This is a genomic window from Azospirillum brasilense, assembly GCF_007827815.1.
GTDB lineage: Bacteria > Pseudomonadota > Alphaproteobacteria > Azospirillales > Azospirillaceae > Azospirillum > Azospirillum brasilense_C.
Genome location: NZ_VITH01000019.1, coordinates 1 through 56078, shown reverse-complemented (window position 1 = coordinate 56078; position 56078 = coordinate 1). Strand labels below are relative to the sequence as shown.

The window sequence follows — 56078 nt, the reverse complement described above, 5'->3', positions numbered from 1 at the left end:
CGAACAACCGCTCTTGGCCGGGTCGAGGAACGCCTGCTCGGCCGGGATGGTCTTCACGATCTTGTAGTAGTCCCAGGGGCCCTTGGACTCGCCCGGGGTTTTCACCTGGGCCAGATACATGTCGTGGAACATGCGGCCGTTGGCGGCGATCTTGCCGTTCTTGGTGAACATGTCCTCGACCGTGGTCTCACGCATCTTGGCGGCCACCTTGTCCGGATCGTCGGAGCCGACGGCCTCGACCGCCTTCAGATAGTGGCGCACGGCGGAGTAGACGCCGGCCTGGACCATGGTCGGCTTGCGGCCGGCCTTGGCCTCGAACTTCTTGGTCCATTCGCGGGTCTGGTCGTCGGTGTCCCAGTAGAAGCCGGTGGTCAGCAGCAGGCCCTGGGCGGCCTGGAGGCCCAGCGCGTTCACGTCGCTGATGAACAGCAGCAGGCCGGCGAGGCTCTGGCCCGACTGGGTGATGCCGAACTCCGACGCCTGCTTGACAGCGTTGGTGGCGTCGCCGCCGGCGTTGGCGAGGCCGATCACGTCGGCCTTGGAGGCCTGGGCCTGAAGCAGGTAGGACGAGAAGTCGGCGGTGCCCAGCGGATGGCGGACGTTGCCCGCGACCTTGCCGTCGAGCTGCTTGACCATCTTCGTGGTCTCATCCTCCAGCGAGTGGCCGAAGGCGTAGTCCGCGGTGATGAAGAACCAGTTCTTTTTGCCCTGCTCGACCAGCGCGCGGGCGGTGCCGGCGGCCATGGCGTAGTTGTCGTAGGTCCACTGGAAGCCGTAGGGGCTGCACGACTTGCCGCTGAGGTCGGTCGAGCCCGGGCCGGACATCAGGAAGATGCGCTTCTTGTCCTTGGTGATGCCCTGGACGGCCAGCGCCGCGGCGGAGTTCGGCACGTCGGCGATGACGTCCACGTTGCCGGCGTCGATCCACTCGCGCGCCGTGTTGGCGGCGATGTCGGCCTTGTTCTGGTGATCGGCGACAACGATCTCGATCGGCGCGCCGGCGATCTTGCCGCCGAACTCCTCGGCCGCCAGACGGGCGGCGATGGCCGAGCCTTCGCCGGCGAGGTCGGCGTAGATGCCGGACCGGTCGTTCATCACGCCGATCTTGATCACGTTGTTGGAGACCTGGGCGTGCGCGGCCCCGGCGGTCAGCGCCAGCAGTGCGGTCCCGCACAGCAACGTCTTGAGCATTTCGAACTCCCTTCGATTGGCTTTGTTTTGCGTGTGTTCAGCAGAGGGGGTGATTGGTCAGACACCCAGATAGGTGTGCAGCTTGTCCATGTTCTGGGCGAGCTGGTCGTTGGGGATCATGTCCACGACATGGCCTTCCTCCATCACGTAATGGCGGTCGGCGATGGTCGCGGCGAAGCGGAAGTTCTGCTCCACCAGCACGATGGTGAAGCCGCGCTGCTTCAGCTTGCGCACCGCCACGCCGATCTGCTCGATGATGACGGGGGCCAGCCCCTCGGTCGGCTCGTCGAGCAGGATCAGGTCGGCGCCGGTGCGCAGGATGCGCGCGATGGCCAGCATCTGCTGCTCGCCGCCGGACAGACGCGTGCCCTGGGTGGTGCCGCGGCCCTGGAGGTTGGGGAACAGCTCGTAGATCTGCGGCACGGTCATGCCGCCCGACTTCACCACCGGCGGCAGCATCAGGTTCTCGTCCACGCTGAGCGAAGCGAAGATGCCGCGCTCCTCCGGGACATAGCCGATGCCGAGGCGGGGGATCTTGTGCTGCGCCATGCCGATCAGTTCCTTGCCCTGGAAGCGGATCGAGCCGTTGCGCTTGCCGACGATGCCCATGATCGAGCGCATGGTCGTCGTCTTGCCGGCGCCGTTGCGGCCCAGCAGGGTCACCACCTCGCCCTGGCGCACGTCGATGTTGACGCCGTGCAGCACGTGGCTCTCGCCGTAGAAGGCCTGGAGGTCGCGGATTTCCAGCATCGCGGTCTTCACGGTCGCACCGTCAGGCATGGCCCACCTCACCCGTGCCCATGTAGGCCTCCATGACCTGCGGGTTGCGCGATACGACGTCGTATGCGCCCTCGGCCAGGATCTCGCCGCGGCGGAGCACGGTGATGGTGTCCGACAGGTGGGCGACGACCGACAGGTTGTGCTCCACCATCAGGATCGTGCGGTCGGCGGAGACGCGCTTGATGAGGGCGGCGGTGCCCTCGATGTCCTCATGGCCCATGCCGGCCAGCGGCTCGTCGAGCAGCATCACCTCCGGGTCGAGCGCCAGCGTGGTGGCGATCTCCAGCGCGCGCTTGCGGCCGTAGGGCAGCTCGGCGGCGGTGTGGCCGGCCCAGGGGGTCAGGTTCACCGCCTCGATCAGCTCCTCGGCGCGGTCGTGCAGGTCGTGCAGGCTGGCCTCCGGCTTCCAGAAATGGAAGCTGGTGCCGCGCGGGCGCTGCAGCGCGACGCGGACATTCTCCAGCACGCTGAGATGCGGGAAGACCGCGGAGATCTGGAAGGACCGCACCATGCCGAGCAGCGCCACGTCGGCGGGCTTCATGGCGGTGATGTCGCGTCCCTTGTAGAGGATCTGGCCGCGCGTCGGCGTCAGGAACTTGGTCAGCAGGTTGAAGACCGTGCTCTTGCCGGCGCCGTTGGGGCCGATCAGCGCGTGGATGGTGCCGCGGCGAACCCGGAGGTTCACCTCCTTCACCGCGATGAAGCCCTTGAACTCCTTCGAGAGTCCGCGCGCTTCCAGAATGATGTCGTCGGCCATGGGTGCCGCTTTTCCCTCCCTGTTCGTCCGCGTCGTCTGCCGGTCCGCGTTTTTGGTTAGGCTGATATAAGCACAGAACATGCCAACCGCGGGACGATCAAGCAAGCCCTTGAAATCGTTTATTTCCGCCCATGAGACCGTGGGTGTCGCACACCGTCCGGAGTGTCAGCTTTCCAGACAGACTGTACCGATCTTCCGACACACCAACGGCGGGACCGGCGGAGCGTTCCGGGGACGGCGACACGGTTTCCAGGCGCCAAATGGCCGCTTGCAAATCGAGGGTCCGCCTGCAATTCTGCGCCTCCGACGGTGCCCCGTCCGCCGAGAAGGCGCGGGGATAATAGGGAATGCGGTGCGGACCCCGATGGAGTCCAAGGCCGCGGCTGCCCCCGCAACTGTATGCGGCGAGTCCGCCTCCGGAAATGCCACGGGCCGTCAGGCCGGGAAGGCGGGAGGCGCGGCGACGACCCGCGAGCCAGGAAACCTGCCGCCGGACCGACATTCATCCAATCCGCCGGGTGTGGCGGAGACAGGGAAACCAGATCATGACGAATCGCGCCGCCCTCCGTCCGTCCGCCGGGAAGACCCCGGCCACCGTCATCACCGGCTTTCTCGGAGCCGGCAAGACGACGCTGATCCGCAGCCTGCTGGAGCAGGCCGGCGGGCGCCGTCTGGCGCTGATCATCAACGAGTTCGGCGACGTCGGCATCGACGGCGAGATCCTGCGCGCCTGCGGCGATCCGACCTGCACCGAGGACGACGTGATCGAGCTGGCGAACGGCTGCCTGTGCTGCACCGTCGCCGACGATTTCGTCCCGGCCATCGAGAAGCTGCTGTCCCGCCCGCAGCCGCCGGAGCACATCATCATTGAGACGAGCGGCCTCGCCCTGCCGAAGCCGCTCGTCCAGGCCTTCCACTGGCCGGCGATCAAGACACGGGTGACGGTGGACGGGGTGGTCGCGGTGGTCGACGCCGCCGCCGCCGCGGAGGGCCGCTTCGCCCCCGATCCGGCGGCGCTGGCCGCCCAGGCCGCCGAGGCCGGGCAGCTCGACCATGAGACCCCGGTCGAAGAGGTGTTCGAGGACCAGCTCCTCTGCGCCGATCTGATCGTGGTGAACAAGACCGATCTGGTGGACGCCACCGATCTGGCGAAGGTCGAGGACCTGATCCGCGCCGCCATGGCGGAGGGTGGCATGGCTGAAGGCGGCATTGGGCGCGAGCCCAAGATCCTGCGCGCCAGCAACGGCAAGGTCGATCCGGTGGTGCTTCTCGGCGTGGGCGCCGGGGCCGAGGACGACCTCGCCAACCGCCCCAGCCACCATGACGAGGAGGAGGGCCACGACCACGACGACTTCACCAGCTTCGTCGTGGAGCTCGGCCCGCAGCCCGACCCGGCGGCGCTGGCGGAGACTCTGGAGCGGGTCGCCGCCGCCCATGGCGTGCTGCGCCTGAAGGGCTTCATCGACGTGCCGGGCAAGCCGATGCGCTTGTTGGTGCAAGGCGTGGGAACGCGCATCCAGACCCATTTCGACCGCTTCTGGAAGCCCGACGAGCCGCGCCGCAGCCGCTTGGTGGTGATCGGCGAAACGGGCCTGGACCGCGATGCCGTGACCACCGCGCTGGGGTGATTTTTTAGCCTTCACAACCCTCTCCCCTCTGGGGAGAGGGTGGCCCGCAGGGCCGGTGAGGGGGTTGCGCTTACGCCGGGCGTTCCGCCACGCACGACCCCCTCATCCTAACCCTCTCCCCAGAGGGGAGAGGGGATTTTCGTAAAGCACTTTCGCCATGCACCTACTCGCCGCCCGCCAGGAAGACCTCGACGCCGGCCCCCAGGCCGTGGATCTGGGCCAGAGCCCGGCGGACCTCGTCGTCCTGTCCTTCTCCGACAGCGACCTGACGGCGCTCGCCGCCTGCTGGAGGCGCCACCGTGACGAGTTGCCGACCCTGCGGCTGGCGAATCTGGCGCGGCTGGGGCACCCGCTGTCGGTGGACCTTTATGTCGAGTCCGTGATCCGCAAGGCGAAGCTGGTCGTTCTGCGGCTGCTCGGTGGGGCGGGCTATTGGCGCTACGGGCTGGACCATGTCGCCGCCGCCTGCCGGGAGTCCGGGGTGGCGCTGGCCGTGCTGCCCGGCTGCGCCCAGCCGAACCCCGCCCTGGAAGGCTACGGCACCATCCCGGCCGAGGCCGCGCAACGGCTGTGGCGCGGGTTCACCGAGGGCGGGCCGGACAACATGGCCAGCCTGCTGGCCTACGCCGCCACTCTGGCCGGGCAGGAGCGCCCCTGGCGCGAGCCGGCGCCGGTCCCGCGCTTCGGCGTCTATGAGGGCTGGTCCGGCGAAGGTACCGGACCCTGCGCGCCGGTCGTCTTCTACCGCTCGCACCTGCTGGCCGGCGATCTGGAGCCGGTGCACGCCCTGTGCGACGCGCTGGCCGCGCGCGGCCTTGCCCCGCTGCCGCTGTTCGTGGCGAGCCTGAAGGAGCCGGACTGCGCCGCCTGGATGCGCGCCACCCTGACCGCCCGCGATGCCGCCGTCGTGATGAACCTGACCGGCTTCTCGGCGGCGCGCGAGGACGGGTCGCCGCTGGAGGCCAACGGCACGCCGGTGTTGCAAGCCGTGCTGTCCACCACGCCCGAGGAGGGCTGGCGCGGCTCCGCCCGCGGCATGGGGCCGTCCGACCTCGCCATGAACGTCGTGCTGCCGGAGATGGACGGGCGCATCCTGACCCGCTCCATCGCCTTCAAGGCCGAAGGGGCGCCGGACCCCGACCTGGAATTCGCCCCGACGCTGATCCGCCCGGTGCCCGACCGGGTGGCCTTCGCCGCCGATCTGGCCGCCGCCTGGGTGCGGCTGGGCGTCACGCCGCGGGTCGAGCGCAAGCTGGCGCTGGTTCTGTCCGACTATCCGGGACCGGGCGGCGGCATCGGCCATTCGGTCGGCCTCGACACCCCGGCGAGCGTCGTCGGCATCCTGGAGCGGCTGCGCGCCGAGGGCTACGCGCTGGACGGGCTTCCCGACGGCCCCGCCGCCCTGATGGAGGCGCTGACCGGCGGCGCCACCGCCCTGCTGAGCCTGGAGGACTACCGCCGCCTCGCCCCCGCCGAGGCCCGCGCCCGCATCGCGGCATGCTGGGGCGACGAGGAGGCCGACCCGCTCGCCGACGGCACCGCCTTCCGCTTCACGGTGCTGGCTTGTGGCAACGTCACCGTCGCCGTGCAGCCGAGCCGCGGCCACGGCCCACTGACCACCACCCAGCACCACGACCCGGAGACGCCGCCCAGCCACGGCTACTTCGCCTTCCACCTCTGGCTCCGCCATGTCCTGGGCGTATACGCGCTGGTGCAGGTGGGGGCGCACGGGACGCTGGAATGGCTGCCAGGCAAGGCCGTCGCCCTGTCGGCCGACTGCTGGCCGGAGATCGTCGCCGGTCCTCTGCCCTGCCTCTACCCCTTCATCGTCAACAACCCCGGCGAGGGCGTGCAGGCGCGCCGCCGGCTGGGCGCCGTGCTGATCGGCCACCTGACCCCGCCGCCGGTCGAGGCCGGGCTGCACGGCGACCTCGCCGCGCTTGAAACGGCCATCGACGAATATTCCATGGCGACCGGGCTGGACCCGCGGCGCCTGGGCACGCTGCGCCAGACCATCCTGGACCTCGCCTGGACCTCCGGCGTCGCCGCCGACTGCAACCTGCGGCCCGACGACGACCCCGACGCCATCCTCAGCCGCCTCGACGCCCATCTCTGCGACATCAAGGAGATGCAGATCCGCGACGGGCTGCACGTCTTCGGCACCACGCCGGAGCCGGAGCGCCGCGCCCGTCTGCTCGCCGCTGTCGCCCGCTTCGGCAAGGCCGAGGACGTCGCCCCGGCGCTGGACGCCTGCGGCGAGGCGGAGATGGCCGCCCTGCTGGCTGGGCTGGACGGACGGTTCGTGAAGCCCGGCCCCGGCGGCTCCCCGGCGCGGGGGCGGGCCGACACGCTGCCCACCGGGCGGAACCTCTACGCGCTCGACCCGCGCGGCGTGCCGACGCCGACCGCCTGGACGCTGGGCTGGCAGGCGGCGGACGCGCTGATCACCCGCTATCTGCAGGACCACGGCGACTGGCCGAAGCGGCTGGTGGTGGATTGCTGGGGCACCCCGGCCATGCGCACCGGCGGCGACGAGCTGGCCCAGGCCATGGCGCTGCTCGGCGTGCGCCCGCTGTGGGAGAACGGCTCCGGCCGGGTCACCGGCTTCGAGGTGATGCCGGCCTCCGTCCTCGGTCGGCCGCGGGTGGACGTGACCCTGCGCATCTCCGGCCTGTTCCGCGACGTCTTCCCGCAGCAGATCGCCCTGTTCGATCAGGCCGTCCGCGCCGTGATGGCGGAGGACGAACCGGAGGACGTGAACCCTGTCGCCGCCGCGCTCCGCACCGACCGCGCCGAGTTGGAAACCGGCGGCACCCCGGCGGCGGAGGCCGAGCGATGGGCCAGCGCGCGGGTCTTCGGCGCGGCGCCCGGCGCCTACGGCACGGCGCTGCCCGGCCTGATCGCGCGCGGCGACTGGAGCGCACGGGCCGACTTCGGCGCCGCCTATCTGGAGGGAAGCTGCCACGCCTACGGCAAGGGGCTGGAGGGCGTGCCGCTGCCCAGCCTGTTCCGCCGCCGCATCGGCGGGGCCGACGCGCTGGTCCACCACCAGGACCAACGGGAGCACGACGTCCTCTCCACCGATGGCTTCATGCAGTATGAGGGCGGCTTCTCCGCCGCCGCGGCCTTGGTCGACAATGACCCGGCGCTCTACCATCTCGACAGTTCGGAGCCGGAGAGCGTGACCGTCCGCACGCTGGGCGAGGAGATCGCCCGTGTGCTGCGCGGCCGGGCGGCCAACCCGCGCTGGATCGACGGCATGATGCGCCATGGCTACCGCGGCGCCGGGGAGCTGGCGGCGAGCGTCGACACGCTGTTCGCCTTCGCCGCGACCACCACGGCGGTGCGGCCCCATCATTTCGACCAGTTGTACGACGCCTATGTGGACGACCAGCGGGTGTGGGACTTCCTGGCGCAGTCCAATCCGGCCGCCGCCCGGCATATCCTGGACCGGTTGACCGAAGCCCTGGAGCGCGGTCTCTGGCACCCACGCCGCAATTCGACGGGCGACGATCTGCGCCGCCGCAAGGAGATGTCCGCATGAGCGCGATCACCCAACGCCGCAATCCGCGCCCTAACCCGCCGCGCCGGCGCGGCATGTGCCCCGGCGTGTTGGCCCCGATGGAGGTCGGCGACGGTCTGCTGGTCCGCGTGCGCGTTCCGGCGGGGGTGCTTCCCGCCGCCTCGGCGACGCGGATCGCGGAGCTGGGGCGGCGTTACGGCAACGGTCTGGTCGATCTCAGCCACCGCGGCAACCTGCAACTGCGCGGCGTCGCCGCGGCGGACATGGCGGCGCTGGTCGCCGAACTTCGCGCGCTCGGCTACGTCTCGGAGGACGCGGAGAGCGAGGCGGTCCGCAACGTGCTGACCTCGCCCACCGCCGGGCTGGACGGGAGGGCGGTGCTGGACGTGCGCCCCTACGCCCTGGCGCTCGACGCCCGGCTGGCGGCCGACCGGGACCTCCACCGGCTGCCGCCGAAGTTCGGCTGGCTGGTTGATGGCGGCGGGCAGGCCACCCTGTTCGACAGCAGCACCGACGTGCGCTTCGACGCGGTGGCGGAGGCGGCAGACGGGCCGCTGTTCCGCGTCGGGCTGGGGGGAACTTTTGAGGGAGCGGTGGTGCTGGGGCACTGCCGCGCCGACGATCTGGTGGAGCTTGCGACGGCGCTGGCGCGGGCCTTCCTGGAGCTTCGCCAGACCCTGGCCGAGCCGCCGCGGCGCATGGCCGGGCTGGTCAAGGCGCTGGGGGGGGAGGTGTTGCGGGAGCGGGTGGCGGGGATACTGACCGGCCCCCTCCCCCCCGCGCTGGCGCGCGGGTCCCTCCCTCCCCCGCCGGTGGCGGTGGAGGGCGAGGCGGCGGCAGTTCCCTCTCCCTCGCAGAGGGGGAGGGTTAGGGAGGGGGCAACATCGCCCACCCGACTCTTCCTCGGCCACCAACCCACTTGGCTGGGCGTCGCCTTCCCCTTTGGCCGCCTCAACTGCGACAAGCTGGAAGCGCTGGCCGCCCTCACCCACGAGATCCGCATCACCCCCTGGCGCGCCCTGCTGCTGGCCGCCCCGCAGGAGGGCGCCGCGGAGAAAGCCGCCGCCCTCGGCGGCATCCTCGACCACGGTGACATCCGGCTGAAGCTCACCGCCTGCAGCGGGGTCACCGGCTGCGACGTCGGCACCACCGACACCCACGCGGACGGCCTCGCCATCGCCGGGCGCGCGGCGGGCTTGCTGGAGGCGGTGCGGATGGTGCATGTCTCCGGCTGCGCGAAGGGCTGCGCCCATCCCGGCGCGGCGGATGTCACGCTCACCGCGCGGGAAGGCGTCTACGACGTCGCGCTGAACGCCGCCCCCGGCGGCACGCCCTGGCGGTCCGGCCTGACACCGTCCGAGGCCGTCACCGCCGTGGCCGATCTGTCTGTTGAGGAGTTGCCCCGTGTCCGCTGAGCCGCTTTACGACTACATCCGCGATGGAGCGGCCATCTACCGCCAGTCCTTCGCCACCATCCGGGCGGAGGCCGACCTGTCGGCCATCCCCGACGACCTGAAGGCGGTGGCGGTGCGCGTCATCCACGCCTGCGGCATGGTGGACGCGGCCCGGGACCTGATGTTCTCCCCCGACGTGGGGACGGCGGCGCGGACGGCTCTGCGCGGCGGCGCGGCGATCCTCTGCGACAGCGAGATGGTCGCCCACGGCATCACGCGGGCGCGGCTGCCGGCCGACAACCCCGTCGTCTGCACGTTGCGCGACCCGGCGGTGCCGGAGCTTGCCAAACAGGTCGGGAACACCCGCTCCGCCGCCGCGCTGGAGCTGTGGGTGCCCCGGCTCGCCGGTTCCGTCGTCGCCATCGGCAACGCGCCGACCGCCCTGTTCAAGCTGCTGGAGATGATCCGCGACGGCGCGCCGAAACCGGCAGCGGTGCTGGGCTTCCCGGTCGGCTTCGTGGGCGCTGCGGAAAGCAAGGATGCGCTGGCCGAGGCGCCCTTCGGCCTGCCCTTCCTGGCGATCAAGGGCCGGCGCGGCGGCAGCGCCATGGCGGCGGCGGCCGTCAACGCCCTGGCGAGCGACGTGGAATAATGAGCAACGACACCTCACCCACCGGCACCCTCTACGGCGTCAGCGTCGGCCCCGGCGACCCGGACCTGATGACCGTGCGCGCCATGCGCACCATCGGCGCCTGCCCGGTGGTCGCCTATTTCTGCAAGCGCGGCACCTCCGGACAGGCTCGGCGCATTGCCGACGGCTGCATCACGGCGGAGCACATCGAGCTGCCGATGGTCTATCCGGTGACGGTCGAGCTGCCGCCCAGCCACCCCGATTACGGCCGCCAGATCGAGGCCTTCTTCGACGAGTCCGCCGAGCAGCTGGCCGAGCATCTCGCCGCCGGCCGTTCCATCGCCGCGCTGAACGAGGGCGACGCCTTCTTCTACGGCAGCTTCATGCATCTGTTCCTGCGGCTGGCCTCGCGTTTTCCGACAGAGGTGGTGCCGGGCGTGACATCGATGATGTGCAGCGCCTCGCTGCTGCCGCGCCCGCTGACTCTGCGCGACGACGTGCTGTCGGTCATCCCCGGCACGCTGGGGGAGGAGGCGCTGCTGCGCGCGCTGCGCAACGCCGACGCCGCGGTCATCATGAAACTGGGCCAGAACCTGCCGAAGGTCCGCCGCGCCGTGGAGGCCGCCGGGCTGGCCGACCGCGCCTGGTACATCGAGCGGGCGAGCATGGCCGACCAGCGCGTCATGCCCTTTCGCGAGGCGCCGGAGACCGCCCCCTACTTCTCGCAGATCGTCATCCCCGGCGAGGGGCTGCGGCGATGACCGCCGATCCTCAAAACGGATGGTTGAAGGTGGTGGGGCTCGGCCCCGGCACCGAGGACTGGCTGACCCCGGAGGCCCGGCGCGATCTGGCCGAGGCAACCGACCTCGTCGGCTATTTCCCCTATGTGGACCGCGTGCCGCCGGGGCCGCAGGTGCGCCACGCCTCCGACAACCGGGTGGAGCTGGACCGCGCCCGCCACGCCCTTGAACTGGCCGCGGAGGGCCGCCGGGTGGCGGTGGTGTCGGGCGGCGATCCCGGAATCTTCGCCATGGCCGCCGCCGTGTTCGAGGCGCTGGACGATCCCGCCGCGCCCGCGGCGTGGCACCGCGTGCCGCTGTCGGTCGATCCCGGCATCTCCGCGATGCAGGCGGCGGCGGCACGGGCCGGCGCACCGCTCGGCCATGATTTCTGCGCCATCTCGCTGTCCGACAACCTGAAGCCGTGGGACGTGGTGCTGAAGCGCCTGCGTCTGGCGGCGGAGGCGGATTTCGTCATCGCGCTCTACAACCCGATCAGCCGCGCCCGCCCCTGGCAGCTCGGCGCCGCCTTCGACGCGCTGCGCGACCTCCGCTCGCCGGAGACGCCGGTGATCCTCGCCCGGGCGGTCGGCCGCCCCGACGAGGCGCTGACGATCACGACGCTGGGTGCGGTGGACGCGGCGCAGGCCGACATGCGGACCTGCGTCATCATCGGCGCCTCGCACACCCGGCTGGTGCCGCGCGAGGGCGCGCAGCCGTGGGTCTACACGCCGCGCAGCTATGCGGTGCGGGGGTGAAGGTGTCGCCGACCGTTGCCCCCACCCTAACCCTCCCCCGCTTTGCAGGGGAGGGAATCATCTCCTCCCCCTGCGCAGCGGGGGGAGGTCGGGAGGGGGGCCCGACTCTACAGCCCTTCCAACCACCTGAGTGCCGCCTCAGCATCGTGCACCTCAGCCACGCCATTACCCTTTGGGCGTTCGACCATCACCACGGGAATGCCCCGGCGGCGCGCCGCCTCCAGCTTCGCTTCCGTGGCGCTCCCGCCGCTGTTCTTGCTGACCATGACCTCCACCCGATGCTTTGCCAGCAACGCCGCCTCCCCCTCCAGCGTGAAGGGGCCGCGGTCGAGGATCAGGCGGTGATCCGGCAGGTTCGGCGGCGGTTCCGGCGGGTCGACGGCGCGGATCAGGTAGCGCTTGTCCGGCACCGCCTCGAAGGCCGCGACCTCCTGACGGCCGATGGTCAGGAAGACGGTCCCGCCCAGCGGGCGCAGCGCCTCGGCGGCGGCGGCCATGTCCGGCACGCCGATCCAGCGGTCGCCCGCGCCCGGTTCCCACGGCTTGCGGGTCAGCACCAGCAGCGGCACGCCCACCCGCGCGCAGGCCGCCGCGGCGTTGGCGGAGATCTGGTCGGCGAAGGGATGCGTGGCGTCCACCACCGCGCCGATGCCGGTCTCCACAAGATGCGCCGCCAAGCCGTCCACCCCGCCGAAGCCGCCGATGCGGGTCGGCAGGGGCGGCAGAACCGGCTTCTTGGTCCGCCCGGCCAGCGACACCGCCGCGTCGATGCGCGGGTGCCCGCTCAGCAGGCGGGCCAGCGCCGTGGCCTCAGTGGTGCCGCCCAGAATCAGCGCCTTCATGCTTGTCCTCCTTGGGGTGCGCCATGATTAGCACAGGACCGGGGCGCTGGCTGAGCGTCGTCGGCATCGGCGAGGACGGGTGGGACGGTCTGTCGCCCGCCGCACGCGCGCTGGTGGAAGGCGCCGAGCTTCTGGCCGGCGGCGCCCGCCATCTGGCGCTGGTGCCTGAGTTGAGCGGGCAGGAGCGGTTGCCCTGGCCCTCCCCCCTGTCGGACGCCTACCCCGCCCTGCGGGCGCGGCGCGGCCAACGGGTCTGCGTGCTGGCGAGCGGCGACCCGTCCTGGTACGGCATCGGCGCCACCCTGTCGAAACTCGTTCCGGTTGAGGAACTGTCGATCGTTCCGGCCCCGTCATCCTTCAGCCTCGCCGCCGCCCGCCTGGGCTGGCCGTTGCAGGACTGCGGCACCCTGACCGTGCACGGACGCCCGCTGGAGCTGGTCATTCCGCATCTGCAACCGGGGGCACGGCTGCTGGTTCTGTGCTGGGACGGAACGACCCCGGCCAAGCTGGCGGCGCTGCTGACGGCGCGCGGCTTCGGACCGTCGCGCCTGACGGCTCTGGAATCGATGGGCGGGCCGCGCGAGCGCTGCCTCGTTGCGACGGCGGAAGAGTGGTCGGCGGAGCGCGTGGCCGACCTGAACACGCTGGCGGTGGAGTGCGTCGCCGCCTCCGGCGCCCGCGCCCTGCCGCGCACGCCGGGCCTGCCCGACGACTGGTTCGAGCATGACGGCCAGATCACCAAGCGCGAAATCCGCGCCGTCACCCTGTCCTGGCTGGCGCCGCGCCGCGGCGAGCTGCTGTGGGACATCGGCGCCGGCTCCGGTTCCATCGGCGTCGAATGGATGCTGAGCGACCCGACCAACCGCGCCATTGCGGTGGAGCACAAGGCCGACCGCGCCGCCCGCATCCTCGCCAACGCCGCCGCCTTCGGCGTGCCAGGGCTGGACCTGGTGCGCGGCAAGGCGCCGGAGGCGTTGGACGGGCTGCCGGCGCCGGACGCCGTGTTCATCGGCGGCGGGCTGACCAACGACGGGGTGCTGGACGCCTGCTGGTCGGCGCTGCAGCCCGGCGGGCGGATCGTCGCCAACGCCGTGACGCTGGAGAGCGAGGCCATGCTGATCGCCACCCACAAGCGGCTGGGCGGGCAGTTGTCGCAGATCGCCGTCAGCCGCGCCGCGCCCATCGGCGGCTTCACCGGCTGGCGCCCGCTGATGCCGGTCACGCTGTGGCTGGCGGAGAAGCCGCAGTGACGGCGGATCGCTTCATCGCGGCGGGCATCGGCTGCCGAGCCGGCTGCCCTGGCGACGAGATCGCCGGGCTGCTCCGCGCCGCCTTCGAGGAAGCCGCGCTGGACGAAGGCGCGCGCCGCGCCGTGCAATTGGCGGCACCGATGCGCAAGCGCAACGAAGCCGGTGTGGCGGAGGCGGCGCATCTGCTCGCCCTGCCGCTGCGGTTCGTTGACGATTCAGCGTTGATGGCGGCTCAGGACCGGGTGCTGACCCGCTCCACCCGCGTCGAGGCCGCCGTGGGCGTCGCCTCGGTCGCGGAGGCCGCGGCGCTGGCCGCCGCCGGGCCGGGCTCCACCCTATTGCTGCCGCGCCGTTCCACCCCGCGTGCCACCTGCGCGCTGGCGATTTCCAGGGATTGTTTCGCATGACCGTGCATTTCATCGGCGCCGGACCGGGCGCGCCCGACCTGCTGACCCTGCGCGGGCGCGACCTGATCGCGTCCTGCCCGGTCTGCCTCTACGCCGGGTCGCTGGTGCCGAAGGAGATCATCGCCCACGCCCCGCCGGGCGCCCGGATCATCGACACCGCCCCGCTGACGCTCGACCAGATCGTCGCCGAGTTCAAGGCCGCGCACGCGGCCGGGCAGGAGGTGGCGCGGCTGCATTCCGGCGACCTGTCGGTCTACAGCGCGCTCGGCGAGCAGACGCGGGCGCTGCGGGAGCTGGGAATCCCCTACGACATCACGCCGGGCGTGCCGGCCTTCGCCGCGGCCTCGGCCGCGCTGGGGCGGGAGCTGACCCTGCCGGAGGTCAGCCAGACGCTGATTTTGACACGCACGGAAGGCCGGGCCTCGGCCATGCCGACGAACGAGACTTTGGAGGTTCTGGGGCGGTCGGGCGCCACGCTGGCCATCCACCTGTCGATCCACGTCATCGACCGTGTGGTGGAGCGCCTGACCCCGCTCTACGGCGCGGACTGCCCGGCCGCGGTGGTCTACCGGGCGACTTGGCCGGACGAGCGCGTGCTGCGCGGCACGCTGGCCGACATCGCCACCAAGGTGGCGGACTCGCCGATGGAGCGCACCGCCCTGATCCTGGTCGGCCCGGCGCTGGGGGTGGAAGATTTCCGGTGCAGCGCGCTCTACGACGGGTCGCATGTGCGCCGCTACCGGGGGCTGGGGGAGTGAAGGGATTAAGGTCCCGCCCAGCCGGAACCGCCGACGATGGTGCCCTGGCGGTCGGTGACCAGCACCTCGACCGACACGGGGGCGCCGTCCAGCGTCTCCAGCGCCGTGCGTTGCGCCAGCGCCGCCACGCGGTCGGCCAGCGGCAGGCCGGCGCCCCCGGCGATGCTCAGGACCTGCGCGGCGGTGTTGGCGGCGCGGGCCTCGGCCACGGTGTCGGGAGCGGCTCCCAGCTCGGCCATGCGGTCGGCCAGCCAGTCGAGATCGACGCTGCCGCGCTTGGAATGCAGATCGAGCAGGCCGCGCGCCAGCTTCCCGAACTTGGCGAAGCCGCCGCACAGGGTCAGGCGCGGGATCGGGTGGCGGCGCAGGTACTTCAGCGTGCCCCCCGCGAAGTCACCCATGTCGAGCAGCGCGTGCTCGGGCAGGCCGTAGCGCGCGACGACCGCCTTTTCCGAGGTGTCGCCGGTGCAGGCCGCGACGTGGCCCAGCCCGGCCGCCCGCGCCACATCGACGCCGCGCTGGATCGAGGCGATCCAGGCCGCGCAGGAATAGGGCACGACGATTCCCGTCGTCCCAAGGATCGACAGGCCGCCGAGGATGCCCAGACGCGGGTTCATGGTGCGGCGGGCCAGCGCCTCCCCATTCTCCACCGACACTTCGACGACGACGTCGGGGGCCTCCCCGGCCAGCGCCGCGGCCTCCGCGACCGCTTGGCGGATCATGGCGCGGGGCACCGGGTTGATGGCCGGCTCGCCGACCGGAACCGGCAGGCCGGGTCGGGTCACCGTGCCCACCCCCTCGCCCGCGCGGAAGACCACGCCCTGGCCGGGTTTGGCGCGGCTGACGCGGGCGCGGATCAACGCGCCGTGGGTGACATCCGGGTCGTCGCCGGCGTCCTTGACCACGCCCGCCGCCGCCCAGCCCTCGCCGCGCTCCGTCCAGGCGAGCGCGAAGGCTGGCGTCTGGCCACCGGGCAGGGTTACCGTCACCGGATCGGGGAAGTCGCCGGAGAACAGCGCCCCGCAGGCCGCCCGCGTGGCGGCGGTGGCGCAGGCGCCCGTCGTCCAGCCCCGCCGCAGCGCCTTGCCGTCGCCGCTTCCGTCGCCGTTCCCCTCGCCGCCGTCCACACCGTTTTCCGTCGCTGAGTGCTCGTCCATGACCGCAGAGCCGTCGCCCGACTCCCTCTCTCTTCCTCTGGACCTGGCCGACTTCCGGCCCGGCAGCGTGTGGCTGGCGGGGGCCGGTCCCGGCGATCCCGGCCTGCTGACCCTGCTGGCCCTGCAAGGTCTAAGGCAAGCCGACGTGATCGTCCACGACGCGCTGGTCGGTGAACGGATCATGGCGCTGGCGGCGCCCTCGGCAAGGCTGGAGTTCGCGGGCAAGCGCGGCGGAAAGCCCTCCGCCCATCAAGACGACATCACCAACCGCCTGATCGAGCTGGCGCGTGAAGGGCACCGCGTGCTGCGGCTGAAGGGCGGCGACCCCTTCGTGTTCGGGCGCGGCGGCGAGGAGGCGCAGGCGCTGGCCGAGCGGGGCATCCCCTTCCGCATCATCCCCGGCATCACGGCGGGCATCGCCGGCCCCGCCTACGCCGGTATCCCGGCCACCCACCGCACGGCCAACCAGGCGGTGATCCTGGCGACCGGCCATTCCTGCGCGGGCGGGCCGGACTGGAAGGCGCTGGCCGCGACGGGCGCGCCGCTGATCCTCTACATGGCCTGGAAGGGCCTGCCCGGCATCGCCGCCGCGCTGATGGAGGGCGGGCGGTCCGCCGACACGCCGGTCGGCGTGGTGACCGACGCGACGACCGAGCGGCAGCGCGTGCTGGTCACCACACTCGGCACCTGCGTCGCCGACCTGGAGGCGAGCGGGATGGAGCCCCCGGCCATCATCGTGATCGGCGAGGTGGTGCGGCTGCGCCCCGTGCTCGACTGGCTGCCCAAGGAGGGTCCCCATGGCTGAGGCCGCCATGTCTGAAGCTGCACCGCGCGGACTGATCGTCGGGGCGCCGGCGTCGGGCACCGGCAAGACCACCGTCACGCTGGGGCTGCTGGTCGCCCTGAAGGCGCGCGGCCTGCGCGTCGGTGCGGTGAAGGCGGGGCCGGACTACATCGACCCGGCCTTCCATCAGGCGGCGACCGGGCGGCCCAGCGTCAACCTCGACAACTGGGCGATGGGGCCGGACCTGCTGGACTCGCTGGCCCGCCGTGCCGGGGACGGCACCGACCTGCTGGTCTGCGAGGCGCTGATGGGCCTGTTCGACGGGGTGGCGGGCGTCGGGGCGACCGGCACCGGCGCCACGTCGGAGCTGGCCGCGCGCACCGGCTGGCCGGTGATCCTGGTGGTCAACGCCAAGGGCCAGTCGCAGTCCGCCGCCGCCCTGGTCAAGGGCTTCGCCACCTACCGCGACGATGTGCGGATCGGCGGGGTGATCCTGAACAACATCGCCAGCCCGCGCCACCTCGCCTTGGCCGGCGGCGCCATCGAGGCGCTGGGCATCCCCGTCCTCGGTTCGCTGCCCCGCACCCCCGACGTGATCCTGCCCGAACGCCATCTCGGCCTGATCCAGGCGGAGGAGACGGCGGACCTTCAGGAGCGTCTGGCGGCGCTGGGACGCTTCATCGCGCAGCACGTCGACCTCGACCGGGTGGCGGCACTCGCCACTGCTTCCTGCGCGCCGGAGGGGAGCTTCGCACCCGCCCTGCCGCCGCTGGGCCAGCGCATCGCCATCGCGCGCGACGCCGCCTTCACCTTCGTCTACCCGCATCTGCTGGAGGGCTGGCGCGCGGCGGGCGCCGAGGTGACCCACTTCTCGCCCCTGGCCGACGAGGCGCCGCCCGACGACGCGGACGCCGTCTATCTGCCCGGCGGCTATCCGGAACTGCACGCCGGGCAACTCGCCGCCGCCGGACGCTTCCGCGACGGCATGCACCGCGTCGCCGCGCTCGGGCGCCCGGTCTATGGCGAGTGCGGCGGCTACATGACGCTCGGCGAGTCGCTGGAGGACGCGGCGGGGACCACCCACCCGATGCTCGGGCTGCTCGGAGTGCGGACCTCCTTCGCCAAGCGCAAGCTGCATCTGGGATACCGCCGCGCCGTCCTGCTCGGCGACACGCCGCTGGGCCGGGCGGGCACCGCGCTGCGTGGGCACGAGTTCCATTACGCCTCGATCCTCGACCGCGGGGCCGACGAGCCGCTGGTCACCGCGACGGCGGCGGACGGGTCGGACCTCGGCCCGCTCGGCGGGCGGCGCGGCAGCGTCTTCGCCTCCTTCTTCCACGTCATCGCGGCGGACCCCGATCGGGAAACGCCATGAACGACCACGCCTTCGCACCGGAGGAGCGGGACGCGCTCTACAAGGCGATCTTCTCGCGCCGCGACGTGCGCGGGCAGTTCGCCCCCGACCCGGTGCCGGAGGAGGTGCTGACCCGCGTGCTGACCGCCGCGCACCACGCGCCGTCGGTCGGCTTCATGCAGCCGTGGAACTTCATCATCGTCCAGGACCCCGCGGTGAAGGCGCGGGTTCACGCCGACTTCTCCCAGGCCAACGAGGAGGCCGCTGCCCTCTTCACCGGGGAGCGCAAGGCGCTCTACAGCCGCCTGAAGCTGGAAGGCATCCGCGAGGCGCCGGTCAACCTGTGCATCACCTGCGACCGGGAACGCTCCGGCCCGGTGGTGCTGGGGCGGACGCACATCCCGACCATGGACCTCTACTCCTGCGTCTGTGCGGTGCAGAATCTCTGGCTGGCCGCCCGTGCGGAAGGGCTGGGCGTCGGCTGGGTCAGCATCCTGCACGAGGACAAGCTGCGCGAGGCGCTGGGCATCCCGGAGCGGATCGTCCCGGTCGCCTATCTCTGCCTTGGCTACGTCTCCCATTTCCACGAGACGCCGGAACTGGAGAAAGCCGGCTGGCGCAGCCGGCTTCCCCTTGAGGACCTCGTCTTCCGCGACCGCTGGGGCGAAACGACGTAACCGGCGGCCGTCAGGCCCCGAAGCCGCCGTCGATGGTCTGGAACGAGCCGGTGATCATCGCGCCGTGCGGACCGGCGACGAAGGCGGTCAGTTCGGCGACCTCGCTGGCGTGGGCGTGGCGCTTGATCGCCATGAAGCCGTGCATGGCGGCGGCCATCGGGCCGTCGGCCGGATTCATGTCGCTGTGGGTCGGCCCCGGCTGGATGGCGTTGACGGTGATCCCGCGGTCCCCGAAATCGCGCGCCAGACCGCGCACCATGCCCTGGACCGCCGCCTTGGTGAGCGCGTAGGCGGCACCGCCCGCGAAGGGCATCCGGTCGCCGTTGACCGACCCGATGACGATGATGCGCCCCGGCCCGGTCATGTGGCGCGCCGCCTCGACCGCGGCGTGGTAGGGCCCGCGCACGTTGATGTCGATCATGCGGTCAACCTCGTCGGGGTCGAAGGTCAGCGGATCGCCGATCATGGCGACCCCGGCGTTGACGACCAGCACATCCAGCGCGCCCCGCCCCGCCACCGTGGCGATCACCGCGTCGCGGTCGGCGCTGTCGGTGCGGATCGCCTCCGACCCGGTCTCGGCGGCCAGCGCCGCGGCGGCCTCCGCCGAGCCGGCGTAGGTGAAGGCGACCTGCCCGCCGCCCGCCGCGAAGCGCTGGACGATGGCCTTGCCGATGCCCCGGCTGCCGCCCAGCACCAGGATGTTCTTGCCCGCGAAGTCGCTCATGATCGGTTCCTTGAATTAATGTAGTGACCGCTATATAAAATCACTCCAGAGCATCGCGCAAGGATTTTTTATAGTGGTCGCTACAAAAAAATCGGAGCCGCGTGGACGGCGGCGTTCCTTCGACGTGGACGAGGCGGTGGAGACGGCGATGCGGCTGTTCCACGCCCGCGGCTACGACGCGGTCGGCGTGGCCGAGCTGGGCGCCGAGCTGGGCATCAAGCCGCCGAGCTTCTACGCCGCCTTCGGCAGCAAGGCCGGGCTGTTCGAGCGGGCGCTGCGGCGCTACGCGGCGGGCGAGGCGAACATCTTCGCCAGGGCTCTGGCGGAGGGCGGCGATGTGGCGACGGTGATCGCACGGACGCTGGCGCTCGCCGCGGCGCTCTATCCCGGCCAAAATGGGACGGCGGGGTGCCTCGTGCTCGATGGCGCGCGCAACAGCGCCGACCCGGAGGCGCAGGCCCTGGCCGACGCGGCCAAGCGCGAGGGTTGCGCGGCGGTCCGCGACTTCATCGCCACCGAAGCGCCGGATCGCGCCGACGCGCTGGCCGATCTGGTGGTGGTCGCGATGATGGGGATGTCGGCGGCGGCCCGCGACGGCGCGGACCGGGACAGGCTGGAGCGGGTGGCCGCCATGATGGACCGCGCCTTCCGCCGGGAGCTGTCGGGCGCCTGACGGGTCCCCTTGCGGAAGATGGTGCAGGATTTCCGTCACGTCTTGGTCCTTACGGCTGACCGGCGGGCGGTGCAGGATCCGCGGCAGCCGGGCACCTCCCGCATTCCCATTGAGGACCAACCGCCATGTCCCCGCGTCTCGACTACCACGCCACCACCCCCGCCGGCATGAAGGCCTTCGCCGGCGCGCACGGCTACATCGGCCAGTGCGGGCTTCCGGTCACGCTGATCGACCTTGTGTACCTGCGGGTGTCGCAGATCAACGGCTGCGCCTATTGCATCGACCTGCACAGCCGCGATCTTCTGAAGAACGGCGTCACCATCGACAAGCTGGTGCTGGTGCCGGTCTGGCATGAGGCCGAAACGCTGTTCACCGACCGCGAGCGCGCCGCGCTGCGCTGGGCGGAGACGGTGACGCGGGTGGCCGAGACCGCCGTCCCGGATTCGGAGTTCCAGGCGGTGTCCGCCCAGTTCTCCGAGAAGGAGGTGGCCGACCTGACGATCGCCATCGGCCTGATGAACCTCTACAACCGCCTCGCCATCAGCTTCCGCACGGTTCCCGCCGCCGCCCGTTGAACGCGTTCTGGCAGGGTCAGCCGTGCCGCTTCACCAAGTCGATCAACCGGCGGCAATCCTCGGACAGGCGCCGTTCCTGGAAATTGGTGATGCCCAGCAGGAGGCCCCGGGGCCGCGCGGCCTCCAGCCCGTCGGCGTACCAGGGCGACAGCGGCACCGGAGCGAGGCCATCCGCGCGTGCCGCCGCGGCGATGGCGACGTCTTGGCTGCCGGGCGGCAGCAGCAGGCGAACCGACAGGCTTCCCGACGCCTCCACCGCCATCGGCGACTCCGCACCAGCGGCGTCGCGCAGCGCCGCCAGGAGGGTCTGCTGGCGGGCGGCGTAGAGCCGCTTCATCCGGCGCAGATGCCGGAAATAATGCCCGCCCACCATGAAGTCGGCCACCGCCCGCTGCATCGCCGCCGCTGGAGCGGGGGACAGGCAGGCGGCGGCCTCGCCGAAGAGACCAGCCAGATCCGGCGGCACCATCAGGAAGCCGAGCCGCAGCGCCGGGCTGATCGTCTTGCTGAAGGTGCCGGCGTGCAGCACCCGCCCATCCCGATCAAGGGAAGCCAGCGCCGGAGCGGCCCGGCCCTTCAACTGCAGTTCGCTGAGATAGTCGTCCTCGACGATCCACGCCCCGGTCCGCGCCGCCCAGTCCAGCAGGGCGAGACGGCGCGGCAAGGTCATGGTCACGCCGAGCGGCGCTTGCTGGCCGGGAGTCACCACGGCCAGACCCGCCGCCGGCGCGCGGGCGAGTCCGGCCTCCACATCGATCCCGCCGCTGTCCACCGGCACGGGCATCACGGTCATGCCGGCAAGGTCAAGCGCGCGGCGGGTCAGGGGAAAGCCGGGCTCCTCCATCCAGGCGGTGGCGCCGTCCAGCCGCAAGGCCCGAATCGCCAGACCGAGCGCACCGGAATAGCCGGCCGTGATGAAGATCTGCTCGGGACCGCAGCGGATGCCACGGGCAATGGCCAGCACGGCGGCGACCTCGCGCCGCAAATCCGCATGGCCACGAGGATCGGGATAGCCGACCGGAGCCGCGGCGGCGGCCCGCGCCGCCCGCCCGACGATCCGCGACCACAGGGTGAAGGGAAAGGCGTCCTGCGCCGGCACGCCCATCTGGAAGGGCAGCGGCGGCCGCTCGAAACTGGAGAACAGCTCCAGGATGGACGGGGCCCGGACCGGCCGTCCGCCGGAGGGCGGTGCCGTCATGGTCCCCTCGGCCACGCGGGTTCCCGCGGCGCCCAGGCCGACCGCGAGTTGTTCGTCGATCAGCCGCTCATAGGCGTTGCGCACCGTCCCGCGGGAAACGCCGAGTTGCGCGGCCAAATCCCGCCAGGACGGCAATCGCGCCCCCTCGGCCAGCCGGCCGTCGCGGATGCTGTCGCGCAAGGCGGCGTAGATCTGCGTGGACAGCGGAACCTTCGCGGTCCGGCTGAGGGCGATATCGAGCGATTCCGGCGGCGGCAGGGCGGTCATGGGCCGAAGGATACCCGACCCTTGCCCGTCCGCAATCCCAGCCCATCGCGGACGAAAAAAAGGCCGGAGCAACCGCTCCGGCCTTGAGTCTAGGGAGGAAACGCCCCGAGAATGGGCTGGCGGAGAATAGGGGCACCCCTTTCGAACTGGTATTACCAATCCGGAATGGGTGCGGTGCAGCATCCGCATAGGCCGACAATTCCCTGTAAATACTGTGGGCTTATGGCATTTCCGGTCCGCCCTGGCGCCCGGGTGCCGCCCGGCGGTGAAGCGGGGCGATTTGTCATCCTCGGTACAGCTTCACCACCGGCGTGCGAACGCGCATAATCCGGCGCGGAACCGGGGGGTGCGGAACCGGGGGTGCGGCCTGCGGTCGTGACCGCCTTGCGGGCGCTGGATGGGGAACGACGGCATGGGATTCGGCAGGGGCGTCTGGCTGCGCCCGGTGGTCGCGCTGGTTCTCGGGATTCTGGCTTATGGGACAACGGCCGGCGGATCCGCCTGGGCGGACACCACCCGCTTCACCATCCTCTACGCCCACAGCACGACCGAGCTGGAGGACGTCCAGGGGCGCGGCGGCATCGCCCGGCTCGCCACGCTGGTCCGGCAGGAACGGGCGGCGGGCGGAACCGTGCTCGTCCTGCACGGCGGGCAGGCGCTCGCCCCCTCCGTCCTGTCCTTCTACGACCAGGGCGCGCACGTCATCGACCTGCTGAACGGGGTCGGCATCGACGCCATGGCGGCGCTGAACCGGGAATTCCATCACGGCGACGACGTGCTGATGACCCGCGCCTTCGAGGCGAGCTTCCCCATGGTCGTCTCCAACGCGGTGGACCGCCAGACCGGCAAGCCGCTGGACGGGCTGGAGGACCGGGCGGTGCTCAACGCCGGGCCGGTGCGCGTCGGGGTGCTGGCCGCGGCGCCGGCGCGGACTGGGGAGATCACCCGCTCGCCGCGCACCGCCTTCCTGCCGCCGGGACCGGTCCTGGCCCAGAAGGCGAAGGAACTGCGCAGCGCTGGGGCCGATCTGGTCGTCGCGCTGACCGGCGATTCCGGCGGCACCCACCGCGAGGTGATCGCCTCCGGCGCCGCCGACATCGTGCTCTACCAGGACCGCGGGCGGGTGATCGCCGTGGATTACGACGGCAAGACGCTGAACGCGACGGTCGAGCCGCAGGCCGCCTGGGTGCTCGCCCTGGACATCACCGCCGAGACGGTGACCAAGGGCGGCGCCGCGCGCACCGTGTGGAGCAGCGGCGTGCGCGCCATCGACACCGCCACCCTGCCCCCCGACCCGGCGCTGGACACGCAGGCCAAGGCCTACCGCGCGCGGCTGGACAGCATGCTGGGCATGCAGGTGGGCCGGCTGGACGCGCCCATCGACACGCGGCGCGAAGCGGTGCGCGCCAGCGAGAACGCCTTCGCCAACACCGTCGCCGATTCGCTGCGCGAGGCGATGGAGGCCGACGTGGCGCTGATCAACGGCGGCTCCTTCCGCGGCGACCGCGCCTACGCGGCGGGCACGGTGTGGACGCGCCGGGACATCCAGACCGAATTCCCCTTCCACGACACCGCCGTCCTGATTGAGGTCACCGGGCAGCAGCTCCGCGACGCGCTGGAGTTCGGCTTTTCGGGAATCGAGCAGTTGCAGGGCCGCTTCCCGCACCTGTCCAACGCCCGCATCACCGTCGACGCGTCGCGCCCGCCCGGCCAGCGCGTGGTGGCGCTGACGGTGGGCGGCAAGCCGGTCGAGCCGGCGGCCCGCTTCCGGCTGGCCACCGGCAGCTACCTCGCCAACGGCGGCGACGGCTACGCGATGCTGTCCACCGCCCCGCGTCTGGTCGACGACCGGGACGCCGATTTCGTCTCGACCATCCTGGCCAGCCGGATCGCCCGCACCGGCGGCTTCGCACCGCGGCTCGACGGCCGCCTGACGGTCCAGCGGTAGCCGCGGAATGGACGCGAGCACCCCCAAGTCGGCCACGCCGCCGCCCACCGACCGCAGCGGCGCCACAGCGCCCCTGCGCCGGCGGCGCGCGCGCGCCGGCATCGTGCTGCGCATCTCCATCGGCCTGACCATCATGACCATGCTGGTCCTGCTGGTCGGCCTCGTGTCGCTGTCCTCCTTCCAGCTCTTCCGCGGGGAGGTGTCGGTTCTGTCCACCACCACCCTGCCGAAGGTCATCACCAGCGCGGAGCTGCGCGGCTCGCTCCAGAAGCTGGTCGCCCGCCTGCCCGTCCTGGCCGGCGCGGCCACCACCCCGCAGCGCCGGGCCATCTACGACGAACTCATCAGCGAACTGGAGTTCCTGAGGAAGCTGGTGGAGCGCATGCGCGACCTCCACCAGCAGGGGGAGCCGGGCAGCGATGGCGAAAGCGACGAGCTGCGGCTTCTGGAACAGGCCCAGTCCACCCTGCTGATCCTGGCGGCGACGGTGGCCGACCTCAACGCCGAGGTCGGGCGGCAGATCGAGGCCGGCGCCCGTCAGGCGGACGCGATCCGCGCGCTGGCCCAGCTCGCCGACGCGCTGGAGCGGCTGCCGGGAGCGGAGCCCGGCACCGGCCCGGCCACGGCGGGGCCGGGCGGCGGCGGGATGCTGGGCGCCTGGGCGGTTCGGGCGGGCGCGCTGATGGCGCGGGCCGCCGGGGCCATGCAGACCGACCATCTGAACCGGCTCCGGGTGGAGCGCCGCAACGCCGAGAACACGCTGGCCGAGCTGGGCCGGCTGGCCGCCGCCACGCCCGAGCCGGAGGGGTCGGCGATGGAGCGCATCCGGGCCGACCTCGCCGCGATCCTGGTGGCGCCGGGCGGGCTGTTCGACAGCTCCGCCGAGCGGCTGCAGGCGCGCAACCGCGCCCAGGCGCTGTCCGGCCAGTCGCGCGTCCTGGTCGAGACGGTGGACCGCTTCACGCTGGCCCTGTTCGACGCCATCCACGACCAGTCCACCGACCGCACCGGCGATCTGGCGGCGATGATCCAGGAGCGCTCGCGCCTCGTGATGGTGCTGGGCGGCGCCTCCATCCTGCTGGCCATCCTGGTCCATCTGTTCTTCCGGCGCTTCCTGACCTCGCGGCTGGTCGCGCTGAACGGCGCGGTGCTGGCGCGCCTGTCGGGAAGCGACGCGACGGTGCCGGTGGAGGGCAACGACGAGATCACCGACATCGCCGCCTCCATCCGCTACTTCATCGACGAGATCGACCGGCGCCAGATGGATCTGGCCGACAACGAGCGGCGCTTCCGCGACCTCGTCGAGGGCTCCATCCAGGGCATCATCATCCACCGCGATTTCCGCCCGCTCTACGCCAACGACGCCTTCCTGCAGATTCTGGGCAGCAGCCTGGACCGCGCGCTGCGGGTGCGCTCGGTGCTCGATTTCATCGCCGAGGACAGCCGGCCGCTGGTCGAGGACAACTACCGGCACATCGTCGCCACCGGCCTGCCCAGCGAGCGGCGGCGCCTGCGCGCCCGGCGGCTCGACGGGTCGGAGCGCTGGATCGAGCTGACCAGCCGCCGTATCGACTGGAAGGGGGAGACCGCCGTCCAGTCCATCGTCGTGGACGTGACCCGCGAGGTCGAGGCGGAGGCGGCGCTGCGCCGGTCGCGCGACGCGGCCGAACAGGCGCTGCGCGAGCTGAAGGAGACCCAGGCCAGCCTGATCCAGGCGGAGAAGATGGCCTCGCTCGGCCAGCTCGTCGCCGGGGTTGCGCACGAGGTCAACACGCCGATCGGCATCACCATCACCGGCGCCTCGCAGCTCGCCCTGCAGTTCGAGGAGCTGGCCCGCCAGCTCGCCGCCGGGGCCATCAAGAAGTCGGAGTTCCAGCGCTTCCTGGCCGACGGTGGCGAGATGGCCCGGCTGATCCTGTCCAACAGCATGCGCGCCGCCGATCTGGTGCAGAGCTTCAAGATGGTCGCGGTGGACCAGTCGAGCGACGAGCGCCGCCGGTTCGAGCTGAGGACCTACATCGGCGAACTGCTGCGCAGCCTGCGCCCGGTCTACAAGGACGTGGCCGGTCTCGACATCGCCGTCGACAGCCCCGACGAGCTGGAGCTGGACGGCTACCCCGGCGCCCTGTCTCAGATCCTGACCAACCTCGTCCTCAACGCCCTGACCCACGCCTTCACGCCGCATCATCCCGGCCGGCTGACCATCGCCGCCCGCCTGCTGCCGCAGGATCAGGTGGAGCTGACGGTGACCGACGACGGGCTGGGCATCCCGTCGGACATCCTGCCGAAGATCTTCGACCCCTTCTTCACCACCCGCCGCGGCAGCGGCGGCAGCGGGCTGGGGCTGCACATCGTCTACAACCTCGTCACCGGCACGCTGCGCGGCACCATCACGGTGCAGAGCATCCCCGGCGAGGGCACCCGCTTCACCCTGCGCTTCCCGCGCGTCACGCCAACGGCGGGGGCGACGGTGGGCAAGGCGGAATTGGTGTGATCCGGCGCCGTTCCGAGGAGCCGGGTCAGCGCACCTCGCCCTCGAACCAGTGGCGCCCCTTGCGGTCCTCGACCTCGATCACCCAGACGTCGGGGTCGTAGCGGGTCTGGCGGGCGATGTAGGCGTCCGCCGTCGCCTCGTCCACCGGTTCGGCGCCGGTGCCGCGCGACCAGCGCAGCCGTTCCTCGTCGCGCACCTGGACCAGCACGCTGAAGGTCCGGTCCAGCCGGTTCAGTTTCAGGATGACCGTGCCGCGGCTGGGGTCGCCCTTGCGCAGAACCATCATGGTGACGCCCTCGGCATCGGCGGCGCGGATGTGCGCCATCACCCAGAGGTGAGTCGGCAGACGGTCGTCCATGGGAATCCTCGTTCCGGGAAGGTCCGGGGGCTCGCCTTCGACACGGCCCCGGTGTAGACAACGGGCATGGCGACACTCCTGGACGTTCTCGACGCCGCCGTCAACCACCACATGGCCGGGCGCCTCGCCGAGGCGGCGCAGGACTACCGCGTCGTGCTGGCGGTGGATCCGGCGCAGCCCGACGCGCTGCACCTGCTCGGCGTGGCGGAAGCCCAGCGCGGCGCCCAGGCCGCGGCGGGAACGCTGATCGCCCGCTCGCTGCGGCTCCGCCCAGACGCGGCGGCGCCCTGGGCGAACCTCGGCGGCGTCCTGCGCACGCTCGGCGACGCGGAGCGGGCCGACGCCGCGCTGACCCGCGCCCTGGCGCTCGACCCGGCCTTGGCCGACGCCCTGACCAATCTGGGTTCGGTGCGCCACGCCCTGGCCGATTATCCGGCCGCGCTGGCGTGGCTGGAGCGTGCCGAACGGCTGCGCCCCGGCCATCCGGAAACCGCGCTCAACCGCGGCGTCGTGCTGCGCGACGCGCAACGCTTCGCGGAGTCCGACGCCTGCCTGGACGCCCTGCTGGCCACAAGGCCCAACCACGCCGAAGCGCATCTGGCGCGCGCCGTCGGCCGGCTGGTGCGGGGCGACCTGCGCGCCGGATGGGAGGAGTTCGAGTGGCGCCCGCGCCGCCTGCCGGCCCCGCCCTGGGCCGGGGAGCCGCTGGACGGCCGGCGCATCCTGCTGCACGCCGAACAGGGCTTCGGCGACACCATCCAGTTCGCTCGCTACGCCCCGCTGGTCGCCCGCGCCGGCGGCCGGGTGATCCTGGACGTGCACCCGCTGCAATTCCGTCTGCTGCGCTCGCTGGGGCCGGAGATCCAGGTGCTGGTGCGCGGCCCCGCCCCGGCGCCGCACGACCTTCACTGCCCGCTGATGAGCCTGCCGCGCGCCTTCGGCACCGATCTGGCGAGCATCCCCGCCCCTCCCGCCTACCTCTCGGCCGAGGCCGACGAGGTGGCGCGCTGGGGCCGCCGGATCGCCGACATTGACACGGGGTCAGGGTCGGGGCCGCGTGTCGGCCTCGTCTGGGCGGGCAACCCGAACCACCGCAACGACCGCAACCGCTCCATCCCCGCCGAGCGGCTGGCCCCGCTGCTCGACACGCCGGGCGCGCGCCTGTTCAGCCTGCAGACCGGCGACGCGACGGCGGCCCGACCCGCCGCCCTGCCCGACCTGATGGTCGGCGTCCGCGACTTCGCCGACAGCGCGGCCATCCTGGCGAATCTCGACCTCGTCATCGCGGTGGACACGGCGACCATCCATCTGGCCGGCGCGCTCGGCCTGCCGGCGTGGCTGCTGCTGCCCTACGCGCCGGACTGGCGCTGGCTGCTCGACCGCGCGGACAGCCCCTGGTACCCGTCGCTGCGCCTGTTCCGCCAGCCCAGGCCCGGCGACTGGGACAGCGTCCTGCACGCCGTCGCCCAGGAGCTGGAACGGTTCGCCGCGGCTCAGTTGGCGCCGCAGAAGCAGTCGTAAGGATCGTTTCCGCTCCAGCCGGAACGCGGCGCCGCGGCCGGCAGCGCCGGCAACTCCATCCCCGGCAGGGACGCGTTGAAGGCGGCCACGTCGAAGGGCCGCGGGTCCGGCGGATCGAAGCGGAGCGGCGCGCTGCTCAGCGCGTGCCCCAGCAGGGCCGCCCCCAGCAGCGGTATCAGACATTGCTCCACGCGGTCCAAGGCGGCCTCCCCCCCGGCGGCTCCTCCGCCGGCGCGCATCCCGTTTCCCCTCCCCCGTTCTAGCGCAGCCCCCGTCCGGCCACGCCCTGTCCTTTGGTCATACCGGAGGACGGACGGAGCGACGGGAGCTTTCTTCCCTGCACCGCAAGGGCTGCTAGGCCAATTTTTCCCAGCGCGCGGCAAAAACGGGGCCGGCGCGGCCTTTCGTCAGGATTTTCATTACAAAACAAAGACCTAACAACGGCCGCGCAGTTGGCATCGTCCTTGCTTACCCGAATGGCAACGGTTTATGCCCTTTCCGCGTGGAGATCCCTGGCCATGAGCATCTTCGGTTCGATGACCACCGCCGTCCTCGGCCTGAGCGCGCAGTCGAAGGCCCTCGGTCACATCTCTGACAACATCGCCAACGCCTCGACGGTCGGCTACAAGCGGGTCAACACGGCCTTCGAGACGCTGGTGCTCCAGTCCAACGAGCGGTTGCACGCTCCGGGCGGCGTGACGGCGGCGCCGGTCTTCATGAACAACATCCAGGGCAACCTGACCCAGGTGCAGAGCCCGACCAACGCCGCCATCCAGGGCCAGGGCTTCTTCAGCGTGTCCAAGCTCAGCCGCGGCCTGACCGGCCCCGGCCAGCAGGGCGAGACGGTGCAGACCCAGACCGGCACGCTGAACGCCGACAACGTCTATTACACCCGCGTCGGAGACTTCGAGCTGGACAAGAACCGCTATCTGGTGAACAGCGCCGGCTTCGCGCTGAACGGCTGGATCGTCGACGACGTGACCGGCCAGTTGAAGAAGGACGTGGTGCAGCCGCTCCAGGTCAACACCCTGACCGACAAGCCGCAGTCGACCAACAGCATCACGCTGGGCGCCAACCTGCCGGCCACCCCGACGCCGGGCGTGCCGATCCCGTCCTCCAGCATCCAGGTCTACGACACTCAGGGCAACGCCCGGACCATCCAGTTCAACTGGCGCCAGGACGCCGCCAACGCGTGGCGCCTGGGCATCGACGCGCCGGGAAGCTCGATGCAGCCGGTCGCCGGCTCCTTCGCCGGCGGCGCCGCCAACATGGCGGCGGGCAGCCAAGTGTCCGGCGTGACCCCGGTGGCCCAGGTCAGCCAGGTGCGGGTCGACGGCACGACCACCATTCCGCCCTCGTCGGTCACCATCGGTGGTCGCACCAATTACTATCCGGACGGCACGTCGCAGGACAACATCCGGGTCGGCGATACCTACGGCTTGACTATCAACGGCACCACCGTATCGGTCGGTCCGCTGACCACCGCGACCATTGCGAACTTTTCAAGCTACCAAGATGTCGCAGCCGCCTTGATGGATCAAATCAATGCGCTGCCTTCTGGCCCCTATCAGGCCGAGCTGGACCCCAACGACGGTCGTAAAATCATCGTCAAAACGACAGGAGCAACACCCACGCCGGTGCAGCTCTCCGGGACCTTCAGCAACACCACGCCGCAAAACACCACCATCAACGGTCCCACAACCACCACGACCGGCTCGGTGAGCGGCGACCAGCGCAGCACCTTCACCTTCTCCACCGCAGCAGCCATCGACGTGGGCGACGAGTTCCGCATCACCGTGGCGGGCAAGGAATTCAAGACGCGCGTCACCTCGGCCAACATCGGCACGCTGGGGAACATCAACGGGGTGGTTGCCAATCTGGCCAGTCAGATCAACGCCGCGGTTCCGCCTCTGGGCATCAACGCCATGATCGGCACCGCCACGGTTCCGGCCGGCACGGCTAACCAGCTCGTGCTGGATGGTACGGCCACAACCCAGACCTTCACGACCAGCTATGGCGTTACCAACGCCGATAGCCGCAAGAACAGCATCACCGCTTCTACACCGGTGGCCTACAACGTGTTGACACCAGGCACCGTCCAGACTGCCAACGCCACCCAACCCGAGATTACCCAGGTTGAGTTCCCGACAGCCGCAACCTTGAAGGTGCCGGATCAGTATGTCGTCAATGTGCTGGGCCAGGAGTTCAAGACCACCATCTCCTACGCAAACATCAACACGCTGAAGGATATGAATGGCGTCGTGGATGATCTGGTTGCGAAGATCAACCTCGCCGGATTGGCAGTTAACGCTTCGAAGAACCCTGCGGGTAATCTGGTGCTGACCGGCACCACGGACGGCACGACGCTGAATGTCGGCGCCAACTATCTGGACATCACCGGCACCGACAATGTGCGGGTGGGTGACAGCTACACCGTGCGGGTGGACGGCGTTCCTTATACGGTGTCGGTCACCGGCGACAACATCCTGACCATGGGGACCTACGGCGGCATCGCCAACGCGCTGGCCGCCCAGATCAACTCGGCTCGGCCGCAGGCGCCAGTCATCGCGTCCGTCGAGAACTCGCAACTGCAGCTCACTGCCCGCAACCCTGGCACGGCCTTCAAGATCGACCAGGAATTCTCCAACGGCACGGCCTCCAACAACCAGGTGAACGGCCCGACAATCAGTGCGCCGACGGACTCGCGCGGCCAGCGCCAGGAATTCTCCTATCCGCAGACACAGATCGACATCGGCGACGTCTACACGGTCTCGGTCGACGGCACGCCGATCTCGGTGACGGTGGACAAATCCAACTACGGCAACTTCCAGGACATCAACGGCGTCCTGCAGGAACTGGCCAACCGCGTCAACGCCGCCAACCTGAACGTCGTCGCCACCTCGACCGGCGGCCGGCTAACCCTCACCCACAACACCTCGACGACCGGCAAGTTCGAAGCTAAAGCGAGCATCCAGAACGCCACCGGCAGCGCCGGCACTCTGACCGCCTCCACCACCACCTCCAACGTAGCGGGTGTACGCCAGTCGGAATCGGTGACGCTGACCGGCACACCGGGCGACAAGGGCGCCGAGTACACGGTGACCATCAGCGATACCCCCATCACTTACAAGACAACGGGTGAGGAAACCTCGATGGAAACCATCGCGGCCAGCCTCGCCAATCTGGTGAACAAGAACACCTCCCTGCCGGTGACCGCCAGCGCCGAGGGCAGCGTGCTGAAGCTCGTCGCCAAAACGGCGACCGGCGACCCGGACAACAAGTTCAGGCTGGACGTCAGCGCCCAGGCCGGCACCACCCCCGCGCACGTCCTGCTGAATTTCGGCACCGATCCCGGCAACGTCGGCACCATCACCAGCGTCAGCACGGCCAAGGTCGGCACCGGCACGGCGGTGACCTCCGCCAACCAGGGGCTGGGGGCGGACGCCAACGTGACCTTCACGGTGGATTACGGCTTCGGCCCGCAGCAGATCACGCTGAATCTCGGCCAGATCGGCAAGTCGGGCGGCGTCACCCAGTTCGCCGGCAGCGAGATCAACGTGCGCGAGCTGGTCCAGGACGGCGCCTCGCGCGGCCAGTACAAGGAGGTGGTCTACGGCGACAACGGCGACGTGATCGTGAACTACGACAACGGCCGCAGCCGCACCATCGGGCGCATTCCCGTGGTCACCTTCAACAACCCCAACGCCCTGCAGCGCGAGGCGGGCGGCGTCTACATTGAGACGGACGACGGCGGCCGGCCGAACTTCAACGACCCCGACACCAACGGGGCCGGCGCGGTGGTCGCGAACAGCGTGGAATCCTCCAACGTGGACATCGCGGACGAGTTCACCAAGCTGATCGTCACCCAGCGCACCTACTCCGCCAACACCAAGATCGTCACGACCTCCGACGAGATGCTCCAGGAAGTCCTCGGCCTGAAGCGCTAAGCGCGGTCCTGACCACGCGGGCGGGCGCCCGATCCGCGCCCAGCCCGGCCTATCCCGCAGACGAAAGGTCCAACGACCATGTCCCTCTTCGGCGCCCTCGGCAGCGCGACGGCCAGCCTCCGTGCGGTCCAGGCCCAGGTGAAGCTGGTCTCGGACAACGTCGCCCGCGCCGACGACCCCACCCGCACCCGGCACACCGTGTCGAACGTGCTGGATTCCAACGGGTTCGTCCTCACCTCCCAGTACCGCCGCGAGGTCGATTCCGCCCTGCTCAGCCAGGTGCAGGACCTGACCGCGCGCGAGGGCTCCTCGTCCACCAAATCCTCCTACATGCAGCAGTTGGGCGACCTGCTGCGCACGACCAGCGGCAAGCCGCAGCTGAACCAGTACGCCGAAGCCTTCCAGACCGCCTGGAAGGCGGTGGAAACGTCCCCGGAAAGCGAGGTCGCGCAGTACCAGCTCGTCCAGGCCGCCGACACCTTCGCGCGCGAGATCAATCGCGTGTCCCAGGGCGTGGAGGACATGGACCGCGAGATCCAGGGCGACCTCAGCCAGTCGGTCGGCGAGGTCAACCGGCTGCTCAAGGAAATCAACAGCATCAACAACAACATCGTGTCGCTGCAGGGCTACGGCTCGGCCGGCAACGAGGTGGCCGACAAGCGCGACGGCCTGATCCGCGAGCTGAGCACCTACGTCGGCGTGCGCACGATGACCCGCCCGGACGGCCGCGTCGCCGTCTTCACCCCCACGGGGCTGGCCCTGGTCGACAGCCAGGCGGCAAATCTTTCCTACGAGGGCGGCAATATCAACCTGACGGTGGGCAATCAAGTCACCAACGTCAACCAGCACCTGAAGGAGGGCAAGGTCGCCGCGCTGATGAACCTGCGCGCCGACGGCTCGACCTCCACGCCGCCGCAGCCGGCCAGCGCCGACCCGACCACCGAGGTGATCCGCAAGCTGCGCTCGCAGCTCGACTCCTACGCGCAGATGTTCACCAGCCCGACCAAGCCCGGCGAGCCCACCAGCTTCCGCGACGCCTACGACCAGGCCAAGACGGTGCCGGGCGAGGAGGGCACGCAGTTCTTCATGGGCAACGACCGCTTCACCATCCACGTGAACGAGAACCTGCTGAACAACACGAAGAAGCTGAAGAGCGCGGCCGTCAAGGACGTGGTGACGGCGCTCAGCGCCACCGGCCGCAGCTTCCAGGCCGACGGGCTGAAGCTGGAGGGCGCGTCCTTCAGCTCGATCAGCAGCAACATCACCGGCGGCTGGATGGCCGCGGCCAAGACCGCGATGGACAAGTCCTCGTTGGACAAGGACTCCCGCCAGATCCTGGAGGAACGCTACCACGCGACGACCGGCGTCAACATCGACGAGGAAATCGCCAATCTGCAGCAGCTCCAGACCTCCTACGCCGCGTCGGCACGGGTCATGCAAGTGGCCAATACGATGTTTGACGCGCTGGAGGCGATCGTCCGATGAGCTCCATCACCCAAGTCAGCAGCTACGCCAAGTATCTTGGCTTGGTTCGCAACCTGACCAACGGCCAGAACAAGGTGGACACGCTCTCGGAGCAATTGACCACCGGCAAGAAGTCCACCGACCTCAACGCCTACGGCGCCGAGACGCAGAAGCTGCTGGCGCTGCGGGCCGAGCTGGTCCAGCGCGAGGCCTACGTCCAGAACATCAACACCGCGTCGCCGCGCGTGAAGGCGACCGACACGGTGCTGAACAGCCTGGAAAAGATCGCCACGGACTGGCAGAGCAGCAACCTGATGCCGTTCCAGCCGGGCCCGGCCACCGTCACCTCCGCCTTCAACAGCAACCCCGACGCGCTGAAGCTGACGGTCAACGGCGACAAGTCCACCTTCACGCAGAACGCCCGCTACACCGTCACCTCCACCCCGTCGAAGGACGGGGTCAACGGCTCGTTCGACGTGACGGTCACCGACGGGCTGGGCGGCAAGACCACCCGCACCATCAATCTGAAGACCGTGCCCCCCAGCGACGGCGGCGGCTACAACTTCAAGATCGACGGCGGCCCCGGCGGGGGCGCGGTGCTGAACCTCAGCTTCGACCAGCTCACCGCGGCGTCGAGCAGCACCTTCAACGTGAGCTGGCCGCAGGCCAACGACATGCGCGACCGGGTCGAGGGCGCGCTGCGCGACATCCAGCAGCTCCTGAACGAACAGTTCGGCGACCGCTATCTGTTCTCCGGCTCGCGCTACGGCACCGAGCCGGTCGGCGACCTGCTGGCCCAGCCGCAATCCACCCGCGTGACGCTGAACGGGTCGATGGTCAACACGGACGACTACTTCGAGGTGTCGATCAACGGCAAGCCCTTCGGCTATCAGGTCCAGCTGGGCGATCCGAAGACCGTCACCTTCGTCGCCAGCACGCTGAACAGCCTGATCCAGTCGGCCAACCCGAAGCTGCCGATCATCGCCTCCGCCGCCAACGGGGTCATCTCGCTGATCAGCGAGGACCAGAGCGGGAAGTTCGACGTGACGGCGCGCGTCCAGAACTCGATGAGCATCGACAATTCGATGACGGCGCCGACCACCACCCAGGCGGCCACCCTGCCGGCGCCCGCCGGCACCGGGCTGAAGCAGATCGACAGCTTCGCCCTGACCGGCGACGGCGTGGACATCGGCGACACCTACGAGATCAACGTCACCGTCGGCGACCCGGACGACCCCTTCAACCGGAAATACTATGCGGACCATCCGGACGAGCCGGAGGATTTGCCGCCGTACCAGCAATACACGGTCCGCTACACGGTCACCGAGAAGGACTTCAACAACGGCGTCACCGACGTGTCGAAGGTGGCCGACATGCTGCGCGCCGAATTCAGCAAGACCAGCCCGGTGCCGCCGGTGACCATCGACCCCGCCGGCAATGGATCGACCATCCAGTTGACCAGCAACAGCACGATGGACCCCAACCATCCGTCGCGCATCCAGCAGTTCTCCACCGCGGTGCGGGCGGTCAACGGCCAGATCGACAACACCATCTCGGTCGCCACCCTGCCGTCGCAGGCCGACGCGCTGACCGACCTGCCCTATGTGGACCCGCCGGACCTGCCCTTCTACGATTCGGAATACATGTCGAACCGGAAGAACAGCAAGGCGTGGGACAAGGCCGCGGTCACCATCGACGACGGCCAGACGCTGACCTACGGCGTCACCAGCGACGACCGCGCCTTCCAGAAGCTGGTCTCCGCCTTCCGCATGGCCCACGTCGCCGCGTCCAACCCCGGCAAGTACGAGGAATACATCACCAAGTCGCGGGAGCTGATGGCCCAGGCCAAGGACGAGGTGCGGTCGGTGCACTCCAAGGTGGCCTCCGACCTCGCCACGCTGGAGGAGAAGAAGACCGCCCACACCACCGCGTCGGCCACGGTGGTCGAGCGCATCGCCGGCATCGAAGGCATCGACGAGACCGAGGTGGCGGCCCGCCTGCGCACCTCCATGAATGCCCTGGAGGCCGCCTACACGGTCGCCGGCCAGCGCCAGAAGCTGTCGCTGCTCAACTACATCAGCTGAGGGGGGCACCGGCTCCCTCCCGGGCGCAACGGAGAGGGAGCCGGTGCCGAACAAAAAAACCGGCGTCCCGAGGGACGCCGGTTTTTTCATGGAACGCGCGTGGCTCTCAGATCGAGATGCGCAACGATTGGCGTGGCGGCTGGCCGTCCGGCGCCGCGACCGGAGGCGCCATTGGGGGCGCCATCGGGGGACGGGCCGCCTGCGCAGCCGGAGCCGGCTGGCCCGGAGCGGCCGTGTCCGGACGGGCGGTCAGGCCGCTGGCCACCGACCGGTTGATGCTGATGAGGGTGTCCAGCTTCGACACGTCGAGATCGACCAGGCGGGCCATCGTCTCACGGTCGACCAGCAGCGACAGGGCGGCGATGTTGGTGCGCACCTCCGGCGGATGGCCGCAATCGTCCTCGGTCATCGCGGCCTGGAAGATCGTCCACAGGCGCTGGTTCAGTTGCAGGGCGGCGCGGAGCGTCTCTTCGTTCACGGGGCTGCGCCCGGCATCGAGCAGGCGCCGTGACGCCTCCGCCAAAGCCCAGGCCTCGACATCACGAGGATTGTCGGAGGTCGGCTTGTTCGCGTATGTCGGTGTCGGCTTCATTCCAAACCCTCGGGACAGGCCGCCGGACAGAGCAATGCTGTATCAGGTCCGGACCAAAAGGATTGTCAGCGATCCTTCAATCCTTGTCAACTTTAGGGACCTGTTTCCGGTGATTTGCAAGGATTTGTCACGACTTCGCGCCGTTCCTGAGTTGCCGGCCCGAACAGTTCCTCCGCCGCCTGCTCGACCGCGTCCACGGAGATGCCGTCCATCAGTCCGGTGGCCCGCGGGTCGGCCTTCTGGCGGGCCAGCAGTTCGGAGCGCGGAACCCGGCTGATCACGGTGCGCGCCGCCACTCCCCACGGGCCGTAGGTCTCCGGGAAGCCCGGGCCGAACAGCCCGACGGTTGGCGTGCCGGCGGCGGCGGCGATGTGCATCAGCCCGGAATCGTTGCCGATGTACAGCGCCGCCCGGCGCACGCAGGCCGCCGCGGCCATGGGGTCGGTGCGGCCGGTCAGGTCGATGGCCCGGCTGCCCAGCGCCTCCAGAACCGGGCGGGCGCGCTCGCGCTCCGGACCGGCGGCCAGGACGGCGACGCGCCGGCCGGACAGCCGGCCGCCGGGGCCGGTCAACCGTGTTGCAAGTTCGGCGAAGCGCTCGGCCGGCCATTCCTTGCCGGTCCAGTTGGCGGTCGGGCCGATCGCCAGGAACGGCTCCGTCCCGCCGGTCAGCAGCCGGTCGGCCTCGGCCTCGGCCGCCGCGTCGATCCACAGGCGCGGCGACGGCGGCGGCGACAGGCCGAGCACCCGCCCGATCTCCTCCACCTTGTGGAGGTGCGGGGCGCGGGCGTGGAAGAAGCGGCGTTTCGCCAGGACGAGCCGGCCGACCGCGGAGTTGCGCAGGTCCACCACCAGATCCCAGCGCGTGCCGACGCAGGCCCGCCACAGGTCGATCCAATGCCGCGCCCAGGCCCGCTTCGGCATCGGGATCAGCCGCTCCAGCCCCGGCACGGAGCGGAACAGCGGCGCCGGCAGCGGTCCGCAGGCGATGGTCAGCGCGGCGTCCGGATGCCGTTCGCTCAGATGGGCGAGCAGCCCTGTGGACAGGACCGCGTCACCCAGACGGTTGGAGGTGATGAACAGGATGCGCAAGACCCGGCCCGCCTCCCTCAGCCCGCCGCCGCTTCGCCGCCGGGCGGCACGCGCCGCCGCAGGTTGCGCGACAGGATCCAGGCCGCCGGCGCCAGCGCCGCCACCGGCAGCACATACATCAGCGGCACCAGCACGGTGACCTTCGCGGCGAGGCTGGACAGGCCGAGGACGGCCGACTGGATCGCCATCACCACCAGCACCGCGGTGGTCACGCGCACCGACTGGCCGCGCCGGTTGAATTCGCCCGACAGCAGGCAGGCCAGCGCCACCATGGTGTAGGCCAGCGCCAGCAGGGGCGAGGACAGCCGGTGGTGCAGCTCCGCCAGCAGGTCCCGCATCATCTTCGGGTCTTCCGCCAACTGCGGCGACGGGTGCAGAAGCTCGTCGGTGGAGCGCTCGCGGGCGTCCGGATAGCGCTCGGCGCTGGCGCTGCTCAACACCTTCAGGTCGACGGCGTAGCGTTCGAAGAAGAGCTGCGACAGACGGTTGGTCTTGCGGTCCAGTTCCTGCCGGTTGCCGTTGTAGACGACGAAGCGCGCGCCCTCCGACCCGGTCAGCATCACCGCCCGCTCGCCCATGATGGTCACCGGCTTTTCCGGAACGCGCCCGTCATGGATGATCACGTTGTGCAGGTTGGCCTCGCTGTCGCGCTCCCGCACGAAGACGCTGAAGCGGTCGCCCACCTCGTTGAACACGCCCTCGCGGAGGAACAGCTGCGAATAGTCGCTGCGCACCGCGTATTCCATGCGCACCAGCTCCTGGTGGGCGGCGGGCGTCAGCCACAGGTTCAGCACATAGACCGCCACCGTCACGCCCGAGGCCAGCAGCATCGCCGGCGCCGCCAGGGCGAAGGGGCCGACGCCGGCGGCGCGCATCACCACCAGCTCACTGTCGGTCGCCAAGCGGTTGTAGGTGAACAGCACCGCCCCGACCAGGGCCAGCGGCAGCACGATGCCGAGGAAGGTCGGCACCGTCAGGATGAGCAGCCACAGGAACACCCGCATCGGCGCCCCGGCCTCCACCACCATCTCGATCAACCGCAAGGACTGGCTCAGCCAGATCGTCAGGGTCAGGCCGGCCGTGGAGTACAGGAGGGCGATCAGAAGATTGCGGAAGAGATAGCGTTGCAGTCGGTTCATGTGCTTGCGTCACGGGGAAGCCCGGCGAGAAGCTGACGGGCTCGGGCGTCCGGGTCAAGTGTTGATCTGGCCGACGACCCGGCGCACCGAACTTTTGCTTCGCAGGGCCCCGCGGCATCAGGCGGTGCGCACCGCGGTCAGGAACACCTCCACCTTGCTGCGCAGCCCGTCCGCCTGATCGGACAGCGATCCCGCGGCCTCCAGCACGTTGCGGGCGACGCTGCCGGTCTCGCTGGCCGCCCGGTTCACGTCGGCGATGTTGGAAGTCACGTCCTGCGTACCGGCGGCGGCCTGCTGGATGTTGCGGGCGATCTGCCGCGTCGCCGCCTGCTGCTGCTCCACCGCCGCGGCGATGGTCGAGGCGACCTCGCTGATTCGGCCGATGGTGCCCATCACATCGCCGATGGAAGCCACCGCCCCCTCGGTCTCGCTGCGGACGGAGACGATCTTCGCGGCGATCTCGTCGGTGGCGCGGGTGGTCTGGTCGGCCAGCGCCTTCACCTCCGCCGCCACGACGGCGAAGCCCTTGCCCATCTCGCCGGCCCGCGCCGCCTCGATGGTGGCGTTCAGCGCCAGCAGCCGGGTCTGCGAGGCCACCTGGGTGATGAGGTCGATCACCGCGACGATCTCCGCCGAGGCGTTGGCGAGGCTGCGCATCGCCTGGTCGGCGCGCTCGGCCTTGTGCACCGCCTCGTCGGCGATGGCGGTGCTGCTGGCGACCTGGCGGCCGATCTCCTGCACCGAGGCGGCCAGCTCCTCGGTCGCGGTGGCGACGGTCTGCACGTTGGCGCTGGCCTGCTCCGACGCGCCGGCCACGGTCACCGACTGGCGGGTGGTCTGCTCCGCCGTGGCGGCGAGCTGGCTCGCCGTCGCCTTCATCTGCACCGCGGCGGCGGAGACCGAGCCGAGCACGGCCGCCGCCTCGCGGTCGAAGCGGCCGGTCAGCTCCTCGATGGCGCGGGCACGGCGGGCGCGGACGTCCTGCTCCGCGTGCTCGCGCGCCGCCGCCTCGCGCGCGGCGATCATGTTGTCCTTGAAGACCAGCACGGCCTTGGCCATCTGCCCGATCTCGTCGCCCCGCCCGGTGGCCGGCACGGGCGTGGCGGAGTCGCCGTCGGCCAGCCGCCGCATCGCCTCGGTCATGGCGCCCAGCGGCCGCACGATGGAACGGGACGTCAGCAGGATCGCCGCCGCCGCGATCAGCAGCCCCAGCGTCAGCAGGACCGCCTGGATCAGCACCAGACGGTCGGCGCCCTGGATCATCCCCTCCGTGTCGGCCTGCAGCAGGGCGCGCTGGCGCGGAATCAGGCCGCTGGCGTCGTTGGAGCGGGCATCGCCGACCAGCAGGCTCATCACCTGATTGGCGCGCGGGATGGCGTCGTCGTTGAGGGAGTTCAGCGCGCCCATCTGGTCGCCGATGGTGCCCAGCGATTCGGCCATGTCCTGGTCGCGGCGCAGATGGTCGAGCAGCGGCTTCACCGCGTCCCAGGTGGCCTGGACCTGCGGGTCGGACCAGCGGGCGGACAGCCCGTCCAGCTCCTGGCGCAGGGCGTCGATGCGGTCCCAGGCGACGTTGCGCTCCTGCTTCAGATCTTCGCGGTTGGTCAGCAGATAGCCCTGCATGGCCGCGTTGGTCGCGGTGACCGAGGCGACGATGCCCTGCCCGGCCAGCGCCGTCGGCATGCGGACGTCGGCCACCAGACGGCTGAGCGCCTTCCCGTTGTCGGTCAGCAACAGGCCGGTGCCGACCGTCACCACCAGCACCGCGATCACCGCCGCGAAGCCGATCGACAGCCGCTGGCCAATCCGCAGATTGCCGAGTGCCTTCATTCGTTCCTCCCATGCAGCCCCCTGTTCGGGCGCTTGTTTTCTCGACCGGACGTTGCTGTGTCGGTCGTTGCCCTTATCTGGGAACGAATGATGGGCCAACAAACATTAAAGGAGTGTTTCCGGCGCTCCGGCGCCCTGTTTCCGATGACGGGTCAGAGATCCTCGGCGCCCAGATACGATTCGATCACCTTGGGGTTCGCCACGACCTCCGCCGGCAGGCCGTCGGCGATCTTCTCCCCGTGATCCAGAACGACCACCTGGTCGGACAGGGCCATCACCGCGCGCATCACATGCTCGATCATCAGGATGGTCATGCCCTCGCGCCGGTTCAGGTCGCGCAGCACCTCGACCATGCGGTCGACCTCGGTCGGGCGCAGGCCGGCCAGCACCTCGTCCAGCAGCAGCAGGATCGGGCGGGTGGCGAGCGCGCGGGCGACCTCCAGCCGCTTGCGGTCCGGCAGGGTCAGGCTGCGCGCCGGGCGGGCGGCCTGATCGGCCAGCCCCAGCCGGTCCAGCACCGTCCGGGCGTGGTCGCGCGCCGCCGTCACCGACCGTTCGCGGGCCAGCGCGCCGACGATCACGTTCTCTTCAACCGAAAGCTGTCCGAAGGGCTTGACGATCTGGAAGGTCCGGCCGATCCCGGCGGCGCAGACGCGGTTGGGTTTCAGCCCGGTGATCGCGGCGCCCTTCAGATGCACCCGCCCCTCGTCGGGCGGGAAGACCCCGGCGATCAGGTTGAAGGTGGTCGTCTTGCCGGCGCCGTTCGGCCCGATCAGCGCGACGATCCGGCCCTCCGGCACGGCAAAGCTGACGTTGGAAACGGCCTTCAACCCGCGGAACCGCTTGGACAGTCCCTCGACCTCGAGAAGCGCCGCCATCACGCGTCCTCCCCGCGACGGCGGACGAGGCCCAGCCGGGCGGCCAGCCACGGCCACACGCCGTCCGGCCGGTAGACGACGATCACCACCAGCGCCACCCCGTAGAACAGCTGCTTCAGGCCCGGCAGGTCGAAGCCGGTCGCCTCGATCAGGAAGGTCAGCACCTCGCCCAGCGGGGTCAGGATGAAGGCGCCGAGGATCGGCCCGATCAGCGTGCCGATGCCCCCGACGATGGCCGGCAGGATGATCTCGATGGAGCGGCCCATGGAGAAGACCTGCTCCGGAAACAGGTTGTTGAAGTAGAAGGCCTGGAACACCCCGCCCAGCGCCGTCAGGGCGGAGGATACGGCCACCGCCGCGATGCGGGCGCGGAACAGGTCGACGCCGACCGCCTCCGCCGCCTCCGGCTCCTCGCGCACGGCCAGCCACTGGTAGCCGAGCCGGCTGTGCAGCAGAACCCGCGACAGCGCCAGCGCGGCCAGCACCAGCGCCAGGATCACGTAGTAGAACAGCTCCGGCGAGCCGCGCAGGTTCAGCAGGTCGTTGCCGGCGTCGCCGGCCACCGGGATGAAGAAGCCGCCCGAGCCGCCGAACCACTGCAGATGGTCGAAGCCGATGCGCGCGACTTCGGCGAAGGCGATGGTCAGCAGCGCGAAATGCACGCCGCGCACCCCGAAGCGGAAGCCCAGGAAACCGATGAAGCAACCGGCGGCGGTCGCCGCCAGCATGGCCACCCACATGCCCGCCCAGGGGCCGATCCCGAAATGCACGAACAGCGCGGCGCTGGCGTAGGCCCCCAGCCCGACGTAGAGCGCGTGGCCCAGCGACAGCAGGCCGGAGAAGCCCATCATCACGTTCCACGCCTGCCCGACATAGGCGAACCACAGCACCGTGGTCAGCACCGACAGGACGTAACGGTCGGCGACCATCGGCGCGGCCAGCAGCAGCGCACCGCACAGCGCCAGAAGGACGATCCCGCGCCCCGTCACGACCGTTTCCCCAGCAGGCCCTGCGGGCGCAGAAGCAACACCACGATCAGCACACCATAGCTGAAGAGGGATTTGAGCGACGGGTCCAGCAGGAAGCCGGCCATCGCCTCCGAGAAGCCGATCAGCATGCCGCCCAGCAGGGCGCCCGGCAGACTGCCCAGCCCGCCGACGATGACGATGATGAAGCTCAGCAGCGTGTATTCCGGCGCGAGCTGCGGCCGGGAATCGACCAGCAGCGTCATCAGCGCGCCGGCGATGCCGACCACCCCGGCGCCGATGCCGAAGGTCAGCGCGTAGAGCCCGTCGATGTTCAGCCCGACGACGCGGGCGCCCAGCGGGTTGTCGGCGCAGGCGCGGATGGCCTTGCCGGTGCGGCTGAAGCGGAAGAAGGCGAACAGCGCCACCGTCACCACGATCGCCCCGGCCCCGGCACGCAGCCGCACCGCGTCGAGCAGCAGCGGCCCGATCTCCACCGTGTCGAAGCTGTAGGGCACCATGACGTTGCGCGAATCCGGCCCGAACAGCATCAGCATGGCGTTCAGGATGATCGTCGCGATGCCCAGCAGCAGGATGAACTGCATGTGTTCGGGCCGTTCCACGAAGCGGTTGACCAGCCCGCGCTGGAGCAGCCAGCCGAAGGCGAACAGCACCGCCGCCACGATGGGCGCCGCCAGGATCGGGTCGAGCCCGAGCAGGCTGGCCAGCAGCACGGCGCCGTACATGCCGGCGACCATCATCTCGCCATGCGCGAAGTTGACCACCCGCACGACGCCGAAGATGACCGACAGGCCGAGCGCCGCCAGCCCGTAGACCAGCCCGGTCAGCAGGCCCGATGCGGCGATGTTCAGGTAATAGTCGAACGGCATGCGCGATCAGCCCTTGGCGGAGCCCCGAAACGGCCAACGGAGCCCCGGATGGCCAAGCCTGAGCGGCGTAGCAGTCCTTGGGAAGCGTGGCAAGTTTCCTGTGCGAATCATCGACGCTTTGCATCCTCAGGACGCACGGCCTCAAGACGCATGACCTCAAGACGGGCCTCCTCCAGGCGGGCGCCCAGGGCATCGCCCAGGCAGGACTTCGCCGCGGCGGCGACCACCGGGTCCCCCTCCATGCCGCGGCGGACCCAGCAGAGGGCGGTGATGCGGTCGTCGAAGCGGCGTTCCTCCTGGAGCAGCGCGTAGGCGGCGGCGTCGCGGCGCTCCGCCGGCAGGGCGGCGAGGCGGCGCTGCTGCAGCCCGCGCGCCCGCCCGTCCAGCACGGCCAGGTCCGGAACCGTACAGATCATCCGGCGCAGCGGGGCGCCGGCCGTGGCGCAGCGCGGGTCGGGCAGGATGGGAAGCGGCGGCGCAACCGGTGGTAAGGGGATCGGAGGTGGGGAAGGCGCCGCCGCGACCGCGACGGCGGGTTGCGGCGGCGGGAGGATGGCCGGACCGGAGGCGGCCCCGGAAACGACCTGCGAAACGACCCCGGAGACGACTCGGACGGGCGTCCCGACCGGCACCGCCTCGAACAAGGTCGCGATGTCGGCGGGCAGCATGCGGAAGCAGCCGCCGCTGGCCCGGCGCCCCACCGAATCCGGCGCGTTGGTGCCGTGGATGGCGATGGCGGTCCAGCCGAGGTCGAGCGCGAACCTGCCCAGCGGGTTGGACGGTCCCGGCGGCACCGACGCCGGCAAAGCCGGGTTCTCCCGGCGCTGGTTGGCGGTGGGGTGCCAGGTCGGGTCGCGCCGCTTGCGCAGGACCCGGCTGTCGCCCAGCGGGATCGCCACGCCGGGCCGCCCGATGGCGACCGGGAAGGAGCGCGGGGGACGCCCGTCCTCCAGCAGATGAAGCCGGCGCTCGGTCAGGCTGATGACGATTTGCCGCGCCGGCGTTGTTGCGGCGCTGGTTGCGCCGTCCTGCGCGCGGAGGTGGCCGGGCGAAACGAGCGCCAGGGCAATCGCCAGGGTTGCCGACGGGACGAGATGCCACAAGAATGTCGCGGTGCGCTGCATGGGAAAAGTTCAGCGCATCCGCCCTAAAAGCGCGTAAACATGCCGTCAGGGACCAAGCAGCAGGAACGCCGACCATGGACACCATCGAACAGACGCTGGCCGTTGCGACCGAACACCACCGCGCCGGCCGCACCACGGAGGCGGAAAGCCTGTACCGGGAGGTGCTGGCGGCGTCGCCCGGCCATCCGGACGCGCTGCACCTGCTCGGCGTCATCGGGCTGCAGAGCGGACGGCCGGCGGAGGCGGTGGACCTGATCGGACGGGCGGTGGCCGGCGACCCGACCTCGCCCCTGCTGCACGCCAACCTGGGACACGCCCTGCACGCGACCGGCCAGTCCCGCGACGCGGCGCTGAGCTTCGCCCGCGCCCTGACCCTGCTGACCAACGAGGGCGAAGGCTGGGGCAACGTCAGCGCGCTGGCCGGGCTGATCCGCCGCTACGACGACGAGACCCGCCGCGCAGCGGCGGCGGAAGTCGACGCGGCCTACACCATGGGCGACGTGATGCGCCGCCACTCGCTGCTGTTCCTGCTCGACGGCGACGTCGCCCATTACGAGGCGCTGACGGACGCCGTGCTGGAAGACCCGATGCGCTTCACCGTGCCGTCGATCCATTACGCGTTCTGGGGCATGGCGATGCAGCTCTTCCAGGGCGCGGCGCGGCGTGGCGACACCGGCGCGTTCCAGTCCGGGAATCTCACCGACTATTACCGCCTGATGGTGGACGAGACGGCGCTGCGCTACCACCTGCGCCGCCGCATGAAGCGCGCCACCCCGCGCGACGCCGTCAAGCGGATCGCCCTGATCACCAACCAGATGCTCGGCGCCGGCCACCAGCCCACCGCGGACGCCTTCGACTTCGCCCGCCGCCTGCAGGACGAGTTCGGGCGCGAGGTGGTCATCATCAACCCGAACGCCATGGCGATCACCGGCGAGAACGGCTTCGTCCCCGAATATTCCTACAACATCACCGAGGAGTATGAGGGCGAGCAGGTCATCGCCGCCTTCGGCGCACGGGTCCGCATGATGTCCTTCCCGCAGAAGCGCTTCGACGAGGAGAAGGTGAACGCCATCGTCGATTACGTGGACGGATTCGACCCCGACGTCATCGTCGCCTTCGGCGGCTCCAACGTGGTGGCCGACCTGTTCTCCGGCGCCCGGCCGGTGATCTGCCTGCCGACCTCCTCCGGCCTGCCGCTGTCGATGGCCCGGCTGGTGCTGGGCTATGGCGAGACCGACACCGTGGCCGGCTGGCCGGCGGACATGGCGGAGCGTTTCCGTCCCTTCTCCTTCGGCTGGACCCTGCCGCCGACGGGGCCGGAGCGCAGCCGCGCCGATTTCGGCCTTCCCGAAGCCGGGCCGCTCTTCCTGGTGGTCGGCAACCGGCTGGACCAGGAGGCCGGTCCGGAGTTCCTGGCGCTGGCCGACTCGCTGCTCGACCGCCTGCCGGAGGCCCGCATCGCCGTCGCCGGCGGCGTGGAGGCTCTGCCGCAGCGGATCGCCGCCCTGCGCAACGCCGACCGCGTCCACGCGCTGGGCGACGTCGAGGATGTGCGGGCGCTGCACCGCCACGCCACCGCCCACCTGAACCCGCGCCGCCAGGGCGGCGGCGGCAGCGCGGCCTTCGCCCTGGCCGACGGGGTTCCGGTGGTGACCGTCGCGGCGGGCGACGTGGCGACCGTCGCCGGACCGGCCTTCACCGTGGCCGACGACGCGGCCTATCTGGAACGGGCCATCACCCTGGCCGGCGACGCGGCCTTCCGCGACCGGCAGTCCGCCGAGGCCCGCGCCCGTTTCGCGGAAGCCGGCGACCGCCGCGCGTCGGTCGAGCGCCTGCTCGCCTACGCGCTGGAAGCCCAGACGGCCTAAGGAAACGGCACAAAAAAGAAGGGGACGCGGCCGCTCCGACCGCGCCCCCCTTTCACCCTCCCATCGGTCAGGAGCGCTTGCCCCAGCCCGGCATCGGGAACACCGGCTCCATCTCCGCCGAGTCCTTGGGCAGGACCACGGTCGGACGCAGGTTGCGGTTCTGCAGGCAGGCGGAGATGAGCTGCGTGTTCTGCCCCTTCTCGTCGAAGGTGATCGCCGGGCCGACCATCATCTTGTCCTTCAGGTTGGTCTGGCGCAGGGCCTCCAGCAGGGTGGCCGGCTCCGCGGTGCCGGCGCGCTTGAAGGCGTCGGCGGCGACCAGGATCGCCTCCAGCGTGAAGGCGACGTTGAAGGCGTAGCCCTCGAAGCGGTCGTTGGGATACTGCTTCTTGAAGGCCGCCTCGACGCGCTTGGTCAGCTCCGCCTTGGGGTCGTACCAGGGCAGGTTGGTAATGGCGTAGTCGGCGTACTTGCCCAGCACCTTGTAGAACTGCTCGTCATACAGGCCGGGCGAGCCGGGGGAGACGACGCCCTTGGGCTCCCAGCGCTGCTTGACCATTTCGCGCACCAGCATGATGGCGTCGTTGGCGCGGGTGGTGACGATGGCGAGTTCGGCACCGGTCGCCTTGGCCTTGGCCACCTCGACCGCGAGGTCCTGGGCCTTGGGATCGTAGGAGATGCTGTCGACGATGCCGAAGGGCATGTCCAGCTTCGGGAACAGGGCGTCCATCGCCTGCTTCTGCGCCATGCCGAAGGTGTCGTTGGCGTGCAGGAACACCGCCGTCTTCGGGGTGACGCCGCTGACCGCGAACAGGTCCTTCATCAGCGCCAGCCCGTTGGTGACCAGCATGGTCGAGGTCGGGAAGTTGCGGAAGACGGTCTTGTAGCCCTGCTCGGTCAGGCGGTCGGCGGCGGCGATGTTCATCACCAGGGGCACGCCGCGCTGTTCGCAGACCTGCGCGGCGGCGGCGGTCTGGCCGCTGTCGAAGGCGCCGACGATGACGTTGGCGCCGTCGTTGATCAGCTTCTCGGCGCGCGAGCGGGCGACGTCCACGTTCGATTCGGTGTCGGCGGACAGGATCTCGACCTTGTAGCCGAGCTCGCCGAGGATGGCCGGCGCGATCTCGGCGCCGCGCTGGCAGGCCTGGCCCGCCTGGGCGAGCAGGCCGGAGCGGGGCAGCAGCACGCCCACCTTCAGCGCGGCGCCCTGCGCGAAGGCCGGCGCCCGGCCGAAGGTGGCGAGCGCGCCGGCCGAGAGGGCGACCGAGGCCGCGGCGGTGCCGAACTGACGGCGGGTGAGTCCTCCCGTGGACCCATTCTTGCTGATGCGATGATCGTTCATTATCGGGTGTTTCCCTGAGGCATGGTCCCGGAGCGGATGATTTCCCCGCAATTGCCTTTGTGTCAAAGTGGAATCCACCGCAAGGCGACACACGGACGAAACGGACCCCACCGAATGGCGACCATCGAGGAGGCGCTCGGCATCGCGCTCGACCATCTGAAGGCTGGGCGGCAGGCCGAGGCGGTGGAGCTGTACGGACGGATCCTGGACGTCGCCCCCGACAACCCGGAGGCCCTGCACCGGCTGGGCCTGCTGGCGGCGCTGGGTGGCGACCGCGAACGCGGCATGGCGATGATCGCGCGTTCGGTGGAGTTGGACGGCGGGGACGCCGACGCGCACTTCAACCTCGGCGCCCTGCTCCACGTCGCCTGGCGGACGGAGGAGGCGATCGCCGCCTACCGCCGGGCGCTGGCGCTGCGTCCCGACTTTCCCGACGCCGAATACCACCTGAGCGAGGCCCTGCAGGCCATCGGCCGCATCGGCGAGGCGCTGGAGGCGCTGGACGCGCTGCTGGCCCGCCACCCGCAATTCGTCCCCGGCTGGCGCCAGAAGGGCGACATCGAGGCCGACCTCGGCCGCCCCGGCGCCGCCGTGTCCTTCTACGAGATGGCGTTGGCCATCGATCCGCGCGACGAGGGGTCGCGGGAGCGGCTGGCGGCGCAGACCGCGGCCTACCGTGCTCGCCGGGCGATCCTCGACGGGGCCGGGCCGGACGGGCGGCTGGACCTGCGCGACGTCACCATCCTGGTCCCCTTCCGCGCCGACAGCGAGGACCGCAAGCGCAACCTGCGCTGGATCGTCTCCTTCCTGCTCAAGCACACCGACACCACCGTCCTGATCGGCGAGGACAAGGCGGGGCCGAGCGACGTCGCCGACGCGCTGGGGCCGGAGCTGGCCGCCCGCTGCCGGCACCTGCATCTGACCGGCAACGACACGCCCTTCACCCACAAGGCCCATCTCCTCAACCGTATGGTCGAGGCGGCGGAGACCCCCATCGTCGCCCTGCACGACACCGACATCGTGGTCGATCCCGTGCAGTACGCTCTGGCCCGCGACGCGGTGCGCGGCGGGGCGGCCATGGCCTTTCCCTACAACGGGCTGTTCTTCTGGATTCTCGGGCGCGAGGTCCACCGTTTCGGCCACACCCTGTCGGCGGCGCCTCTGAACGCGGTCTGCCCGCGCTTCCCGCTGATGCACCGCGATTCGCCGGGCGGCGGCGCTTTTTTCGAGCGGGCGGCGTTGCTGGCGGCGGGCGGCTACAACGAGCGCTTCGTCTCCTGGGGCTACGAGGACGACGAGATCGTGGTGCGGCTGCGCCGGTTGGGTCTGCGGGTGGAACGGGTGCCCGGGCCGCTCTACCATCTGGAACACGCGCGGCCCGAGAACTCCACCGACCGGAATCCCTTCATCGACGCCAACAAGGCGGAGCTGGAGCGCATCCAGGCCATGGACGCCGCCGCGCTGCGGGCCGAGATCGCGGCCGGCCGCCTGCGCCGGCCGCTGTTCTCCAGCGCCGGGTAGGAAGGGAGCCGGTCAGCCGGCCTTGTGCAAGACGAACTGGTTCGCTGCGAACTGGCCCACGGCGAACTGGGCGAACGCCCCTATCACTATGCCCCAGCCTCCTCTAATTTAAGACTTTCTAATTCGTTGAAATTGTACGGCCTCGCAAAGGGAAATGGGGAGCAACCCTGCCCTGCCCGCTGTTTCGGTGTGGCTCCCTTCACCATGCCAGCGACCGATCATGCCCCTGCGCTCCGCGCCCCCTCTCGCCGACAAGGACCCCTTCGACATCGACGAGGCGTTCCGGCGCCTGCGTCAGGCCGTGGCCGGACGCCCGAAGGCCGCCATGTTCGCGCTGCGCGACCGCGGCTACGACAGCCCCTTCGAGCAGCTGGTCGGCAGCCTGATCTCCGCGCGAACGCGCGACGAGACGACCATTGTGGTGTGTGAGCGGCTGTTCGCGGTGGCGCGCACGCCGGAGCAGATGGTCGCCCTGACGCCGGAGGCGCTGGCCCGCCTGCTCGACGGCGCGACCTTCCCGGAGCCGAAGGCGCGCGACATCCGGGCGCTGTCCCGTCGCATCATCACCGAGCACGACGGCGAGGTTCCCGACACGCCCGACGCCCTGATGGCCTTCCACGGAGTCGGGCCGAAGATCGCGGCGCTGACCCTGGCGGTCGGATTCGGCATCCCGGCGGTGGCGGTGGACGTGCATGTGCACCGGATCGTCAACCGCTGGGGCTTCGTCGCCGCACCGACTCCCGAGCGCACCATGGTCGCGCTGATGGAGCTGCTGCCCCGCCACTACTGGGTGGAGATCAACGAGCGGCTTGTGCCCTTCGGCAAATGGATCTGCACCGGAGACCGCCCACGCTGCTCCACCTGCGCCATGCTGTCCATGTGCCGGCAGGTGGGGGTGACGACCCACCGCTGAAGCTTCACGGCGGCGGGATGCCGCACTTCGCCGCAGGCCGCGACATCCGGTTGCAATTAACTGCGTTTTTTCTCCATTTTCATCTTACCGCCGCAGACAGGCAACCGCCTTGCTCCAAGGCCGCGGCATGGAGAACACGCAATGATCGTGGTAACCCGTTTGCGGACGGCGGCCATTCGTCGCGCCGCCCTCGCCACCGCCACGCTGTTCGCCCTGGCCGGCGGGGCCTCGGCGCAGGACAAGCCGGCCGCACCGGGGCCGATCGTCAAGACCCTGCTTCAGGCGACCACCACCGCGGACGGCAAGGCCTTCGCCTATCCCGACGGTAAGCCGCTTGTCACGGCGCGGCTGGTCGAGCTGCCGCCCGGCGGGGAGATCATCCGCCACCGGTACGCCGTTCCGCCGTTCGTCTACATCCTGGAGGGCGAGCTGACCATCGCCAGCGACAGCATGCCGACGCAGGTCTACAAGGCCGGGGACTCCTACATCGAGCAGGCGGCATGGCACAGCGGCCGCAACCTGGGCGACACGCCGGTGCGGCTGCTGTCGGTCTACCCCGGCGCGGAGGGCGTCGCCCTGTCGGAGCGCCCGCAGTAACCCGGTTCGCCGGGGCGGAGCGCGGTGGTTTGATTCACGTCATCGCGGGCGTCGGCGAAGCTCGGCCATGGTCGCCGCCCGTCCGTTGCCCAATCCACCCAGGGACCCCGCGATGATCCTCTACGCCCTGCGCTGCGCCTGCGGCCATGAATTCGAACAGTGGTTCAGGAACATGGCCGATTACGACACCCGCAAAGCCGATGGCCTGTCCTGTCCGTCCTGCGGCGGGACCGAGGTGGCGAAGGCGATCATGGCGCCGCGCGTCGGCGCGTCCAAGCCGTCGCCCGCGCCGATGCCCGCCTGCAACCCGTCCGGCTGCGGCAACGCGATGTGCCCGATGTCGCAGATGGCTTGACCGGCGAGGGCCTGGGACGGCGGATGCCTAGCGCCGTCCGCGCCCGCCGCTGGTGAGCGGCGGCAGGGCGCCGGTGGTCAGCTCCTCCCGGCGGCGGCCGCTGCCGAAGCTCGGTTCGCGGCGCTGCCCGCGCGGCCCGTCGTCGCGCGGCGCCGGCCGCGACGCGTTGGCCCGCCCGCTGCGCCACCACGCGAAGCCGATGCCGAGCACCGTCGCCCCGATCACACCCATCACACCATAGCGGGCGCCGTTGGCGGCCCAGCCCGGCAGCATCGAGCCGCTGTCCGCCGCCGGCTCGGCCACCGCGACCGGCTGCCCGGACGGCGTGGTTGCGGTGACGCTGGCTCGCGGCGCGGCCTGCGGCACCGGACCCTGTCCGGATAGGGAGGCGGTGGCAGACGAGGTGGAAGTGGGGGCACCGGACGGGCCGCCCGACGAATGGCTGCCCGAGGAACTGCTGGTGGCGGGCGGCCCGGCGCTGAACTGCGCGCCGCCGCCGACGCTGCCCGTTCCGCCGTCGATCCGCTGGGTGGGAGCGGCGCGGGGCACCACCTCGCGCTGCGGCTCGCGCGGCGCTTGGCCGGGGCCGCCGCCGCCGACCTTCTGCTGGGCGAGGTTCCCGACCGTCGCGGGGGCCTTGCCCTCGCGTTCGCCCATCATCTTGGCGATGGTCGCCTTGTCGAGCTGGTTGGTCACCGGCAACCCATGGGCGGCCTGATACTTGCCGAGCGCCGCCTTGGTCTCGGCGTGCATCTGGCCGTTGGCCCGCCCGCCGATGTTGTAGCCCTTGTCCTTCAGGATGGTCTGGGCCCATTGGATGTCCGCCGTCGATTGCGCCCGCGCCGGAGCGCCCGCCAGCAGACCCGCCGCCAGAACCGGCACCACCACAGCCAACGCGACCGCGCGGCGCGCGCGGTGCGAACCACCCGTCATGACCATCCTCCGTCCGAGACGCCAACCGACCATCGCCCACCCACTATCGTGGATGCGCAACCGTGTTACCAGATTGCGGCGGATTTCCGGGCGCGATTTTTGTGCGCCTGCGTTGCGGCGGCATCAGGTCCCCCTCCCCCGGCCGCCCCGGAAGGGCCGGCCGCTTCCCCATCCGTCGAGCGATGCGCGCACAAAAACGTGGTATAGATCCATCACGGCGCATTATGGGGCGCATTGTGGGAGGCCGTGGCATGGCGACTCTGAGACACGCGATTCTGGCGGGCGGAACGCTGCTGCTGGCGGCCTGCGGCAGCACCCCGGCCTACCGGGAATGGACGGCCACGGAAACCACGGCGACCGCCGCCTACGACGAATGCACCGAGCAGGTGGACAACACCATGCGGCTGCGCGGCTATCCCTACCGGCCTCTGCCCGAAACGCCGCAATTCCGCTACCGCAAGGAGATCTTCGCGCTGTGCATGCGCCGCAAGGGTTACACCGCCGAGGATTGAGCGCCCGTCACGGCCCCGGCAGGCCGTAGCGCAGATAGAGCAGGCCGCCGATCAGCACCCCGGCCAGCACCACCGCCGCGTAGAAGCGCAGCGGCAGCCGCACCCTCTCCCGCCGCCGCGGCTTGGCCTCGCCCCTGGCCGCGGAGCGGGGCGCGCCCCTCGCCGGAGCGGCTTGCCGGACCGTTCCGGCCGCTCCCCCCTGGTTGGGGTCGTGCAGTTCGATGAGCTTCCAGTTGAACTCGATCCCGTCGCCGCCCGCCCTGGCGTTGTGGTCGAGCTGGATTAGGCGGAAATAGGCGCGCGGATTCACCCGCACCATCAGGTTGAAGCGGGCGCGGGCGTGGTCGAGGTCCTCCCCGACCTCCAGCGTCTTCCAGCCCTTGCCGCGCGCCTTCTGGATGGCGAAGCGCGTCGGCTGGGCGATGGGAACAGGCGCCATGATCGCGGCCCCACCCTCTTGCGCCCGCCCCCTTACACCGAGGTCGGAACGCCCTTCTTGCGGATGACGTCGGCGTACCAGTGGTAGCTGGCCTTGGGACGGCGCTCCAGCGTCTGGCGGTCCACCTCGATCAGGCCGAAGCGGCGCTGGTAGCCCTCGGCCCACTCGAAGTTGTCGAGCAGGCTCCAGACGAACCAACCGCGCAGGTCGACCCCCTCCTCCAGCGCCTGATGGCCGGCCAGCATGTGGCGGCGCAGGTAGCTGATGCGGTCGTTGTCCTGGACGAAGCCCTTCGGCCCGGTCTGCTCGGGATAGGCCGCCCCGTTCTCCATCACATAGACCGGGGGGTTGCCGTATTCCTGCTTCAGCTCGATCAGGATCTCGGCGATGCCGTCGGGCTCCACCGGCCAGCCCATCCCGGTCGTCGGCGTGCCCTCCGGCGGAGAGCCGTAGCCGGTGCCGAACAGGCCCGCCGGATCCGGCTGCTGGTGCATGCGGCTGTAGTAGTTGATGCCCAGGAAGTCGATGGGCTGGCGGATCGCCTCCAGGTCGCCGGCCTTGACCAGCGGGGCGAAGCCGTCGCGCAGAAGCTCCGGATACTCACCGCGCAGCAGCGGGTCGAGGCAGGCGCGGTTCCACACCGCATCCCACATCAGCGAGGCCGCGTAGTTGGCGTCCAGCCCGCCGACCGGCCAGACCGGCTGCAGCGACAGCACGGTGCCGAGTTGCCAGCCCTTGCCGCCGCCCGCGGCGCGCAGAGCCTTCAGCGCCATGCCCTGGGCGAGGTTCTGGTGGTGGATCGCCTTGAAATAGTTGCCCTTGCCGGTCATCCCCGGCGCGTGCCCGCCCAGCCCGTGGCCGAAGATGGCGTGGACGGACGGCTCGTTCAACATGCTCCAGTGCTTGGCCCGGTCGCCGATCCGCGCGGCGACGAGCTGGGCGTAGTCGGTGAACCAGCCGGCGATGTCGCGGTTGGTCCAGCCGCCGCGGTCCTGGAGCGCCTGGGGCAGGTCCCAGTGATACAGGCAGGGCCAGGGCGCGATGCCCTTGGCCAGAAGCGCGTCGGTCAGCCGGTCGTAGAAGTCCAGCCCCTCGGCGTTGGCCGGGCCGGTGCCGGTCGGCTGGACGCGCGGCCAGGCGACGGAGAAGCGATAGGCGTTCATCCCCGCCTTCGCCATCAGGTCCACATCCTCGGCGTAGCGGTTGTAATGGTCGCAGGCCACGTCGCCGGTGTCGCCGTTCGCCACCTTGCCGAAGGAATGGCTGAAGGTGTCCCACACGCTGGGGCCGCGCCCGCCGGCGGTGACCGCGCCCTCGATCTGGTAGGAGGAGGTCGAGGCGCCCCAGACGAACTTGTCGGGGAAGGCGGCCAGCACTTCCGACGGCTGGGCCACCGCAGCGCGGCGCGTCGTCAGAAAGGCTCCGGCCGAGGCCGCCAGCCCGGTGGCCGCCGCCGCCTTCAGGAAACTCCGCCGCCGCATACCGAATTCCTCTCGCCGTCCGGGTCGTCCGCGACAATGTAAGAAGACCGGGCGTCAGCGCAACAGGCGCCTCGCATCGGAATGCCCATGTAACCGGTTTGGCCGGTGTGGGCGTAACCTGGACCGTGAGGTATGATGGCGCCATGAACGGACTCGTCATGTTTCTGCTGATCGTGGCGCTCGGCCTCGTGGTGGCGTCGCTGTTCTCCGGGCTGTTTTTTATGGCGCGCGGCGGACAGGGCGATTCGCGCAAATCGAACCGGGCGATGCGGATGCGCGTGGCGCTCCAGGGGGTGGCGCTGGTGCTGTTCCTGCTCGCCATCCTGACCCACGGCTGATTGAGGACACCCACAGGAATCATGGTCAAGCTGACCCGCATCTACACCCGCGGCGGGGACCGCGGCGAGACCTCGCTGGGCGACGGGCGCCGCGTGCCCAAGCACGACCCGCGCGTCACCGCCTACGGCACGGTGGACGAGGCGAACGCCGTCATCGGGCTGGTCCGGCTGCACACCGCGGACCAGCCGGAAACCGACGCCATGCTGGCGCGAATCCAGAACGACCTGTTCGACCTGGGCGCCGACCTCTGCACGCCGGAGGCGGAAAACCCGGCCTATCCGCCGCTGCGCATCCTGGAATCGCAGGTGGACCGGCTGGAGGCCGAGATCGACGCGATGAACGCCGATCTCGCCCCGCTCACCTCCTTCATTCTGCCCGGCGGCTCGCCGGCGGCGGCGCATTTGCATCTGGCCCGCACGGTGGTGCGCCGGGCCGAGCGGCTGATGACCGAACTGGCGGAGGTGGAGCCGGTCAACCCGGCGGCGGTCAAGTACGCCAACCGCCTGTCCGACCATCTGTTCGTGCTGGGCCGGAAACTGAACGCGAACGGAGCGGCCGACGTGCTGTGGGTTCCGGGCGCAAACCGTTGATGCAATTCCGCCTCCTTCGCGCTTGCGGCGTAGGCGGCGTTGACAGCCAAAACGTCAACTCCTATGGTCGCAGCGCTGTCACAAGCTGCCCGATTCGGCGCCAGCGGCGAAGGTGCGCCTGCATAATTCAAGAAAAGGGTGGGATATGAAGGTCCTCGTCCCGGTCAAGCGGGTGGTCGATTACAACGTCAAGATCCGCGTCAAGGCGGACGGTTCCGGCGTTGAGACCGCCAACGTGAAGATGAGCATGAACCCCTTCGACGAGATCGCCGTCGAAGAGGCCGTCCGCCTCAAGGAAGCCGGCACGGCGACCGAGGTCATCGTGGTCACCGTCGGCCCGACGGCGTGCCAAGAGACGCTGCGCACCGGCCTCGCCATGGGCGCCGACCGCGGCATCCTGGTCCAGACCGACGCCGAGACGCAGCCGCTGGCCGTCGCCAAGGTGCTCAAGGCCCTCGTCGAGAAGGAAGGCCCGACCTTGGTCATCCTGGGCAAGCAGGCGATCGACGACGACTGCAACCAGACCGGCCAGATGCTCGCCGCCCTCTTGGGCTGGCCGCAGGGCACCTTCGCCTCCAAGGTCACGCCGGGCGAGGGCTCGGTCACCGTGACCCGCGAGATCGACGGCGGGCTGGAGACGGTGCAGCTGACGCTGCCGGCGGTGGTCACCGCCGACCTGCGCCTCAACGAGCCGCGCTACGCCTCGCTGCCCAACATCATGAAGGCCAAGAAGAAGCCCATCGAGACGCTGGCCCC

Annotated in this window: 50 protein-coding genes and 1 riboswitch (1 of these 51 running past the window's edge); of the genes, 29 read left to right on the top strand and 21 right to left on the bottom strand. The window is 70.5% G+C overall.

Annotated elements, in window-relative coordinates; translation table 11 throughout:
* The 3 genes in view from FBZ83_RS27850 to FBZ83_RS27840 are tightly spaced (at most 57 nt apart) and all read right to left on the bottom strand, a layout consistent with a single transcriptional unit that may run on beyond the window.
* A protein-coding gene (locus FBZ83_RS27850) for an ABC transporter substrate-binding protein (RefSeq protein ID WP_145690031.1) crosses the window boundary here: on the bottom strand, positions 1 to 1191 show its 5' portion. Its footprint begins 12 nt before the window's first position; only the first 1191 of its 1203 coding nucleotides appear in the window; it begins with the start codon at positions 1189 to 1191; the stop codon falls past the left edge of the window.
* A 57-nt stretch (positions 1192 to 1248) separates the two neighbouring features.
* Positions 1249 to 1971, bottom strand: a complete 723-nt coding sequence (locus tag FBZ83_RS27845; protein ID WP_145690030.1) for an ABC transporter ATP-binding protein — start codon at positions 1969 to 1971, stop codon at positions 1249 to 1251.
* Positions 1964 to 2728: an ABC transporter ATP-binding protein gene (locus FBZ83_RS27840; protein ID WP_145690029.1), complete on the bottom strand. Its 765-nt coding sequence runs from the start codon at positions 2726 to 2728 to the stop codon at positions 1964 to 1966. The genes FBZ83_RS27845 and FBZ83_RS27840 overlap by 8 nt, the downstream gene beginning before the upstream one ends.
* A 290-nt stretch (positions 2729 to 3018) precedes the next feature.
* Positions 3019 to 3234: riboswitch (cobalamin riboswitch) on the top strand.
* A 39-nt stretch (positions 3235 to 3273) separates the two neighbouring features.
* Here FBZ83_RS27840 and cobW point away from each other — a divergent pair.
* The 6 genes from cobW (at position 3274) to cobJ (ending at position 11441) form a co-directional block, all read left to right on the top strand.
* Positions 3274 to 4356: a cobalamin biosynthesis protein CobW gene (gene cobW, locus FBZ83_RS27835; RefSeq protein ID WP_145690028.1), complete on the top strand. Its 1083-nt coding sequence runs from the start codon at positions 3274 to 3276 to the stop codon at positions 4354 to 4356.
* Between the two features lie 157 nt (positions 4357 to 4513).
* Complete coding sequence (gene cobN, locus FBZ83_RS27830; RefSeq protein ID WP_145690027.1) at positions 4514 to 7900, top strand: cobaltochelatase subunit CobN; 3387 nt, start codon at positions 4514 to 4516, stop codon at positions 7898 to 7900.
* Entirely contained in the window at positions 7897 to 9294 is a 1398-nt protein-coding gene (gene cobG / locus FBZ83_RS27825) for a precorrin-3B synthase (protein WP_145690026.1), read from the top strand. Before cobN ends, cobG begins: the two co-directional genes overlap by 4 nt.
* Positions 9284 to 9925 carry a precorrin-8X methylmutase gene (locus tag FBZ83_RS27820; protein ID WP_145690025.1) on the top strand — a complete coding sequence of 214 codons (642 nt, stop codon included), beginning with the start codon at positions 9284 to 9286 and terminating at the stop codon, positions 9923 to 9925. Before cobG ends, FBZ83_RS27820 begins: the two co-directional genes overlap by 11 nt.
* Complete coding sequence (locus tag FBZ83_RS27815; protein WP_145690024.1) at positions 9925 to 10665, top strand: precorrin-2 C(20)-methyltransferase; 741 nt, start codon at positions 9925 to 9927, stop codon at positions 10663 to 10665. The genes FBZ83_RS27820 and FBZ83_RS27815 overlap by 1 nt, the downstream gene beginning before the upstream one ends.
* Complete coding sequence (gene cobJ / locus FBZ83_RS27810; protein ID WP_145690023.1) at positions 10662 to 11441, top strand: precorrin-3B C(17)-methyltransferase; 780 nt, start codon at positions 10662 to 10664, stop codon at positions 11439 to 11441. The genes FBZ83_RS27815 and cobJ overlap by 4 nt, the downstream gene beginning before the upstream one ends.
* Positions 11442 to 11548: 107 nt before the next feature.
* On the opposite strand, the gene FBZ83_RS27805 is transcribed toward cobJ, so the two are convergent.
* Entirely contained in the window at positions 11549 to 12283 is a 735-nt protein-coding gene (locus tag FBZ83_RS27805; protein WP_145690022.1) for a cobalt-precorrin-6A reductase, read from the bottom strand.
* Positions 12284 to 12306: 23 nt separating this feature from the next.
* Here FBZ83_RS27805 and cbiE point away from each other — a divergent pair, with 23 nt between their 5' ends.
* The 3 genes from cbiE to cobM are packed head-to-tail and all read left to right on the top strand — an operon-like array spanning position 12307 to position 14698.
* The gene (gene cbiE, locus FBZ83_RS27800; protein WP_145690021.1) at positions 12307 to 13533 is read left to right on the top strand and encodes a precorrin-6y C5,15-methyltransferase (decarboxylating) subunit CbiE; all 1227 of its coding nucleotides are present in this window, start codon (positions 12307 to 12309) and stop codon (positions 13531 to 13533) included.
* On the top strand, positions 13530 to 13940 hold the full coding sequence (locus FBZ83_RS27795) for a cobalamin biosynthesis protein (RefSeq protein WP_211101708.1): 411 nt from the start codon (positions 13530 to 13532) through the stop codon (positions 13938 to 13940). Before cbiE ends, FBZ83_RS27795 begins: the two co-directional genes overlap by 4 nt.
* On the top strand, positions 13937 to 14698 hold the full coding sequence (cobM, locus tag FBZ83_RS27790; protein WP_145690019.1) for a precorrin-4 C(11)-methyltransferase: 762 nt from the start codon (positions 13937 to 13939) through the stop codon (positions 14696 to 14698). The genes FBZ83_RS27795 and cobM overlap by 4 nt, the downstream gene beginning before the upstream one ends.
* A gap of 5 nt (positions 14699 to 14703) precedes the next feature.
* Here the strand turns inward: cobM and FBZ83_RS27785 are convergent, their stop codons facing one another.
* Positions 14704 to 15855 (bottom strand): cobalt-precorrin-5B (C(1))-methyltransferase, encoded by a 1152-nt coding sequence (locus FBZ83_RS27785; RefSeq protein WP_211101707.1) that lies wholly within the window; start codon positions 15853 to 15855, stop codon positions 14704 to 14706.
* On the opposite strand from FBZ83_RS27785, the gene cobA reads away from it, so the two are divergent.
* The 3 genes from cobA to bluB are packed head-to-tail and all read left to right on the top strand — an operon-like array spanning position 15854 to position 18670.
* Positions 15854 to 16660: a uroporphyrinogen-III C-methyltransferase gene (gene cobA / locus FBZ83_RS27780; RefSeq protein ID WP_145690018.1), complete on the top strand. Its 807-nt coding sequence runs from the start codon at positions 15854 to 15856 to the stop codon at positions 16658 to 16660. The two genes, FBZ83_RS27785 and cobA, sit on opposite strands and share 2 nt — an antisense overlap.
* Entirely contained in the window at positions 16653 to 18014 is a 1362-nt protein-coding gene (locus tag FBZ83_RS27775) for a cobyrinate a,c-diamide synthase (RefSeq protein ID WP_247888507.1), read from the top strand. Before cobA ends, FBZ83_RS27775 begins: the two co-directional genes overlap by 8 nt.
* Positions 18011 to 18670 (top strand): 5,6-dimethylbenzimidazole synthase, encoded by a 660-nt coding sequence (gene bluB / locus FBZ83_RS27770; RefSeq protein WP_145690017.1) that lies wholly within the window; start codon positions 18011 to 18013, stop codon positions 18668 to 18670. The genes FBZ83_RS27775 and bluB overlap by 4 nt, the downstream gene beginning before the upstream one ends.
* Before the next feature lie 10 nt (positions 18671 to 18680).
* Here bluB and bdcA read toward each other — a convergent pair whose 3' ends face one another.
* The gene (gene bdcA / locus FBZ83_RS27765) at positions 18681 to 19394 is read right to left on the bottom strand and encodes an SDR family oxidoreductase (protein ID WP_145690016.1); all 714 of its coding nucleotides are present in this window, start codon (positions 19392 to 19394) and stop codon (positions 18681 to 18683) included.
* 73 nt (positions 19395 to 19467) lie between these two features.
* Here bdcA and FBZ83_RS27760 point away from each other — a divergent pair, with 73 nt between their 5' ends.
* Both FBZ83_RS27760 and FBZ83_RS27755 read left to right on the top strand, forming a co-directional pair.
* Positions 19468 to 20067, top strand: a complete 600-nt coding sequence (locus FBZ83_RS27760; RefSeq protein ID WP_247888506.1) for a TetR/AcrR family transcriptional regulator — start codon at positions 19468 to 19470, stop codon at positions 20065 to 20067.
* 125 nt (positions 20068 to 20192) lie between these two features.
* Entirely contained in the window at positions 20193 to 20642 is a 450-nt protein-coding gene (locus FBZ83_RS27755) for a carboxymuconolactone decarboxylase family protein (RefSeq protein ID WP_145690015.1), read from the top strand.
* A gap of 16 nt (positions 20643 to 20658) precedes the next feature.
* Here FBZ83_RS27755 and FBZ83_RS27750 read toward each other — a convergent pair whose 3' ends face one another.
* Positions 20659 to 22107 carry a PLP-dependent aminotransferase family protein gene (locus tag FBZ83_RS27750; protein ID WP_145690014.1) on the bottom strand — a complete coding sequence of 483 codons (1449 nt, stop codon included), beginning with the start codon at positions 22105 to 22107 and terminating at the stop codon, positions 20659 to 20661.
* Positions 22108 to 22519: 412 nt separating this feature from the next.
* On the opposite strand from FBZ83_RS27750, the gene FBZ83_RS27745 reads away from it, so the two are divergent.
* Entirely contained in the window at positions 22520 to 24055 is a 1536-nt protein-coding gene (locus FBZ83_RS27745) for a bifunctional metallophosphatase/5'-nucleotidase (RefSeq protein WP_145690013.1), read from the top strand.
* A 7-nt stretch (positions 24056 to 24062) separates the two neighbouring features.
* The gene (locus FBZ83_RS27740) at positions 24063 to 26549 is read left to right on the top strand and encodes an ATP-binding protein (protein ID WP_145690012.1); all 2487 of its coding nucleotides are present in this window, start codon (positions 24063 to 24065) and stop codon (positions 26547 to 26549) included.
* A 25-nt stretch (positions 26550 to 26574) separates the two neighbouring features.
* Here FBZ83_RS27740 and FBZ83_RS27735 read toward each other — a convergent pair whose 3' ends face one another.
* A complete protein-coding gene (locus FBZ83_RS27735; RefSeq protein WP_014197577.1) occupies positions 26575 to 26907 on the bottom strand; it encodes a DUF1491 family protein in 333 nt (110 codons plus the stop codon).
* Between the two features lie 66 nt (positions 26908 to 26973).
* On the opposite strand from FBZ83_RS27735, the gene FBZ83_RS27730 reads away from it, so the two are divergent.
* Positions 26974 to 28428, top strand: coding sequence for a tetratricopeptide repeat protein (locus FBZ83_RS27730; protein WP_145690011.1), 1455 nt, complete (start codon positions 26974 to 26976; stop codon positions 28426 to 28428).
* On the opposite strand, the gene FBZ83_RS27725 is transcribed toward FBZ83_RS27730, so the two are convergent.
* Positions 28401 to 28667: a hypothetical protein gene (locus FBZ83_RS27725; RefSeq protein WP_247888505.1), complete on the bottom strand. Its 267-nt coding sequence runs from the start codon at positions 28665 to 28667 to the stop codon at positions 28401 to 28403. The genes FBZ83_RS27730 and FBZ83_RS27725 overlap by 28 nt on opposite strands.
* 279 nt (positions 28668 to 28946) lie before the next feature.
* Here FBZ83_RS27725 and FBZ83_RS27720 point away from each other — a divergent pair, with 279 nt between their 5' ends.
* The 3 genes from FBZ83_RS27720 (at position 28947) to FBZ83_RS27710 (ending at position 35923) form a co-directional block, all read left to right on the top strand.
* Positions 28947 to 32375: a flagellar hook-basal body complex protein gene (locus tag FBZ83_RS27720; protein ID WP_145690010.1), complete on the top strand. Its 3429-nt coding sequence runs from the start codon at positions 28947 to 28949 to the stop codon at positions 32373 to 32375.
* A gap of 78 nt (positions 32376 to 32453) precedes the next feature.
* Entirely contained in the window at positions 32454 to 33860 is a 1407-nt protein-coding gene (gene flgK / locus FBZ83_RS27715) for a flagellar hook-associated protein FlgK (RefSeq protein ID WP_145690009.1), read from the top strand.
* Positions 33857 to 35923: a hypothetical protein gene (locus FBZ83_RS27710; RefSeq protein ID WP_145690008.1), complete on the top strand. Its 2067-nt coding sequence runs from the start codon at positions 33857 to 33859 to the stop codon at positions 35921 to 35923. The genes flgK and FBZ83_RS27710 overlap by 4 nt, the downstream gene beginning before the upstream one ends.
* A gap of 106 nt (positions 35924 to 36029) precedes the next feature.
* Here the strand turns inward: FBZ83_RS27710 and FBZ83_RS27705 are convergent, their stop codons facing one another.
* The 8 genes from FBZ83_RS27705 to FBZ83_RS27670 form a co-directional block, all read right to left on the bottom strand.
* Positions 36030 to 36515, bottom strand: coding sequence for a flagellar biosynthesis regulator FlaF (locus FBZ83_RS27705; protein ID WP_145690007.1), 486 nt, complete (start codon positions 36513 to 36515; stop codon positions 36030 to 36032).
* A 92-nt stretch (positions 36516 to 36607) separates the two neighbouring features.
* A complete protein-coding gene (locus tag FBZ83_RS27700) occupies positions 36608 to 37606 on the bottom strand; it encodes a glycosyltransferase family 9 protein (protein ID WP_145690006.1) in 999 nt (332 codons plus the stop codon).
* Positions 37607 to 37623: 17 nt separating this feature from the next.
* Positions 37624 to 38745, bottom strand: a complete 1122-nt coding sequence (lptF, locus tag FBZ83_RS27695) for an LPS export ABC transporter permease LptF (RefSeq protein WP_145690005.1) — start codon at positions 38743 to 38745, stop codon at positions 37624 to 37626.
* Positions 38746 to 38862: 117 nt separating this feature from the next.
* Positions 38863 to 40575: a methyl-accepting chemotaxis protein gene (locus FBZ83_RS27690; protein ID WP_145690004.1), complete on the bottom strand. Its 1713-nt coding sequence runs from the start codon at positions 40573 to 40575 to the stop codon at positions 38863 to 38865.
* Positions 40576 to 40727: 152 nt separating this feature from the next.
* Entirely contained in the window at positions 40728 to 41453 is a 726-nt protein-coding gene (locus FBZ83_RS27685; protein ID WP_145690003.1) for an ABC transporter ATP-binding protein, read from the bottom strand.
* Positions 41453 to 42442, bottom strand: coding sequence for a branched-chain amino acid ABC transporter permease (locus FBZ83_RS27680; RefSeq protein WP_145690002.1), 990 nt, complete (start codon positions 42440 to 42442; stop codon positions 41453 to 41455). Before FBZ83_RS27680 ends, FBZ83_RS27685 begins: the two co-directional genes overlap by 1 nt.
* Positions 42439 to 43308, bottom strand: coding sequence for a branched-chain amino acid ABC transporter permease (locus FBZ83_RS27675; RefSeq protein WP_145679789.1), 870 nt, complete (start codon positions 43306 to 43308; stop codon positions 42439 to 42441). Before FBZ83_RS27675 ends, FBZ83_RS27680 begins: the two co-directional genes overlap by 4 nt.
* A gap of 107 nt (positions 43309 to 43415) precedes the next feature.
* Complete coding sequence (locus tag FBZ83_RS27670; RefSeq protein WP_145690001.1) at positions 43416 to 44432, bottom strand: L,D-transpeptidase; 1017 nt, start codon at positions 44430 to 44432, stop codon at positions 43416 to 43418.
* Between the two features lie 74 nt (positions 44433 to 44506).
* On the opposite strand from FBZ83_RS27670, the gene FBZ83_RS27665 reads away from it, so the two are divergent.
* A complete protein-coding gene (locus FBZ83_RS27665) occupies positions 44507 to 46300 on the top strand; it encodes a tetratricopeptide repeat protein (RefSeq protein ID WP_145690000.1) in 1794 nt (597 codons plus the stop codon).
* A gap of 67 nt (positions 46301 to 46367) precedes the next feature.
* Here the strand turns inward: FBZ83_RS27665 and FBZ83_RS27660 are convergent, their stop codons facing one another.
* Positions 46368 to 47642: an ABC transporter substrate-binding protein gene (locus FBZ83_RS27660; RefSeq protein WP_145689999.1), complete on the bottom strand. Its 1275-nt coding sequence runs from the start codon at positions 47640 to 47642 to the stop codon at positions 46368 to 46370.
* 114 nt (positions 47643 to 47756) lie between these two features.
* On the opposite strand from FBZ83_RS27660, the gene FBZ83_RS27655 reads away from it, so the two are divergent.
* The 4 genes from FBZ83_RS27655 (at position 47757) to FBZ83_RS27640 (ending at position 51028) form a co-directional block, all read left to right on the top strand.
* Positions 47757 to 49163, top strand: coding sequence for a glycosyltransferase family 2 protein (locus FBZ83_RS27655; RefSeq protein WP_145689998.1), 1407 nt, complete (start codon positions 47757 to 47759; stop codon positions 49161 to 49163).
* A gap of 220 nt (positions 49164 to 49383) precedes the next feature.
* Positions 49384 to 50076, top strand: coding sequence for an endonuclease III domain-containing protein (locus FBZ83_RS27650; RefSeq protein ID WP_145689997.1), 693 nt, complete (start codon positions 49384 to 49386; stop codon positions 50074 to 50076).
* Between the two features lie 141 nt (positions 50077 to 50217).
* Positions 50218 to 50673: a cupin domain-containing protein gene (locus FBZ83_RS27645; protein ID WP_145689996.1), complete on the top strand. Its 456-nt coding sequence runs from the start codon at positions 50218 to 50220 to the stop codon at positions 50671 to 50673.
* 112 nt (positions 50674 to 50785) lie between these two features.
* Positions 50786 to 51028 carry a DUF1178 family protein gene (locus FBZ83_RS27640; protein ID WP_145689995.1) on the top strand — a complete coding sequence of 81 codons (243 nt, stop codon included), beginning with the start codon at positions 50786 to 50788 and terminating at the stop codon, positions 51026 to 51028.
* A gap of 27 nt (positions 51029 to 51055) precedes the next feature.
* On the opposite strand, the gene FBZ83_RS27635 is transcribed toward FBZ83_RS27640, so the two are convergent.
* Positions 51056 to 51961, bottom strand: coding sequence for a peptidoglycan-binding domain-containing protein (locus tag FBZ83_RS27635; RefSeq protein WP_145689994.1), 906 nt, complete (start codon positions 51959 to 51961; stop codon positions 51056 to 51058).
* Positions 51962 to 52212: 251 nt separating this feature from the next.
* Between FBZ83_RS27635 and FBZ83_RS27630 the strand changes: the two genes are divergently transcribed.
* Positions 52213 to 52473, top strand: a complete 261-nt coding sequence (locus FBZ83_RS27630) for a hypothetical protein (protein ID WP_145689993.1) — start codon at positions 52213 to 52215, stop codon at positions 52471 to 52473.
* Positions 52474 to 52480: 7 nt separating this feature from the next.
* Here FBZ83_RS27630 and FBZ83_RS27625 read toward each other — a convergent pair whose 3' ends face one another.
* Together FBZ83_RS27625 and FBZ83_RS27620 are read right to left on the bottom strand one after the other, a co-directional pair.
* Positions 52481 to 52912, bottom strand: coding sequence for a hypothetical protein (locus FBZ83_RS27625; protein ID WP_145689992.1), 432 nt, complete (start codon positions 52910 to 52912; stop codon positions 52481 to 52483).
* A gap of 32 nt (positions 52913 to 52944) precedes the next feature.
* Positions 52945 to 54393 carry a GH1 family beta-glucosidase gene (locus FBZ83_RS27620; RefSeq protein ID WP_137104796.1) on the bottom strand — a complete coding sequence of 483 codons (1449 nt, stop codon included), beginning with the start codon at positions 54391 to 54393 and terminating at the stop codon, positions 52945 to 52947.
* A 143-nt stretch (positions 54394 to 54536) separates the two neighbouring features.
* Here FBZ83_RS27620 and FBZ83_RS27615 point away from each other — a divergent pair, with 143 nt between their 5' ends.
* From FBZ83_RS27615 to FBZ83_RS27605, 3 genes are all read left to right on the top strand, one after another.
* Positions 54537 to 54731, top strand: coding sequence for a twin transmembrane helix small protein (locus FBZ83_RS27615; protein ID WP_014197605.1), 195 nt, complete (start codon positions 54537 to 54539; stop codon positions 54729 to 54731).
* A 21-nt stretch (positions 54732 to 54752) separates the two neighbouring features.
* On the top strand, positions 54753 to 55322 hold the full coding sequence (locus tag FBZ83_RS27610; RefSeq protein WP_145689991.1) for a cob(I)yrinic acid a,c-diamide adenosyltransferase: 570 nt from the start codon (positions 54753 to 54755) through the stop codon (positions 55320 to 55322).
* Between the two features lie 145 nt (positions 55323 to 55467).
* The coding region (locus FBZ83_RS27605; protein WP_145689990.1) for an electron transfer flavoprotein subunit beta/FixA family protein at positions 55468 to 56078 on the top strand (611 nt) is incomplete at its 3' end.

Coding starts and splice junctions, on each gene's coding strand:
- FBZ83_RS27840 (WP_145690029.1), bottom strand. CDS start 2,728: ATGGCCGACGACATCATTCTGGAAGCGCGCGGACTCTCGAAGGAGTTC.
- FBZ83_RS27710 (WP_145690008.1), top strand. CDS start 33,857: ATGAGCTCCATCACCCAAGTCAGCAGCTACGCCAAGTATCTTGGCTTG.
- FBZ83_RS27685 (WP_145690003.1), bottom strand. CDS start 41,453: ATGGCGGCGCTTCTCGAGGTCGAGGGACTGTCCAAGCGGTTCCGCGGG.
- cobM (WP_145690019.1), top strand. CDS start 13,937: ATGACCGTGCATTTCATCGGCGCCGGACCGGGCGCGCCCGACCTGCTG.
- FBZ83_RS27660 (WP_145689999.1), bottom strand. CDS start 47,642: ATGAACGATCATCGCATCAGCAAGAATGGGTCCACGGGAGGACTCACC.
- FBZ83_RS27650 (WP_145689997.1), top strand. CDS start 49,384: ATGCCCCTGCGCTCCGCGCCCCCTCTCGCCGACAAGGACCCCTTCGAC.
- FBZ83_RS27750 (WP_145690014.1), bottom strand. CDS start 22,107: ATGACCGCCCTGCCGCCGCCGGAATCGCTCGATATCGCCCTCAGCCGG.
- bdcA (WP_145690016.1), bottom strand. CDS start 19,394: ATGAGCGACTTCGCGGGCAAGAACATCCTGGTGCTGGGCGGCAGCCGG.
- cobG (WP_145690026.1), top strand. CDS start 7,897: ATGAGCGCGATCACCCAACGCCGCAATCCGCGCCCTAACCCGCCGCGC.
- FBZ83_RS27740 (WP_145690012.1), top strand. CDS start 24,063: ATGGACGCGAGCACCCCCAAGTCGGCCACGCCGCCGCCCACCGACCGC.
- cobN (WP_145690027.1), top strand. CDS start 4,514: ATGCACCTACTCGCCGCCCGCCAGGAAGACCTCGACGCCGGCCCCCAG.
- FBZ83_RS27745 (WP_145690013.1), top strand. CDS start 22,520: ATGGGATTCGGCAGGGGCGTCTGGCTGCGCCCGGTGGTCGCGCTGGTT.
- FBZ83_RS27775 (WP_247888507.1), top strand. CDS start 16,653: ATGGCTGAGGCCGCCATGTCTGAAGCTGCACCGCGCGGACTGATCGTC.
- FBZ83_RS27640 (WP_145689995.1), top strand. CDS start 50,786: ATGATCCTCTACGCCCTGCGCTGCGCCTGCGGCCATGAATTCGAACAG.
- FBZ83_RS27615 (WP_014197605.1), top strand. CDS start 54,537: ATGAACGGACTCGTCATGTTTCTGCTGATCGTGGCGCTCGGCCTCGTG.
- FBZ83_RS27630 (WP_145689993.1), top strand. CDS start 52,213: ATGGCGACTCTGAGACACGCGATTCTGGCGGGCGGAACGCTGCTGCTG.
- flgK (WP_145690009.1), top strand. CDS start 32,454: ATGTCCCTCTTCGGCGCCCTCGGCAGCGCGACGGCCAGCCTCCGTGCG.
- bluB (WP_145690017.1), top strand. CDS start 18,011: ATGAACGACCACGCCTTCGCACCGGAGGAGCGGGACGCGCTCTACAAG.
- FBZ83_RS27720 (WP_145690010.1), top strand. CDS start 28,947: ATGAGCATCTTCGGTTCGATGACCACCGCCGTCCTCGGCCTGAGCGCG.
- FBZ83_RS27645 (WP_145689996.1), top strand. CDS start 50,218: ATGATCGTGGTAACCCGTTTGCGGACGGCGGCCATTCGTCGCGCCGCC.
- FBZ83_RS27725 (WP_247888505.1), bottom strand. CDS start 28,667: ATGCGCGCCGGCGGAGGAGCCGCCGGGGGGGAGGCCGCCTTGGACCGC.
- FBZ83_RS27705 (WP_145690007.1), bottom strand. CDS start 36,515: ATGAAGCCGACACCGACATACGCGAACAAGCCGACCTCCGACAATCCT.
- lptF (WP_145690005.1), bottom strand. CDS start 38,745: ATGAACCGACTGCAACGCTATCTCTTCCGCAATCTTCTGATCGCCCTC.
- cobW (WP_145690028.1), top strand. CDS start 3,274: ATGACGAATCGCGCCGCCCTCCGTCCGTCCGCCGGGAAGACCCCGGCC.
- cbiE (WP_145690021.1), top strand. CDS start 12,307: ATGATTAGCACAGGACCGGGGCGCTGGCTGAGCGTCGTCGGCATCGGC.
- FBZ83_RS27635 (WP_145689994.1), bottom strand. CDS start 51,961: ATGACGGGTGGTTCGCACCGCGCGCGCCGCGCGGTCGCGTTGGCTGTG.
- FBZ83_RS27610 (WP_145689991.1), top strand. CDS start 54,753: ATGGTCAAGCTGACCCGCATCTACACCCGCGGCGGGGACCGCGGCGAG.
- FBZ83_RS27805 (WP_145690022.1), bottom strand. CDS start 12,283: ATGAAGGCGCTGATTCTGGGCGGCACCACTGAGGCCACGGCGCTGGCC.
- cobA (WP_145690018.1), top strand. CDS start 15,854: ATGACCGCAGAGCCGTCGCCCGACTCCCTCTCTCTTCCTCTGGACCTG.
- FBZ83_RS27755 (WP_145690015.1), top strand. CDS start 20,193: ATGTCCCCGCGTCTCGACTACCACGCCACCACCCCCGCCGGCATGAAG.
- FBZ83_RS27730 (WP_145690011.1), top strand. CDS start 26,974: ATGGCGACACTCCTGGACGTTCTCGACGCCGCCGTCAACCACCACATG.
- FBZ83_RS27655 (WP_145689998.1), top strand. CDS start 47,757: ATGGCGACCATCGAGGAGGCGCTCGGCATCGCGCTCGACCATCTGAAG.
- FBZ83_RS27845 (WP_145690030.1), bottom strand. CDS start 1,971: ATGCCTGACGGTGCGACCGTGAAGACCGCGATGCTGGAAATCCGCGAC.
- cobJ (WP_145690023.1), top strand. CDS start 10,662: ATGACCGCCGATCCTCAAAACGGATGGTTGAAGGTGGTGGGGCTCGGC.
- FBZ83_RS27670 (WP_145690001.1), bottom strand. CDS start 44,432: ATGCAGCGCACCGCGACATTCTTGTGGCATCTCGTCCCGTCGGCAACC.
- FBZ83_RS27675 (WP_145679789.1), bottom strand. CDS start 43,308: ATGCCGTTCGACTATTACCTGAACATCGCCGCATCGGGCCTGCTGACC.
- FBZ83_RS27785 (WP_211101707.1), bottom strand. CDS start 15,855: ATGGACGAGCACTCAGCGACGGAAAACGGTGTGGACGGCGGCGAGGGG.
- FBZ83_RS27620 (WP_137104796.1), bottom strand. CDS start 54,393: ATGCGGCGGCGGAGTTTCCTGAAGGCGGCGGCGGCCACCGGGCTGGCG.
- FBZ83_RS27815 (WP_145690024.1), top strand. CDS start 9,925: ATGAGCAACGACACCTCACCCACCGGCACCCTCTACGGCGTCAGCGTC.
- FBZ83_RS27625 (WP_145689992.1), bottom strand. CDS start 52,912: ATGGCGCCTGTTCCCATCGCCCAGCCGACGCGCTTCGCCATCCAGAAG.
- FBZ83_RS27690 (WP_145690004.1), bottom strand. CDS start 40,575: ATGAAGGCACTCGGCAATCTGCGGATTGGCCAGCGGCTGTCGATCGGC.
- FBZ83_RS27735 (WP_014197577.1), bottom strand. CDS start 26,907: ATGGACGACCGTCTGCCGACTCACCTCTGGGTGATGGCGCACATCCGC.
- FBZ83_RS27665 (WP_145690000.1), top strand. CDS start 44,507: ATGGACACCATCGAACAGACGCTGGCCGTTGCGACCGAACACCACCGC.